At 45.1% G+C, this 57,671-nt stretch carries 50 protein-coding genes, 9 tRNA genes and 1 other RNA gene (1 of these 60 running past the window's edge); 50 read left to right on the forward strand and 10 right to left on the reverse strand.

Features of this window, described 5'->3' with window-relative positions; genetic code table 11:
• Positions 1-72: 72 nt before the first annotated feature.
• The 4 genes from rpiA to zapA all read right to left on the reverse strand — a co-directional run bounded on the left by rpiA (position 73) and on the right by zapA (position 1,959).
• A complete protein-coding gene (rpiA, locus tag AACR09_RS01335; RefSeq protein ID WP_017077789.1) occupies positions 73-729 on the reverse strand; it encodes a ribose-5-phosphate isomerase RpiA in 657 nt (218 codons plus the stop codon).
• 121 nt (positions 730-850) lie between these two features.
• On the reverse strand, positions 851-1,450 hold the full coding sequence (locus tag AACR09_RS01340; protein ID WP_004735365.1) for a 5-formyltetrahydrofolate cyclo-ligase: 600 nt from the start codon (positions 1,448-1,450) through the stop codon (positions 851-853).
• 6 nt (positions 1,451-1,456) lie between these two features.
• Positions 1,457-1,639, reverse strand: a non-coding RNA gene (gene ssrS / locus AACR09_RS01345) — 6S RNA.
• Positions 1,640-1,650: 11 nt separating this feature from the next.
• Entirely contained in the window at positions 1,651-1,959 is a 309-nt protein-coding gene (zapA, locus tag AACR09_RS01350; RefSeq protein ID WP_004735366.1) for a cell division protein ZapA, read from the reverse strand.
• A 307-nt stretch (positions 1,960-2,266) separates the two neighbouring features.
• Between zapA and AACR09_RS01355 the strand changes: the two genes are divergently transcribed.
• Genes AACR09_RS01355 through AACR09_RS01365 form a run of 3 tightly spaced genes read left to right on the forward strand, consistent with a single transcriptional unit; the run spans position 2,267 to position 5,281 of the window.
• Positions 2,267-2,842, forward strand: a complete 576-nt coding sequence (locus AACR09_RS01355; protein WP_004735367.1) for a YecA/YgfB family protein — start codon at positions 2,267-2,269, stop codon at positions 2,840-2,842.
• Between the two features lie 24 nt (positions 2,843-2,866).
• On the forward strand, positions 2,867-4,045 hold the full coding sequence (gene ubiH / locus AACR09_RS01360; protein WP_108177672.1) for a 2-octaprenyl-6-methoxyphenyl hydroxylase: 1,179 nt from the start codon (positions 2,867-2,869) through the stop codon (positions 4,043-4,045).
• Positions 4,046-4,057: 12 nt separating this feature from the next.
• A complete protein-coding gene (locus AACR09_RS01365; protein ID WP_193835905.1) occupies positions 4,058-5,281 on the forward strand; it encodes an FAD-dependent 2-octaprenylphenol hydroxylase in 1,224 nt (407 codons plus the stop codon).
• Positions 5,282-5,436: 155 nt separating this feature from the next.
• Here AACR09_RS01365 and AACR09_RS01370 read toward each other — a convergent pair whose 3' ends face one another.
• From AACR09_RS01370 to ygfZ, 3 genes are all read right to left on the reverse strand, one after another.
• Positions 5,437-5,643, reverse strand: a complete 207-nt coding sequence (locus tag AACR09_RS01370) for a DUF1107 domain-containing protein (protein ID WP_004735370.1) — start codon at positions 5,641-5,643, stop codon at positions 5,437-5,439.
• A gap of 561 nt (positions 5,644-6,204) precedes the next feature.
• Positions 6,205-6,666 carry an aminoacyl-tRNA deacylase gene (locus AACR09_RS01375; RefSeq protein WP_193835906.1) on the reverse strand — a complete coding sequence of 154 codons (462 nt, stop codon included), beginning with the start codon at positions 6,664-6,666 and terminating at the stop codon, positions 6,205-6,207.
• Positions 6,667-6,670: 4 nt separating this feature from the next.
• Positions 6,671-7,642, reverse strand: coding sequence for a tRNA-modifying protein YgfZ (gene ygfZ / locus AACR09_RS01380; RefSeq protein ID WP_193835907.1), 972 nt, complete (start codon positions 7,640-7,642; stop codon positions 6,671-6,673).
• Positions 7,643-7,809: 167 nt separating this feature from the next.
• Here ygfZ and AACR09_RS01385 point away from each other — a divergent pair, with 167 nt between their 5' ends.
• On the forward strand, positions 7,810-8,070 hold the full coding sequence (locus tag AACR09_RS01385) for an FAD assembly factor SdhE (protein ID WP_004735374.1): 261 nt from the start codon (positions 7,810-7,812) through the stop codon (positions 8,068-8,070).
• Entirely contained in the window at positions 8,018-8,458 is a 441-nt protein-coding gene (locus tag AACR09_RS01390) for a protein YgfX (RefSeq protein WP_308822225.1), read from the forward strand. Before AACR09_RS01385 ends, AACR09_RS01390 begins: the two co-directional genes overlap by 53 nt.
• Positions 8,459-8,531: 73 nt before the next feature.
• On the opposite strand, the gene nadB is transcribed toward AACR09_RS01390, so the two are convergent.
• A complete protein-coding gene (nadB, locus tag AACR09_RS01395) occupies positions 8,532-10,148 on the reverse strand; it encodes an L-aspartate oxidase (RefSeq protein WP_017084322.1) in 1,617 nt (538 codons plus the stop codon).
• Positions 10,149-10,537: 389 nt separating this feature from the next.
• On the opposite strand from nadB, the gene rpoE reads away from it, so the two are divergent.
• The 11 genes from rpoE to acpS all read left to right on the forward strand — a co-directional run bounded on the left by rpoE (position 10,538) and on the right by acpS (position 19,988).
• The gene (gene rpoE, locus AACR09_RS01400; protein ID WP_004735377.1) at positions 10,538-11,116 is read left to right on the forward strand and encodes an RNA polymerase sigma factor RpoE; all 579 of its coding nucleotides are present in this window, start codon (positions 10,538-10,540) and stop codon (positions 11,114-11,116) included.
• 26 nt (positions 11,117-11,142) lie between these two features.
• Positions 11,143-11,766: a sigma-E factor negative regulatory protein gene (locus AACR09_RS01405; RefSeq protein ID WP_004735378.1), complete on the forward strand. Its 624-nt coding sequence runs from the start codon at positions 11,143-11,145 to the stop codon at positions 11,764-11,766.
• Entirely contained in the window at positions 11,763-12,725 is a 963-nt protein-coding gene (gene rseB / locus AACR09_RS01410; RefSeq protein WP_004735379.1) for a sigma-E factor regulatory protein RseB, read from the forward strand. Before AACR09_RS01405 ends, rseB begins: the two co-directional genes overlap by 4 nt.
• Entirely contained in the window at positions 12,722-13,192 is a 471-nt protein-coding gene (locus tag AACR09_RS01415) for a SoxR reducing system RseC family protein (RefSeq protein WP_017084321.1), read from the forward strand. Before rseB ends, AACR09_RS01415 begins: the two co-directional genes overlap by 4 nt.
• 137 nt (positions 13,193-13,329) lie before the next feature.
• On the forward strand, positions 13,330-15,123 hold the full coding sequence (gene lepA / locus AACR09_RS01420) for a translation elongation factor 4 (RefSeq protein ID WP_193835908.1): 1,794 nt from the start codon (positions 13,330-13,332) through the stop codon (positions 15,121-15,123).
• Positions 15,124-15,368: 245 nt separating this feature from the next.
• Positions 15,369-16,265: a signal peptidase I gene (lepB, locus tag AACR09_RS01425; RefSeq protein ID WP_004735382.1), complete on the forward strand. Its 897-nt coding sequence runs from the start codon at positions 15,369-15,371 to the stop codon at positions 16,263-16,265.
• Positions 16,266-16,291: 26 nt separating this feature from the next.
• Positions 16,292-16,969, forward strand: coding sequence for a ribonuclease III (rnc, locus tag AACR09_RS01430; protein WP_004735383.1), 678 nt, complete (start codon positions 16,292-16,294; stop codon positions 16,967-16,969).
• The gene (era, locus tag AACR09_RS01435; RefSeq protein ID WP_004735384.1) at positions 16,962-17,933 is read left to right on the forward strand and encodes a GTPase Era; all 972 of its coding nucleotides are present in this window, start codon (positions 16,962-16,964) and stop codon (positions 17,931-17,933) included. Before rnc ends, era begins: the two co-directional genes overlap by 8 nt.
• Positions 17,934-18,049: 116 nt before the next feature.
• Positions 18,050-18,778, forward strand: coding sequence for a DNA repair protein RecO (gene recO / locus AACR09_RS01440; RefSeq protein WP_012604785.1), 729 nt, complete (start codon positions 18,050-18,052; stop codon positions 18,776-18,778).
• Positions 18,775-19,512, forward strand: a complete 738-nt coding sequence (gene pdxJ / locus AACR09_RS01445) for a pyridoxine 5'-phosphate synthase (RefSeq protein ID WP_009847651.1) — start codon at positions 18,775-18,777, stop codon at positions 19,510-19,512. Before recO ends, pdxJ begins: the two co-directional genes overlap by 4 nt.
• Before the next feature lie 95 nt (positions 19,513-19,607).
• Complete coding sequence (acpS, locus tag AACR09_RS01450; RefSeq protein WP_017077798.1) at positions 19,608-19,988, forward strand: holo-ACP synthase; 381 nt, start codon at positions 19,608-19,610, stop codon at positions 19,986-19,988.
• A gap of 288 nt (positions 19,989-20,276) precedes the next feature.
• Here the strand turns inward: acpS and barA are convergent, their stop codons facing one another.
• Positions 20,277-23,090, reverse strand: coding sequence for a two-component sensor histidine kinase BarA (gene barA / locus AACR09_RS01455; RefSeq protein WP_004735388.1), 2,814 nt, complete (start codon positions 23,088-23,090; stop codon positions 20,277-20,279).
• A gap of 165 nt (positions 23,091-23,255) precedes the next feature.
• Between barA and rlmD the strand changes: the two genes are divergently transcribed.
• The 13 genes from rlmD (at position 23,256) to rpoS (ending at position 37,427) form a co-directional block, all read left to right on the forward strand.
• Positions 23,256-24,575 carry a 23S rRNA (uracil(1939)-C(5))-methyltransferase RlmD gene (gene rlmD / locus AACR09_RS01460; protein WP_017087211.1) on the forward strand — a complete coding sequence of 440 codons (1,320 nt, stop codon included), beginning with the start codon at positions 23,256-23,258 and terminating at the stop codon, positions 24,573-24,575.
• Between the two features lie 136 nt (positions 24,576-24,711).
• Complete coding sequence (gene relA / locus AACR09_RS01465; RefSeq protein ID WP_004735390.1) at positions 24,712-26,937, forward strand: GTP diphosphokinase; 2,226 nt, start codon at positions 24,712-24,714, stop codon at positions 26,935-26,937.
• A 247-nt stretch (positions 26,938-27,184) separates the two neighbouring features.
• On the forward strand, positions 27,185-28,000 hold the full coding sequence (gene mazG, locus AACR09_RS01470) for a nucleoside triphosphate pyrophosphohydrolase (RefSeq protein ID WP_193835909.1): 816 nt from the start codon (positions 27,185-27,187) through the stop codon (positions 27,998-28,000).
• Positions 28,001-28,132: 132 nt separating this feature from the next.
• On the forward strand, positions 28,133-29,773 hold the full coding sequence (locus AACR09_RS01475; RefSeq protein ID WP_065606254.1) for a CTP synthase: 1,641 nt from the start codon (positions 28,133-28,135) through the stop codon (positions 29,771-29,773).
• Positions 29,774-29,854: 81 nt separating this feature from the next.
• Positions 29,855-31,153 carry a phosphopyruvate hydratase gene (gene eno / locus AACR09_RS01480; RefSeq protein WP_029405988.1) on the forward strand — a complete coding sequence of 433 codons (1,299 nt, stop codon included), beginning with the start codon at positions 29,855-29,857 and terminating at the stop codon, positions 31,151-31,153.
• A gap of 265 nt (positions 31,154-31,418) precedes the next feature.
• A complete protein-coding gene (ftsB, locus tag AACR09_RS01485) occupies positions 31,419-31,700 on the forward strand; it encodes a cell division protein FtsB (RefSeq protein ID WP_004735394.1) in 282 nt (93 codons plus the stop codon).
• A complete protein-coding gene (gene ispD, locus AACR09_RS01490; protein WP_102537960.1) occupies positions 31,700-32,401 on the forward strand; it encodes a 2-C-methyl-D-erythritol 4-phosphate cytidylyltransferase in 702 nt (233 codons plus the stop codon). Before ftsB ends, ispD begins: the two co-directional genes overlap by 1 nt.
• A gap of 2 nt (positions 32,402-32,403) precedes the next feature.
• On the forward strand, positions 32,404-32,883 hold the full coding sequence (gene ispF / locus AACR09_RS01495) for a 2-C-methyl-D-erythritol 2,4-cyclodiphosphate synthase (protein ID WP_004735397.1): 480 nt from the start codon (positions 32,404-32,406) through the stop codon (positions 32,881-32,883).
• Between the two features lie 22 nt (positions 32,884-32,905).
• On the forward strand, positions 32,906-33,952 hold the full coding sequence (gene truD, locus AACR09_RS01500; protein WP_016795281.1) for a tRNA pseudouridine(13) synthase TruD: 1,047 nt from the start codon (positions 32,906-32,908) through the stop codon (positions 33,950-33,952).
• Between the two features lie 76 nt (positions 33,953-34,028).
• Entirely contained in the window at positions 34,029-34,772 is a 744-nt protein-coding gene (surE, locus tag AACR09_RS01505; protein ID WP_193835910.1) for a 5'/3'-nucleotidase SurE, read from the forward strand.
• On the forward strand, positions 34,773-35,399 hold the full coding sequence (locus tag AACR09_RS01510; protein WP_004735402.1) for a protein-L-isoaspartate(D-aspartate) O-methyltransferase: 627 nt from the start codon (positions 34,773-34,775) through the stop codon (positions 35,397-35,399). It begins immediately after the preceding gene.
• Between the two features lie 34 nt (positions 35,400-35,433).
• Entirely contained in the window at positions 35,434-36,348 is a 915-nt protein-coding gene (nlpD, locus tag AACR09_RS01515) for a murein hydrolase activator NlpD (RefSeq protein ID WP_121602944.1), read from the forward strand.
• A 98-nt stretch (positions 36,349-36,446) separates the two neighbouring features.
• Positions 36,447-37,427 (forward strand): RNA polymerase sigma factor RpoS, encoded by a 981-nt coding sequence (gene rpoS / locus AACR09_RS01520; RefSeq protein WP_004735404.1) that lies wholly within the window; start codon positions 36,447-36,449, stop codon positions 37,425-37,427.
• A gap of 157 nt (positions 37,428-37,584) precedes the next feature.
• On the opposite strand, the gene mutS is transcribed toward rpoS, so the two are convergent.
• On the reverse strand, positions 37,585-40,146 hold the full coding sequence (mutS, locus tag AACR09_RS01525; protein ID WP_017092190.1) for a DNA mismatch repair protein MutS: 2,562 nt from the start codon (positions 40,144-40,146) through the stop codon (positions 37,585-37,587).
• A 123-nt stretch (positions 40,147-40,269) separates the two neighbouring features.
• Here mutS and pncC point away from each other — a divergent pair, with 123 nt between their 5' ends.
• The 21 genes from pncC to gshA all read left to right on the forward strand — a co-directional run.
• Positions 40,270-40,764, forward strand: a complete 495-nt coding sequence (gene pncC, locus AACR09_RS01530) for a nicotinamide-nucleotide amidase (protein ID WP_193835911.1) — start codon at positions 40,270-40,272, stop codon at positions 40,762-40,764.
• A 139-nt stretch (positions 40,765-40,903) separates the two neighbouring features.
• Entirely contained in the window at positions 40,904-41,944 is a 1,041-nt protein-coding gene (gene recA / locus AACR09_RS01535; protein ID WP_004735435.1) for a recombinase RecA, read from the forward strand.
• Positions 41,945-42,266: 322 nt separating this feature from the next.
• On the forward strand, positions 42,267-44,849 hold the full coding sequence (alaS, locus tag AACR09_RS01540; protein ID WP_193835912.1) for an alanine--tRNA ligase: 2,583 nt from the start codon (positions 42,267-42,269) through the stop codon (positions 44,847-44,849).
• A 220-nt stretch (positions 44,850-45,069) separates the two neighbouring features.
• The gene (locus AACR09_RS01545; RefSeq protein WP_193836205.1) at positions 45,070-46,251 is read left to right on the forward strand and encodes an aspartate kinase; all 1,182 of its coding nucleotides are present in this window, start codon (positions 45,070-45,072) and stop codon (positions 46,249-46,251) included.
• A gap of 92 nt (positions 46,252-46,343) precedes the next feature.
• Entirely contained in the window at positions 46,344-46,541 is a 198-nt protein-coding gene (gene csrA / locus AACR09_RS01550; RefSeq protein ID WP_004415691.1) for a carbon storage regulator CsrA, read from the forward strand.
• A 477-nt stretch (positions 46,542-47,018) separates the two neighbouring features.
• A tRNA-Ser gene (locus AACR09_RS01555) sits at positions 47,019-47,111 on the forward strand.
• A gap of 46 nt (positions 47,112-47,157) precedes the next feature.
• Positions 47,158-47,234 (forward strand) — tRNA-Arg (locus tag AACR09_RS01560).
• Positions 47,235-47,282: 48 nt separating this feature from the next.
• A tRNA-Ser gene (locus tag AACR09_RS01565) sits at positions 47,283-47,375 on the forward strand.
• Positions 47,376-47,460: 85 nt separating this feature from the next.
• Positions 47,461-47,537, forward strand: a tRNA-Arg gene (locus tag AACR09_RS01570).
• 84 nt (positions 47,538-47,621) lie between these two features.
• Positions 47,622-47,698, forward strand: a tRNA-Arg gene (locus tag AACR09_RS01575).
• A gap of 101 nt (positions 47,699-47,799) precedes the next feature.
• Positions 47,800-47,876 (forward strand) — tRNA-Arg (locus AACR09_RS01580).
• A 91-nt stretch (positions 47,877-47,967) separates the two neighbouring features.
• Positions 47,968-48,044 (forward strand) — tRNA-Arg (locus AACR09_RS01585).
• 101 nt (positions 48,045-48,145) lie between these two features.
• A tRNA-Arg gene (locus AACR09_RS01590) sits at positions 48,146-48,222 on the forward strand.
• A gap of 84 nt (positions 48,223-48,306) precedes the next feature.
• Positions 48,307-48,383: transfer RNA gene (locus AACR09_RS01595), tRNA-Arg, on the forward strand.
• Positions 48,384-48,758: 375 nt separating this feature from the next.
• Complete coding sequence (locus tag AACR09_RS01600; RefSeq protein ID WP_010435831.1) at positions 48,759-49,016, forward strand: oxaloacetate decarboxylase subunit gamma; 258 nt, start codon at positions 48,759-48,761, stop codon at positions 49,014-49,016.
• Positions 49,017-49,047: 31 nt separating this feature from the next.
• Entirely contained in the window at positions 49,048-50,829 is a 1,782-nt protein-coding gene (oadA, locus tag AACR09_RS01605; RefSeq protein ID WP_193835913.1) for a sodium-extruding oxaloacetate decarboxylase subunit alpha, read from the forward strand.
• Positions 50,830-50,838: 9 nt separating this feature from the next.
• Positions 50,839-51,969, forward strand: coding sequence for a sodium ion-translocating decarboxylase subunit beta (locus AACR09_RS01610; RefSeq protein ID WP_004735495.1), 1,131 nt, complete (start codon positions 50,839-50,841; stop codon positions 51,967-51,969).
• 171 nt (positions 51,970-52,140) lie between these two features.
• A complete protein-coding gene (locus AACR09_RS01615; protein ID WP_193835914.1) occupies positions 52,141-53,094 on the forward strand; it encodes an NADP-dependent oxidoreductase in 954 nt (317 codons plus the stop codon).
• A gap of 6 nt (positions 53,095-53,100) precedes the next feature.
• Positions 53,101-53,562, forward strand: coding sequence for a YqaA family protein (locus AACR09_RS01620; protein ID WP_004735497.1), 462 nt, complete (start codon positions 53,101-53,103; stop codon positions 53,560-53,562).
• 9 nt (positions 53,563-53,571) lie between these two features.
• The gene (locus AACR09_RS01625; RefSeq protein WP_193835915.1) at positions 53,572-56,430 is read left to right on the forward strand and encodes a M16 family metallopeptidase; all 2,859 of its coding nucleotides are present in this window, start codon (positions 53,572-53,574) and stop codon (positions 56,428-56,430) included.
• Positions 56,431-56,529: 99 nt separating this feature from the next.
• On the forward strand, positions 56,530-57,671 hold the 5' portion of the coding sequence (gshA, locus tag AACR09_RS01630; RefSeq protein WP_029406033.1) for a glutamate--cysteine ligase. Its footprint extends 427 nt past the window's final position; the window shows 1,142 of its 1,569 coding nt (coding positions 1-1,142); the start codon lies at positions 56,530-56,532; the stop codon falls past the right edge of the window.

The following is a 57,671-nucleotide window of genomic DNA, read 5'->3' on the forward strand; positions in this document are numbered from 1 at the left end:
GAAAAGCAAAAAAAACGGCGCCCTTGGGCACCGTATGTAATGAAGTAACAGAAAAACTCAATCTTCTATTATTTATTCTTCAATTTTTGCACCTTCAGGTGTGCCTGTGATAACCACATCAGCACCACGGTGAGCAAATAGACCAACCGTAACCACACCAGCGATACCGTTGATGATATCTTCTAATTGTTTCGGGTTTTCGATCGCCATGCCGTATACATCTAGGATCATGTTGCCATTATCGGTTGTGCAACCTTCGCGGTAAACTGGGTCACCACCAAGCTTTACTAGTTCACGTGCAACATATGAACGTGCCATTGGGATAACTTCAACAGGCAGTGGGAATTTACCCAACACATCAACGGCTTTAGTACCGTCAACAATACAAATAAACTTATCAGAGATAGCCGCTACGATTTTTTCACGAGTCAAAGCTGCACCGCCGCCTTTGATCATGTCGCGTGAACCGTTGATCTCATCTGCGCCATCAACATAGATGTCTAACTTGAATACGTCATTACACTCAAATACTTTGATTTCTAGCGCTTCTAGTTTTTCAGTAGAGGCTACAGAGCTTGAAACCGCACCTTTGATTTTTTCTTTCATTGTGCCTAGTGCGTCGATGAAGTGATTTACTGTAGAGCCAGTACCTACACCTACAATGCTGCCTTCTTCAACATATTGAAGTGCTGCCCAGCCAGCTGCTTTTTTCATTTCATCTTGAGTCATGCCATTCTCCTGAATAAGGTCTTGCGCTTTGAATTAATCGTTCGCGTATTGAAGTTAACGTTTGGGTATTGGGTTAACGTTTGGATATCGAGGTTAACGTTTGCGGCGCGATTATAGCGCTTTAATGGCTGTTTTCCCATTGCCAAGTCTTACTCGGAGTCACGATTTTAGGTAACGGAATGTCCCATTCTTCAATTGGCAATGTATCGACATGCTGGCAATCATGAGCCAAACCAATTGGTGTTGCCCCTTCACCAGTCTCAAACCATCGAGCCAAAGTACGATCGTAATATCCGCCGCCCATGCCTAAGCGATGCCCTTGAGAGTCAAAGCCTACAAGGGGAGTCAGAATGAGATCGAGTTGCTGACAAGGTTTAACCAGCATCTGATTGAGTTGAGGTTCGACAATGCCGTACTTATTCAAAACAGTGGGTGTGGTTGGAGAGTAATGTAGAAACAGCAGATGTCCGGCAGAGAAGGGGTGCAATACTGGTAAATAAGTTTGCTTGCCTTGCGCCCATAACCATTCAATTAAAGGCTGGGTATCGAGTTCGCCATCGATAGAGATATAGAGGGCGATATGTTGAGCTGACTGAATCTCATCAAGCTGAGAACACTGCTTAACTAAGTCTATACCGGATTGAGTTTGTTGGTCGCCAGATAAGGCATTGCGTTTGATACGGATCTGTTTGCGAAATTCGCTGCGTGTGAGCGTCTTCATAAGAAGGGATACCCCAAAGTGCCGTTGAGAATAGATGGCCCTTGAACCAGCGAGTTCAAGGCGGATCAGCAATGATTACCGTAGGCTTCTCGGCGGACCGAGCATGCTCAATAGCACTCAAGTACTAACCCTTAGGGATTGCTTATCGGCTCGGGGACGTGAATCCTCTGACAAACACTCCAGGGTAAATTTTGTGTACGCTATTGCTGTCCGTGCTTAACTTTACTGAGGACATCTGAAAGTGATGTCGTGAGCTGTTCCATTCGCTCGGTCAGTGCGTTTTGTTCATCATTTGCTTCAAACTTCTTGGTTTGTAATTCATAGCAAATGTTCAGAGCTGCGATCGTTAGCAGCTTCACTTCATTGGTTACCTTAGTACGTTCAGCCATCTCTTTCAATCGATTATCAAGATCGGCCGCCGCTGCAATCAATGACTCTTCTTGCCCTGGGGGACAATTCACTCGAGTCAGTTTTCCTAATATTTCAACGTCTACCGCTTGATTACTCATGATGGATGAACTCTTTAACGCACTATTTAAGGCTGTTGCCCTTTATCATATTTTTACAAAGAAAAAGTGCAAGTACCGATGAGGAAGCAATCTCCTCTGAGGGAGAAACTATAGGTAAACCGCTATTAAGATTCAAGCTTTTCAGAGTGACTGTTTGTAAATGAGAGCTTGAGCACACAGTAATTCAGCAAATTGAACAATTGGTAGTCAGTCATCCTTCAATTGCTCAGGATCGATGCTTATCAGAATTGGGGTGAAGTGGTACGATTATACTATCGATATAAAGAATAACTGAGCGAGCTATCTGATGAGCGAAACTACTTTACCTGACTACCTAACGGTTGCGACTGAACTTCAATCGGCAAGCTTAGCCGTAAACCCTGCTGAGATGCATGGTTTATTAACAGGTATGTTGAGCGGAGGCTTAAACCTGGCAGATAAAAGCTGGCAACCACTGATCTTTGATTACACCAATGAAGGTATGGGCTGGCCAGATCGCGCATTAACGCTAGCGGAAGCGACATTAAAAGTAACGACCAGCGAAATCACAGGTTCAGGCATGGAGCTGTCTATGTTGTTGCCGGACGAAGACGCAAGCGCAAGCCTGTTTGATCTTGCGGACGGTGTGTCTGATTGGATTAACCACTTTATTTCTGGTTTAGGCTTGGTTGGCGCTCAATTGAATAAAGCGTCTGACGGTACCAAAGAAGCTTTGGCTGATCTTGAAGAGATGGCCAAGCTAGGCATTGACGAAGACGATGATATGGAAGAGCAAGCACAGCTTCTAGAGCACGTTATTGAACACGTAAAAGCGTGTGCACTAACGATTCATGCTGAATTCGGTGCTCGCCCATCTGAAGATGCGGCTCCAACCATTCATTAATCCGCTTGTCGGTTTGAGGTTATAATGGCTCAGTATGATGTTGTAATTGCTGGTGGCGCAATGGCAGGGGCGACCTTAGCCCTTGCTCTGAATCACCTTAGTCAAGGTTCACTGTCGATCGCGGTAGTAGAGCCTTATCAGGTTGATCATCAAGCTCACCCTGGTTTTGATTCTCGTTCGATCGCTTTGTCCTATGGCACTGTGCAGATCCTCGATTCTTTGCACCTTTGGCAATCTATCGCTCCGGTAGCGACCCCAATTAAAGATATCCATGTTTCGGATAGAGGGCATGCCGGAATGACGGACATCTACAGTGAAGAGCTTGCTGTTGATGCGCTTGGCTATGTGGTGGAGTTGGCGGATGTGGGGCGAATCTATCAGCAGAAGCTTGAGTCCGAAGCTGCAATTACGATGCTTTGCCCTGAGTCTGTTAGTAAAGTCGAACGTGAAGAGTTGCAAACGACGATTGAACTGACAAATGGGCAAACAGTAACAACTAAGTTATTGGTTGCTGCCGATGGCGCTATCTCAACCTGTTGCCAACAACTCAATATCTCATTGAGTGAGCATGACTTTGAACAAGTTGCTGTGATTGCCAATATCGTGGCGAGTGAACCTCATCAAGGTCGAGCATTTGAGCGTTTTACTCATCATGGGCCAGTCGCTCTATTACCGATGAGTGACAACCGTTTGTCGCTAGTTTGGTGTTTGTCACCGGAGCAAGCACAAAAAGTGATGACGCTAAACGACAACGAATTTCTTGAGCAGTTGCAGAATGACTTTGGTTGGCGACTTGGCCGACTCGAGAAGGTAGGCAAGCGTGCCAGTTACCCACTGATTCTTCGTCATCGTCAGCAAAATATCTCTCATCGATTTGCGATTATTGGTAATGCCGCTCAAACGCTTCACCCAATTGCGGGACAAGGCTTTAATCTTGGCATTCGTGATGTGGCTTCCTTGGCGGAAGAGTTGTGTACCCAACTCGATGATGTTGGGCGTTACAATGGTCTTGTTAACTTTAGAAAACGTAGAGAACAAGATAGAGACACGACGATTACGCTGACATCAAGCCTAGTCCATTTATTCTCAAACGATTTTTTGACCGCTCGCATTGGGCGTAATCTTGGGTTAGCCGTAATTGATAACCTTCCACCACTTAAAGGTCCACTTTTGCGTCATACGCTTGGCCTAGTAGAAAGATAAGGTAGAAAAATAATGATGCAAAGTGTTGATATCGCGATTGTTGGTGGAGGCATGGTTGGCCTAGCGCTTGCTGCTGCGTTGAAAGACTGTGACCTAAGAATTGCCGTCATTGAAGGCAGGGCACCCAGTGAAGGGCTTAGCGAATTGCCTGATGTGCGTGTGTCGGCATTGAGCCGCTCTAGTGAAGTGATTCTTCGTAACCTAGGCGCATGGCAAGGCATTGAACAAAGACGTGCTGCACCTTACCAAGCGATGGAGGTGTGGGAACAAGATAGCTTTGCTCGTATTGAGTTTGACTCGACACGTTTGGCTCAGCCGAATCTCGGTCATATTGTTGAGAACCGTGTGATTCAACTCGCATTGCTTGATCAGGTGAAGAAGCAAGATAATGTCAGCCTGTACATGCCCGCGACGTGCAAAACGATGGCGATTGGTGAAAGCGAAGCATGGTTAACGCTAGATAATGGCCAAGCACTGACAGCTAAGTTGGTTGTTGGAGCGGACGGCGCAAACTCTTGGGTTCGCAAACAACAAGATATCCCATTAACACATTGGGATTACGGACACAGCGCGATTGTCGCGAATATCAAGACCACAGAGCAACACCATAGCGTTGCTCGTCAGATATTCACACCACAAGGGCCATTGGCATTCCTACCAATGCAGCCAAGCCACATGAGCTCGATAGTTTGGTCTACGGAGCCTAATCGTGCCGAGAAGCTTGTATCCATGTCGGATGCTAATTTTAATAAGCAACTGACGGCTGAGTTCGACTCAAAACTTGGTTTATGTGAAGTGGTTGGTGAGCGTTTTGCCTTCCCATTACGTATGCGCTTTGCACGTGACTTTGCTGTAGAGCGTGTCGCTTTGGTTGGTGATGCAGCTCATACGATTCACCCGTTAGCGGGGCAAGGGGTCAACTTAGGGCTATTAGATGCTGCAAGCTTAGCGCAAGAGCTGTTAACGCTTTGGGCTGCTGGCGAGGACATTGGTACCAAACGTAACCTTCGTGGTTATGAACGCTGGAGAAAAGCAGAGGCGGCTAAAATGATTGCGTCTATGCAGGGCTTTAAAGATCTGTTTGAAGGCGATAACCCAGCCAAGAAGCTGATTCGTGGTATCGGTATGAAGCTCGCGGGCCAATTACCGGGTGCAAAAGATGAGATCATGAAGCGAGCACTGGGTTTGTCAGGCAATCTTCCTGATCTAGCCAAGCGTCCAGTTACGCACCAATAATCGTGAATCAACAGTCGCAAATCAATAGTCGCGCACGGGTGAGCCGTTGTTGATGGTCAGCAGCTGGAGCTGATTGCCATTGACTCAATCTGAACACGAAAAAAGGGTTGGCATTATGCCAACCCTTTTTGTTTTTAATTCTGTAGATAATCAGGTCATGCGTATGCGCAGCGCAGTTTCATGATTTCACTATTTATTTCTTTTACCGTTTGAAAGTGACGCCTTTCTGCTCGGTCTGGCAGCACGAGTTTACCGTTATCAAACTCAAATTTTCCTACGCCGTAAATGTAGATTCGTCCTTTGAAAAGTCGACTTACATGTTTAGCAATCATACTCGGTGTATAGCGCTTAAACAGTCTCATTTTAATTATCCTTATATTTACCTAGCCTGCATATTATAGAAAAACTCCGAGATAATAATTGTGATAAGCATGGAGTAATATGCAGTAGAGTTGACGTGAATTAGATATTTGTGCTGTTCTAAGCACTTTCTTCAGTAAATATCTATTTTTACGTGAGCTCCTCCCCAAAATAATACTGAGTAGTGAACTGCTGTGAACTTTCCTGTCCGGTATTAAGCAGTGATAATGTTACAAGTATAAGAATAGGCGGGATTTTTTTGTTTGTGTAATCAAATTGTAAATTTTTGACAAAAAAAAGCCCGTCTAAAACGGGCGAATAGTCACAGATGCATTACACAAAAGTGGATACTGATGTTACTCAGTGGATTCACTTGTACTGATTTGCTTAAAAGCTAGTCAGTAAATTCACAATAACGTAAATTTGCCTTTGTGACTACTTATGCTTTTATTTTGAGTAATTATTTATTATTGGCGTGTTCTTCTTATGACGAACTTCACACTAAAAATGTATTCAATGAAAAGTTGTACTGAAGTTTGCGAACGATGACGCGATCGAAAAGATCATCGACTGATGTCAGCAACGATTGGTGCGCAAAGGGCCATAAGATCATAGGGATCCAGCGCAACACCAGCCATTCGATCACCTGAGCTAATAGTAACCGTCGAGTTTTTTTGAATTGAAGGATCAAAAATGATCGGCATGTATCTCTTTAGAGCAAGAGGGCCAACACACCCAGCCTTAAAGCCTGTGATCGTTTCAACATCAGCGAGTGATACACAGGTCATTCGACGGCAATTCAGTACCGAGCGTACTTTCTTGGGGTCGACAGAGCGATCACCAGCAGTACAGGCCAACGCATATTGGTTGCCCATGTCCTTGAGCAGGATACACTTCACCATTTGAGAGGCGTCGATGCCTCGCTCTTGAGCTGTTTCTTCGATGCTGGTGGTTGGTTTACTTTGCATCAGCAGGCGATAGTTCACCTGCTGTTGATCCAGCCATTGTGTAATCAGTGTTTCCACGTGGTTACTCGTCGTCAAGGCTGTAAGGCAGTGGCAGGATAGTCCATGTTTGATCAGGCTGCGCGGTCAGTCGAAGCTGAACATCGTCATCAAGGTTGTTTGGCAGTACCATCAAACCAATCGCTTGGTTATTAGCAAATTGATAGACGTTTAATAGTCGGCCTGCACCACGCCAGTTCTCACCCACGCTGCGTTCAAGTTCAATCGTATTCTCTGGAGACAGTACATCTGAAGTTGTTCCAGAAACAATGCGCATCTCACGCTTGTTCATGCCACGGTACTTGGCACGAGCAACCGTTTCTTGACCTGTGTAGCAGCCCTTTGAAAAGCTGATACCGCCAATCGCTTGTAGGTTAAGAGCTTGAGGGATGTGCTCGTTTTGCTCTGCTTTTGATAGGTTAGGCTGAGCATCAAGAATTTCATGATACTGCCAAAGCGCTTCCGATACTTTTTCAGCTGAGCTGCTTGATACCAAGGCTTCGGCTGCTTCTTGAGTAACAAGTAGAGCCCAACGGTTGTCTGAGATTTGAACGGCTGTACCACCAGAGATAGTACGCACTTTACCTTGACCCTCTGCAATCGAATCAACGTATTGGTTCGCTGAAGTGCCCATGATTCCGATAACAACGTCAGACGTCTGCTCGATATCAATTTTAGAGAACACGGCGTATTTCTTGATTTCAACTAACTCGACTTCAATTGCCGATTTAGGCTGCATAAGAGCGTAACCACCATTGTGGTGGAACAAACGAAAGATACTCCAAACCTTTCCTTTCGCATCACAATGCGCACCTAATGTAGATTCATCATTAGGAAGAGTGACGACATCGCACGTAACTTGACCTTGTAGGTACGACTTTTTGTCATCGCCTATCATGGTGATTGCGCTCCAATCCGACACGTGTGTCATCATCAGTTCTGGAAGCGATTCATTTTGCGTATGAGCGAGCGGCTGAAATGTGTTTTTCCAATCCATTTTATCTTTCCTAAGAATTTTATTTGGCTCTATGTTAATCCGGTTCTGTTTCTTTGTCAGCCTAGGTTTTTTTGTGAGCTTAGATAGGGACTGTGACTCACATAGTAGTTGCAGAGCGTATGACTTGTTACACTCCGAGAAAGAAAAATTATAGGTGAGGATAGCCAATGTACACTGCAGAGCAGAAAGCACGAATTAAATGGGGTTGCCGTCGTGGCATGTTAGAACTTGATGTAGTCATCATGCCATTTTTTGAAGAGTGTTTTGATTCATTGCAAGAGCAGGAACAGCGTGAGTTTGTTTCTCTACTTGAGTGTGATGACCCAGATTTGTTTACTTGGGTTATGGGACATGGGCGCAGTGAAAATCTAGGCCATGCTTCAATGGTTGATAAAATTGTCGCGCATAACCTCAGCAAGGTTCGTTAAGCTTCAGCTTAAACCTTCATATTCCGCATTATTTGCAAAAGGCACTGTTTCTGGGTGCCTTTTGTTTTTCATCGTCTTTTCTTCTATCCCGCTCGTTGTTGCCCTCTATTGTTTAGCTTTAATGTTCAGTTTGTTTAAAGCCAATCATGTAATCTTGAATACAGCACATGGATGCTTTGATTATAAAGAAGATGGCGAGATTCGACTCAATGACCAATCCTACACACTTAAGTCTGTTGATAAGATCTGGGCACAGTTTTTCGTCAAACTAAAATTCGAATGTGGGCATTCGGTAATGCTTTGGCGTGATAGTTGTCGTGAGCGTGAATATCGCCACTTTCTGGTGAACTTACAACGATCGCACGAGGCAAATGAGAACGCGAGATAAAAGAAAAAGGAGCACTAAGCTCCTTTTCGTTTGATTGCGTTTAGTTGATTAGCTAATAGCTTTCAAATAATGATTACGACTGGTTTCTCTCTGGCGTCAGAATCGTTGGGCCACTGTCTTTTGCAAGTTCTGGGTAATCCAACGTGTAGTGTAAGCCGCGGCTCTCTTTACGTTGCATCGCACAGCGAACCATAAGCTCAGCTACTTGTAGCAAGTTACGCAGTTCTAATAGGTTGTTCGAAACCTTAAAGTAGCTGTAGTACTCATGAGTTTCTTGCTGCAGCATCTGAATACGGCGCATTGCACGTTCTAGACGTTTATCCGTTCGAACAATACCCATGTAATCCCACATGAACAGTCTTAGCTCGTGCCAGTTGTGCTGAATGATCACTTCTTCATCACTGTTGGTGACTTGGCTTTCGTCCCATGCAGGCAGTTCAGCGCACAGTTGAGATTGGTCGATGTTTTCAACGATATCTTTTGCTGCTGCCCAAGCATAAACAACACATTCAAGCAGTGAGTTTGACGCCATGCGGTTCGCACCGTGTAAGCCGGTGTAACTCACTTCACCAATCGCATATAAGTTAGTTAAGTCGGTTTGACCTTGCTTATTCACCATCACACCACCGCAGGTATAGTGCGCAGCCGGTACGATTGGGATCGGCTCTTTGGTCATATCAATCCCTAAATCCATCAAACGAGTATGGATCATTGGGAAATGCGTGGTGATGAACTCTTCAGGCTTGTGGCTGATATCAACATACATGCAGTCGGCACCTAGGCGCTTCATTTCGAAGTCAATCGCACGAGCAACCACATCACGCGGAGCCAGTTCACCACGCTCGTCGAAGTCCTTCATGAAGCGGGAACCGTCTGGACGACGCAGGTAGGCACCTTCACCACGTAGTGCTTCCGTCAGTAGGAAGTTACGCGCTTCTGGGTGGAACAAGCAAGTCGGGTGGAACTGGTTGAACTCAAGGTTGGCTACACGGCACCCCGCACGCCAAGCAATAGCAATACCATCACCTGAAGAGACATCTGGGTTAGAGGTGTATTGGTAAACCTTGGAAGCGCCGCCTGTTGCTAACACAACAAATTTAGCGCGCACGGTTTCAACGTGTTCTTGGTTACGGTTCCAAATGTAGGCACCGATAACTTTGTCTTTCGAACCACCAACCTTATCTTCTGTGATCAAATCTAGCGCGTTGTGGCGCTCGAAGATCTCGATGTTTGGGTGATTGTTGACGTTATCTTGCAGTGAGGTTTGCATTGCCATGCCAGTTGCATCGGCAGCGTGCAGAATTCGGCGGTGACTGTGGCCACCCTCACGAGTGAGGTGATATTTTGGTTGGCCTTCCGTGCTGTTCTCATCTTTATCAAATGGAACACCACCATCAATCAGCCATTGCACACACTCTTTAGCATTTTCAGCAATGAATTGAACTGTATCTTCTTCGCATAACCCAGCCCCAGCAATTTGAGTATCTTCTACATGAGACTCAATACTGTCCGACTCATCGAATACCGCGGCGATACCACCTTGTGCGTAATACGTCGATCCTTCGCTGCGTGGTCCTTTGCTTAATACAATTACTTTTGCATGTTCTGCTACACGTAAGGCTAATGACAAGCCTGCCGCACCACTTCCTACCACTAATACATCACACTGATGTTCACGGTTTGCGTTCATAAAACTTATTAAATCCCGGGCTATAGTCGAGTTGTCCACTCTCAATTGACGTTGTCTTGTTTTAGGAGTTTGGCTAAGACTGTTATAATCTCTCCAGAGTCATCCTAAAACGCTACACAAAATCAATGTACAGACAGCTATCTAGAAATATTTAATTGCTCAATACCATTGCTTTTGCTCAAGTTTCCCCAAATTGATAGGGATAGCTATTTTTATTACATCACATTGTGAAACAATAATGGCAAATAATTTTAAGAAAGTTGGAACTTTCGGTATTTGGCTTAGTCACAATAGTGCTCTTGTAGACGGTGGTGTCAATACTACATTTCGCATAATTAGTACCCATATCTGTGAAGGTAAGGGTTATAACAATAGGAGTACCCGCTCGAATGAACGAGCAGCTAACCGATCAAGTGTTGATTGAGCGAGTTCAGAGTGGAGATAAGCAGGCTTTTAACTTACTAGTGGTTAAGTACCAAAATAAAGTTTGTAATCTTATCTCTCGATACGTGAATAATTCCGGTGATGTACCTGATGTAGCACAAGAAGCTTTTATTAAAGCTTACCGCGCGATACCTAACTTTCGTGGCGAGAGTGCCTTCTATACATGGTTGTACCGAATTGCCGTGAACACCGCTAAAAATCATATCGTTGCCCAGAGCCGTAGGCCGCCAGCAACAGATGTAGATGCAGAAGATGCAGAATATTACGAAACAGGCAGCGCGTTAAAAGAAATATCGAACCCTGAGAACTTAACGCTGTCAAACGAATTGAAACAAGTTGTTTTTGGAGCGATTGAAGCGCTACCAGAAGACTTAAAAACTGCAATGACGTTGCGTGAGCTCGAAGGTTTGAGCTACGAAGAGATTGCAGAAGTAATGGATTGCCCTGTAGGAACCGTACGTTCGCGTATTTTCCGAGCTCGTGAAGCGGTGGAAAAGAAAATTAAGCCTCTTTTGCAACGCTAGAACTTGTAATAATTATGGTGAAAATAATGGCTGATAAAGAAAAGCTTTCGGCACTCATGGATGGTGAAACGATCGATAAAGCTCTCATTGTAGATCTCGAATCTGATCAAGAAAGCATGGATACCTGGCAGAGTTACCATCTAATTGGTGATGTTATGCGTGGGGATGCGCCAGAAACTCCAGAGTGGAACATTGCTAACAGTGTTGCGGCAGCGCTTGATAATGAGCCTGCACATAGTGCAATGCCGAACCTGCACCAAGTGCATGTTGAACCAACTGTTGCTCCAATTGAAGAGCAGCCTAAACCTCAGCAAGCGAAGCGTCAGCTTCCGGCGTGGTTACAACAGTTTGGACAAGTTGCCGTGGCAGCGTGTGTCTCACTAGTCGTTGTACTAGGTGTTCAACAATATGGTGGCAGCGACCCTGCTGCGCCAGAGCAGTTGCCTGTACTCCAGACGATTCCATTTGCGGGTTCTGCGGAACCAGTAAGCTTAACGCGTGACTCTGTTGAGAAGCCAGCATCTGAAGCTAACTTGCAAGAGCAGCGCAAACGCGTTCATGCAATGCTAGAAGATTATGAGCTGCAGCTAAGATTAAACAGTGATGCATCGCCAATGCAAGATGCACATCTAGAATCGGACATTGAATGAAGAAAATCCTGGTCAGTGCACTGACACTGTTCAGCTTGATGTCTCCAACAGCCTTTGCAGAGGAACCCACTGCAAAGGCGTTGTTACATCAGATGAACGAGGCCAGTCAGCATCTAAATTACGAACTCTCCTACATTTTGATTAAGAAGAGCAGTATTGAACCTCTTGTTTATCGCCATGCGGTTAACGACGACCAACAACTCGCGCACCTTGTTTACTTGAGCGGGCCTATCCGTGAAGTTATTCGACGTGGTGATGAAGTCAGTTATATTGAACCGGGCACAGAACCGTTTACCATTCAATCTGGCAGTATGGTTGCCCCTGTTATTCCGATGATTAATCGAGATATTGACGCGCTCAACGACTATTACGATTTCGTTAAAGTTGGTCGTGCTCGTGAAGCTGGAAGTACTACGCAAGTATTGCGCGTGGTGCCGAAAGATGGCCTTCGTTACTCTTACGTCGTTTGGGTAGATGAAAAAACGAGCCTTCCTTTGCGTGCCGATCTGTTGGATCGTGATGGCGAAGTGCTTGAACAGTACCGCACTATCTCTTACGTGGTGAACGATAAGATTGCTGAGGCAATGGGGGGCTTGAATAGCGCTCAACTACCGAAAGTCTTATCGCTGCCGGAAGGCTTAGTGAGTGAAACTAACTGGCAAGCCTCTTGGATTCCTGAAGGATTTAAGTCAAAAGAGCTTAGTCGTTATCCAATGGCTGCGACCGATAAAATGGTTGAAAGCCAACTTTTCAGTGATGGGTTGTTTAGCTTTTCAGTTTATATCGCCGATAAAGACGAACATTCATTGAAAGGGCAGTTGGTACGCCAAGGACGCAGAACGTTACACAGCTTAGTGATTGGTGACAAAGAGATCTCTGTGGTGGGTGATATTCCGCCAGCAACCGCCAAACGTATTGCCCAATCAGTTACGTTCAATAAACCGGTACCAGCGCAATGATGACGGCGCTGGCAACCGTTAGCTCGGTTGAACAAAGCGGTCAACAATACTTTGTTCAACTGAGCTGCGAACAACAAACCAGTTGCAGCAGTTGCTCATCTCAAAAAAGCTGCGGAACGGGTATTGTTACTAAGGCTGTTGGCAATAAATCCTTGTTTTGGCAGCTTAAAACCAAAAGTTTAGTTAAAGCCGGACAGATCGTGGAAATTGGCTTTCCAGAAAAAAGCTTACTGCAGTCTGCGGCGATTGTTTACCTCATTCCACTTTTCATGTTGATGATTGGTGCTGGTTTTGGACAGCTCTTGTTGCAACCCTTACTCCAAGGGGGCGAGGGCATTGTTATCTTAAGTGCAGCGCTGTTTACTGCTGGTGGTATTGCCTTAGCGAAGCGGTTAGCCAAACCAATGGAAGACAAATCTAAGCAAGAAGTCGTCTTGATTCGAATCCTAGGTGAGCCTCTCGTCTAATTTATGATGCTTCTTGCCCTTAAATTGGGTAGAATCTGCCAACTTGATTGAAATGCCGCCACCAATGCTGACTGTAGATTGGACGCGTCGCGGCTTTCTTATTATCCCTATTCAAAGAGTTTAGTCACACCAAGCCTATGAAGCACATTCGTAATTTTTCGATTATCGCCCACATCGACCACGGTAAGTCGACCCTTTCTGACCGCTTAATCCAAGTTTGTGGAGGGTTAAGTGAACGTGAGATGGCAGCTCAAGTCCTCGATTCTATGGATATAGAACGCGAGCGTGGTATTACAATTAAAGCGCAGAGTGTGACTTTAGATTACAAAGCGAAAGATGGTGAAACTTACCAACTTAACTTTATCGACACTCCAGGACACGTAGATTTCTCTTACGAAGTATCTCGTTCTCTAGCCGCTTGTGAAGGCGCGCTATTGGTTGTGGATGCTGGTCAAGGTGTTGAAGCACAAACTCTAGCAAACTGTTACACCGCTATCGAAATGGAACTGGAAGTAGTGCCAATCTTGAACAAGATTGACCTACCTGCTGCTGAACCTGAGCGTGTTGCTGAAGAAATCGAAGAGATCGTTGGTATCGATGCGATGGAAGCAACGCGTTGTTCTGCAAAAACCGGTATCGGTGTTGATGACGTTCTTGAAAACATCGTAACAGCTATCCCACCACCGGAAGGTGATCCAGACGCGCCACTACAAGCGTTGATCATTGACTCTTGGTTCGATAACTACTTAGGCGTTGTTTCTTTGGTTCGTATCAAGAACGGTAAGCTGAAGAAGAACGACAAGATTAAAGTAATGTCGACAGACCAAGTTTGGGGTGTTGACCGTCTAGGTATCTTCACACCTAAGCAAATCGACACAACAGAGCTAAATACTGGCGAAGTTGGTTGGGTTGTTTGTGGTATTAAAGACATCCTTGGCGCACCTGTTGGTGATACGTTGACGCTTGCAAAAGGCGGCAGCACTGAACGTCTACCTGGTTTCCAAAAAGTGAAGCCTCAGGTATACGCAGGTCTATTCCCAGTATCGTCTGATGACTACGAAAACTTCCGTGATGCACTAGGCAAACTAAGCCTTAACGATGCATCACTGTTCTTCGAACCAGAAAGTTCGGCAGCACTTGGTTTTGGTTTCCGTTGTGGCTTCTTAGGAATGCTTCACATGGAGATCATCCAAGAGCGTCTAGAGCGTGAATACGACCTAGACCTAATCACAACGGCACCAACCGTAGTGTACGAAGTTGTAAAAACGGATGGCAGCATTCTTTACGTTGATAGCCCGGCTAAACTGCCTGCGACTAATGATTTAGAAGAAATTCGTGAGCCTATCGCTCGTTGTAATATCCTTGTACCGTCTGACTACCTAGGTAACGTAATTACCTTATGTGTAGAAAAACGTGGTGTTCAAGTTGATATGGTTTACCACGGTAAGCAAGTTGCTGTGACTTACGACCTGCCAATGGCAGAAGTGGTTCTAGACTTCTTCGACCGTTTGAAATCAACATCTCGTGGCTATGCGTCACTGGATTACAACTTCCAACGTTTTGAAGTGTCGAACATGGTTCGTGTAGACGTATTGCTTAATGGCGAAACGGTTGACGCACTGGCTATCATTACGCACAAAGACATTGCACAGTCTCGTGGTCGTCTATTGGTTGAGAAGATGAAAGAATTCATCCCTCGTCAAATGTTTGATATCGCGATTCAAGCGGCGATTGGTAACCACATCATTGCTCGTTCTACAGTGAAACAACTGCGTAAGAACGTAATCGCAAAATGTTACGGTGGTGATATCAGTCGTAAGAAGAAACTTCTTAAGAAACAAAAAGAAGGTAAGAAGCGTATGAAGCAGATCGGTAACGTTGAACTGCCTCAAGAAGCATTCTTAGCGATTCTTCATGTTGGTAAAGACTAGGTATCAATCGCACTAACTATCTGCTGAACATTACTGGTTAAAATCGTTTATTTCTTTGTTGCAAAGATTGCAATTAGGCCCACTAGTCACTGCACTTTACGCCTCGAACTAAACGATTTTTCCTGCGTAATCTCCCCAGCATTTAGTCAGCATGATTGATACAGATTAGAAATATTAAGCAGAGTGAAAGGGTTATACTCTTTCACTTTCGTTATTTTTAAAGAAATGAAATTTAAGGGATATCAATGGCTAATACATTTTCGCTTATTTTAGTGATCGTAACTCTAGTGACCGGCATTGTATGGGCGTTGGAAAAGTTTGTGTGGGCGAAGAAACGCCAACAAAAACTGGCTGACGTTGAAGCACAATCGAATGGCCTAGACGCTGCAACCAGCGCAAAAGTTACGGCTCAGCCTTGGTGGGTTGAGAACAGTGTGTCCATTTTCCCTGTAATTGCATTTGTTTTGGTTTTGCGTTCATTTATTTATGAACCGTTTCAAATCCCATCTGGTTCGATGATGCCAACACTATTGGTTGGTGATTTCATCTTAGTAGAGAAGTACGCATACGGTCTAAAAGACCCGGTATGGCGCACTCAACTGGTCGAAACGGGCAAACCAGAACGTGGTGATTCAATCGTATTCAAATACCCACCTCAGCCGAATATCGACTACATTAAGCGTGTTGTTGGTATGCCGGGTGATACCATTCGCTACAGCAGCAATAAAGAAGTCTGCATTCAAGCGAAGGGTGGCAGTAGCTGTAAACCAGTGAAGTTAAGTCACGTTGAAGAAAGCCAATTTATTCAAGATGGTGTGCCTCTGATTCAGCTGAATGAACAGCTGGGTGATGTGGAGCACCAAATTTTAGTTAACCCATTACGTCGTGATCGTGTGCAAGCATATCAACCTCGCAATGGTGTTAACGAGTGGATCGTTCCAGAAGGCCAATACTTTGTTATGGGTGATAACCGTGACAACAGTGCTGACAGCCGTTACTGGGGCTTTGTCCCTGAAGCAAACCTTGTTGGTAAGGCCGTTGCTATTTGGATCAGCTTCGAATTCGAACGCGGTTCAGACAGTGTACTTCCAACATGGATTCCTACTGGTGTGCGTTTTAATCGCATCGGTGGGATTCACTAATCGATCACATAACACATCGAGAGAGCATGAATTCTCCAATTGATAAACTAGAGAGAAAGATTGGCTATCAGTTTAATGATGCCGATCTTATCCATCTGGCGCTGACTCACCGTAGCGCCGCAGGTAAACACAACGAACGTCTTGAGTTTCTGGGCGATTCAATTTTAAGTTTTGTTATCGCTGATGATCTTTACCACCGTTTCCCTAAGGTAAACGAAGGTGATATGAGCCGCATGCGCGCAACATTAGTACGTGGTCATACATTGGCAGAACTAGGTCGTGAATTCGAACTAGGAGATTACTTAAAATTAGGTCCAGGTGAGTTGAAGAGTGGCGGTTTCCGTCGTGATTCTATTCTAGCGGATGCGGTTGAAGCGATCATCGGCGCTGTCTATTTAGATAGTGATACCGAGGTTGTTCGCCGTATTATTTTAAGCTGGTACCAATCTCGCCTAGAGTCTATTCAGCCTGGTGTATCTCAAAAAGATCCGAAAACTCGCTTACAAGAGTTTTTACAAGGTCGAAGAAATCCCCTACCTGTCTACACAGTGACTAATATTAAAGGTGAAGCACACAACCAAGAGTTTACGGTTGAGTGTGAAGTGGCAGGTGTGGATAAACCTGTTATCGGTAAAGGCACTAGCCGCCGCAAGGCAGAACAAGCGGCTGCTGAAACAGCATTAGAGCAACTAAGCAATGTCTGATAACAATCAAGATTTCGATATCGATGCATTCTTTTCATCTGATAGCAAAAAAACGGGCCTACCGGAAAACCAACACTGTGGCTTCATCGCTATCGTGGGTCGACCAAACGTAGGTAAATCGACGCTTCTGAACCATATTTTGGGCCAGAAAATTTCGATCACATCACGTAAACCTCAGACGACACGTCACCGTATTATGGGCGTAGAAACTGAAGGTGATTACCAAGCGATCTACGTTGATACTCCTGGACTTCACATCGAAGAAAAGCGTGCAATCAACCGTTTGATGAACCGTGCGGCGAACAGCTCACTGAGCGATGTGAACCTAGTATTCTTCCTTGTTGACGGTACTCACTGGACTGACGACGATGAAATGGTACTGAACAAGCTGAGAAAAACAGATTTCCCAGTCGTCCTTTGTATTAACAAAGTAGACAACGTTCAAGACCGTACAGACGTGATGCAACATATGATGGAAGTGTCTAAGAAGATGGACTTCCTTGATGTTGTACCAATCTCGGCGAAGCAAGGTAAGAATATCGATGTACTGCGTAAGCACGTTCGTAACTCTTTACCTAAAGCGACGCATCACTTCCCTGAAGAGTACGTAACGGATCGTTCACAGCGCTTTATGGCCTCTGAAATCATCCGTGAAAAACTGATGCGATTCACAGGCGAAGAGCTACCTTACTCAGTAACGGTTGAAATCGAGCGTTTCGATTACAACCCTGATAACGATGGCTTCCACATCAATGCTTTGATTCTTGTTGAACGTACTGGTCAGAAGAAGATGGTGATTGGTAAAGCGGGCGAGAAGATCAAAACGATTGGTCGTGAAGCTCGTATCGACATGGAAGAACTGTTCGGTCGTAAGGTTTACCTAGAGACTTGGGTTAAAGTTAAGTCTGGTTGGGCTGATGATGAGCGTGCACTTCGCTCGTTAGGCTACATCGACGATCTATAATATATTGAACGTCACTTTCTGATAGTAAGAATTAAGAAGTAAGAAAGTTGAACTGAATATAATTTCAAGAGAGAGTGCGAACTCTCTCTTTTTGTATCTGTAAGAAGGGTAAGTGATTGAGCGAAGGGTTACAGCGATGCTTTGTGTTGCACCGTCGACCATACAGTGAGTCGAGCCTGATTCTGGACGTCTTCAGTGAAGAGTACGGAAGGGTGACGTTGATGTCTAAAGGTGCAAGGAGTAAGCGTTCTAATTTGAAAGGTGCATTGCAACCTTTTACGCCTCTGCTGCTTAAGTGGTCTGGCAATGGTTCAATGAAAACGTTACGCCAAGCTGAACCGATCAGCTTGGGGCTTCCTCTTGCCGGTATTAATCTGTATTCCGCTATGTATGTTAATGAGCTCGTTGGCCGCGTGTTGATGGCCGAAGTGGCCATGCCTGCATTTTTTCACGACTATCTTCATGCTTTAACAGAACTCGCTCATAATGAGAACCCTGAGCCAGCGCTACGTCGTTTTGAATTGGCTCTGCTTTCCGCTATGGGGTATGGCGTCGACTTTTTGCATTGTGCTGGTACTGGTGAAGCGATCGATCCAAGTATGACTTATCGCTATCGAGAACAGAAAGGTTTCATCGCTTCTGTACGTCGAGATAACCTGACATTTATGGGCGATGAACTTATCGCAATTAGTGAACGTAGGTTTATCACTAAAGAGCAGTTAAAAGCAGCAAAACGCTTTACACGCATAGCCTTAAAGCCGTATCTTGGCGGCAAACCATTAAAAAGTAGAGAGCTATTTATGCCAACAATAGCCCTCTCTAGAGCACGGAGTATTGGAAAATGAGCTCAATCCTTTTAGGCGTTAATATCGACCATATTGCTACACTACGTAATGCACGTGGTACTAAATACCCAGATCCAGTACACGCAGCTGAAATTGCTGAACGTGCGGGTGCTGACGGCATTACCATTCACCTGCGCGAAGATCGCCGTCATATTGTTGATCGCGATGTACGTATTCTTGCTGAGACAATCCAGACTCGCATGAACTTAGAGATGGCAGTGACGGACGAGATGGTTCAAATTGCACTCGATACTAATCCTGAGTTCGTTTGTCTGGTTCCAGAAAAGCGTGAAGAGCTGACGACGGAAGGCGGCTTGGACGTGGTTGGTCAACTTGAAAAGATCAAAGCAGCGACGGAAAAACTGTCGGCAGCGGGTATCAAAGTATCTCTGTTTATCGATGCAGATCGTGAGCAAATTGATGCAGCAAAAGCGTGTGGCGCACCGTTCATTGAGCTTCATACTGGTCATTACGCTGATGCGAAAACAGAAGAAGATCAGCAAGATGAGCTTAAAAAGATTGCTGCAGGCGCAAGCTACGCAGACGATCTTGGTATCACAGTGAATGCTGGTCATGGTCTGACTTATCACAACGTAGCGCCGATTGCGGCACTTCCTGAGATCTACGAGTTGAACATCGGTCACTCGATCATGGGACGCGCAGTCTTTGATGGTTTGAATAAAGCCGTTGCAGACATGAAAGCCGTGATGGAAACAGCACGCAACAACGCTTAGTTCTTTAACTCGTCATTAGTTTAGTAGTAAGCGTTAAGTGGTTAATCAGTAGAATCGATAAAGTTAATAGATAGAAGTTTGGTAGTAGGGTAAACATGGCTGTTGTTGGATTAGGTACAGATATCGCAGAAATCGAACGTGTTGAAAAGGCACTGTCACGAAGTGGCGACGCTTTTGCTCAGCGTATTTTGACCGACTCTGAGTTTGAAGTATTTCAGCAACTGAAGCAAAAAGGGCGTTACCTTGCAAAACGCTTTGCTGCAAAAGAAGCGGCATCTAAGGCGTTGGGCACGGGTATCGCGCTTGGTGTGACCTTTCACGATTTCGAGATTTCAAACGATGAGCATGGCAAGCCAGTTCTAAGCCTACATAAAAAGGCGCGTGAAATCGCAGAAGCCAGTGGTACAAAGTCGATTCATCTGACTATCTCAGATGAGCGCCATTATGCGGTGGCGACGGTACTACTCGAGTCGTAAATAGATTACCGTTACTTTATACCAATCGTAGTAAATAACTGTTCACCCTAGCTTGTTAAAAAACTCGATAACTTCGTTAGAATTTTTGATTGTAGAATAACTACTTATCGAAAAATTCTGCCTTGTCCTCAAGCTTTTTTCCTACGCTATTTTTGATCACTTACTTACTGTGATTGGTATTATATCTGGTGCTCTAGGTTCTAGACAGAAAAAAGCAGAGCTCATGAGCTCTGCTTTTTTATTGGCTGGTAAACCGTTTGACGAATATTTGTGAGTAAGAAATGTTCGCTAAGTCTTGGCTGGTTTCAAATAATGAATCGCGGTTGCTTGAACCTTATCTAATTCATCCTGAAGTTCAAAAAGTTCAGGTTCAATGTCTTCAACGGAAGTGCCAGAACGCAGCTCTTTCTCTATTGTCGCACACACCGACTTCAGCCTTGGTACACCGCTGTATGAGCTGCTGCCATGCATCTTGTGGATGATGTGTGTCAGCGCTTCAACGGGGTAGTCACTGTCTTCTATCGCTTTCTCTGCGGCTTCATAAACCTCAGGAATGAAGTCGACTAGCATTTGTAGCATATCGCGTGCGAGGTCTTCTTTGTTGGCGGCTTGCTTCATAGCTGCTTGCCAATCAATGATGATATTCTTATGCACGTTAGCCTCAGAATCTGAAACTGAGCTGTTGTCTACTTCCGCAGAGACTGCCGGGTGGGCTGGGTCTATTTTTTCAATGTGCTCAACCTCAGAGGTAGGGCTCCAATGAATCAGAACCTGCTGTAACACGTGCTCTTCAATCGGTTTGGTTAGGTAGTCATCCATGCCGGCTTCAAGCAGACGGTCCCGTTCGCCAACCATCGCGTGTGCTGTGACGGCAATGACGGGGGTATTCGCATTATTCGCTAGCTCCTTTATATTCTTACAGGCCGTCACACCATCCATTTGCGGCATTTGGATATCCATGAAGATGATATCAAATGGGGTCTCCTTCGCCTTGTCTATGGCCTTCTGTCCGCTGGTGCAACTGATGACCGTCTCTACACGCTCTTTTAGTAGCGCGGTGATCAATTTAAGGTTTGCTGGGTTATCGTCTACCGCCAATACAGTAAGTGGCAGCTTCTCTTCCGAGTGCGTTTCAATCGCTGGTGCAATCAAAGTGGGTGCTTGATTAGAGATCAGAGTTTGTAGAAGTTTCTTACGAGAGAGAGGCTTGGTGATGCATTGGACATCAACCTCTTTCATCAGTTGCTCACCTAATGCAAGCTCGGTACTTGGCGTACCAATAATGACGTTCTGAGCGATTTTCTTCGCGCCAATCGCCCAACCACTCACGGTATCAAATTGATACTCTTGGTTCGCGGCTAGGTTGAGTAGAACGTAGTCATACGAGGTCGACTCGTCAGGCATCACCGAACGATACGTTACCACCAAGCCTTCTTGGGTTAAGATTTGCTGAGTAATCGACGCCGCTTGCATGTTTGGCTCGATAAGCAGCAGCTGCTTGTCTTGCAGGCACTGAGTCTCAATCAGTTCAGTCATCGGCATATCAGTCGTTGATAGTCTCAAAGTAAACCAGAAGGTTGAACCTTGGTGTAGGCGACTGGTTAGGCTGATCTCACCGCCCATTTGGCTGACCAGTTTTTGGGTGATAACTAGGCCTAGCCCCGTACCGCCATAACGACGAGAGATGCTTGCGTCGGCTTGGCTGAAGGCTTGGAATAGCTGAGCTTGTTGACGCTCAGAGATACCAATACCTGTATCGCGAACCATGAATTGCAACTCGATGCTGTCTTCGCTTTGTGAACGAAGTTCAACACTGATATCAATGTTGCCACGTTCAGTAAACTTGATTGAGTTACCAACGAGGTTGGTTAGGATCTGCTGAATACGCAGCGGGTCACCAACAACGCCTGGTGGCACTTTCGGGTCTATCTTAAGAGTTAACTCTAGGCCTTTCTCATGGGCGTTGGTCGCTTGAAGGTTCACAACCTCTTCAAGGCTAGCTTGGAACTCGAATGGGATGTTCTCGAGCGCTAATTTACCAGCTTCCAGTTTCGAGAAATCAAGAATATCGTTGATGATACTGAGTAGATTATTTGCTGAACGTTCAATGGTTTGCAAGTAATCTGTTTGACTGGTCGATAGATGAGTCTTAAGCATTTGACGAGTAAAGCCAATCACACCGTTAAGCGGTGTTCTCAATTCGTGAGACATGTTAGCCAAGAACTCAGATTTAACACGAGCCGCTTCTTGAGCGCGTTTTTTCGCAATGTCTAACTCAACGTTTTGAATCTCTAATTGCTCTAGGGTTTCACGCAGATCAGACGTAGCCTGGTCGATACTGTGCTGCATCTCGACGTGATATTCTGATAGCGATACCGCCATCGCGTTGATACCGTTTTTCAGTGAGTCTAGCTCACCGTGCATTTTGCCTTCGATACGCACATCGAGATGACCACGACGAATTCGGTCGACCATGTTTTTCATGTGTGTGATCGGTTGGGTGACGTCATGCATCAAGCGAAAAGCAAATACACCAGAAAGTCCCAGCCCCAAAATCAACACCAAGAAGGCAGAGAACACTTCTTGATACTGCTGCAATCGAAGTGACGACAAGTCTAACTCTATCGCAATATAGCCGATCGCTTGGTTGGCTTGAGACTGCCCATTGGCTGAGTTGATGTATTGACCTTCAGCGATGATGGGTGTCCGAAGAATCAGCGTATTATCGAGCAGGTTCGATGAGCTTAAATGCGGGATGGGTTTATCTTTCGGATAGGTCAGGCTTTCAAAATCAGGGTGGAAGTTTGAGGTTACAAACAACTCATGACGTTCATCAAACACCGCGATACTACGCACCAGCTTAGAGTTTTTTCGATGCGCATAGCTAATAAGCTGACGAACAGACTCTCGACTTTCGAGCTTCATGCCTGACTCACTAGCAATTGCCAGCGGTTCAATGATGCTAGTACCAGTATTAACCACTTGCCCCTCAAGGTCTTGATAGCGGTTAAATGAGAAAAATGCACTCAATAGCAACCCAATAATCAAGGTTGGAGCTAGAGTTAAGGTAATTACACGGGCTCTTAAGCCATATCTGGTCATGTTCTTTAATTACATCGAGGTCTGGATATGGGAAAATAACGCACACAATGGCGGTTAAGTGAACGGTAAGCTTAATCAAAGCCGTGACGTTCGACAATGATTCCAAGACATAATAGTGAGTCCTGGATACCAATTACTTATTAAAAGATACATTAGGCACAAGCAATGGCACGTTTTTTCCAACCAAAAAAGAAAACTCAACTCGAGACCAAGCATCAATCGGTTTTGGTTGAACGAATGGATCACAATGGCGCTGGCATCGCTTATCAGAAGAATAAACCTGTTTTCATTGATGGCGCATTGCCTGGTGAGCAGGTGGTTATTCAACTTACTGAGAGCAAAAGTAAGTTTTCGCGAGCAAAACTCATCAAATTACTTCAACCGAGTGAGCTGCGTTTAAAGCCATTCTGTAAGCACTTTAATCAGTGTGGTGGCTGTCACCTTCAACATCTTGGTTACGCTTCTCAGGTTGAGCATAAATCGCAATCTTTGACGCACCTGATGAGCCAATACCAAACGGCTAACACCGAAGTTGTTGAGCCGATTGTGGGTGATGAAACCGGTTATCGACGTCGCGCGCGTATCAGCCTGTTTGTTGATAAGAAGACACAGCAGCTTCAGTTCGGTTTCCGTAAGAAACAAAGTAAGCAGATTGAAAACATCACCGATTGTGCCGTGCTGGATCCTCGCCTTAATGTATTGCTGCCAAAACTGAAAAGTTTACTCAATACTTTCAGCAACCTTACGTCTTTAGGACACGTTGAATTGGTGTTGGGCGATACTGGCCCGGTGATGGTGCTGCGTCACCTTAAGCCTTTGGTTGAGAAAGATGAGCAAGCATTGATTGCACTCGCTAAAGCGGAAAGTGCCACGTTGTATACTATGCCTGAAACGGACAAGCTCGTTCGTTTAGTCGGTGATGCGCCAGCTTATAGCGAAACAGGCGTGACTTTACCTTTTGAGCCAAACCACTTTATCCAAGTAAACCAGAAAGTGAACCAGCAAATGGTTGCTCAAGCGATTGAGTGGCTAGAGCCTCAAGCCGATGAGCGAGTGCTCGACCTGTTTTGTGGCTTAGGGAACTTCAGTTTGCCTATTGCACAACAATCTGCGTTTGTAGTGGGTGTCGAAGGTGTCGATGAAATGGTTCAGCAGGCCACGTCTAACGCGACTTTGAATCAATTGAGTAATACAGAATTCTACCAAGCGAACCTTGAAGAAGAGCTGTCTTCACAGCCTTGGGCAAAAGAAAGGTTTGATAAAATCTTACTTGATCCAGCACGTGCTGGAGCGAGTGGGATCGTTGATCAAATTTCAGGGTTAGGTGCGAAGCGTGTGGTTTATGTTTCGTGTAATCCTGCTACTCTAGCTAGAGATTCAGAGAGCTTAGAAAAACAAGGCTATCAACTAGCCAAGCTTGGTATGTTGGACATGTTCCCACACACCAGTCATCTAGAATCGATGGCTCTCTTTATCAAGGCTTAGAGGCCCTTAAACAAGGCTTAAAAATGAATCACAAAGGTGCAGGGAAGCCTGCGCTGATATCAATATGAGTCGAACTAACTTGGAATCAGTTAGTCATATTGAATTGGGTATAAAACATAATAACTAGGAAGGCATGATGGTTGCGGTACGAAGCGCACATTTAAACCCAAGCGAACAGTTTGAGCTAGATAATTGGATTGCGTCATTGAATCAAGACGCAAAAACCTCGAATAAACTGACCAAAGTTTATCGTCACTGTGAAGAGCTATTAAAAGATCACGAGCAAGGCGAGCTTTTGCTTTGGCGTGGGCGCGAGATGATCGAGATCTTGGTCACCTTGTCTATGGATCGCGCAACTTTAGTGGCAGCGCAACTCTTCCCTGTCGTATCAAGCGGTGTTTTTGAGCGTGAAGCGTTTGAAGAAAGTTACGGAAAGGAAACCGTAAAGCTGATTGATGGCGTGGAAGAAATGGCGGCTTTGGGCCAGCTAAACGTCACCCTTGAAGGCAGTGCTGCCTCGGGTCAAGTCGATAATGTTCGACGAATGCTGCTTGCGATGGTGGATGACTTCCGCTGCGTCGTCATCAAACTAGCAGAGCGAATTTGCAACCTAATCGAAGTTAAAAAGGCCCCTGATGCTGTGCGCCGTGCGGCAGCAAAAGAGTGTGCCAACATTTATGCTCCTCTAGCAAACCGTTTAGGTATTGGTCAGCTAAAGTGGGAAATTGAAGACTACGCTTTCCGCTACCAACAACCAGATATCTATAAGCAGATTGCTAAACAGCTGTCTGAGCGCCGTATCGTGCGCGAACAATACATCACTGACTTTGTTGACGATTTAACGTCAGAAATGAACCGCTCAAGCATCAATGCTGAAGTCAGCGGTCGACCAAAACACATCTACAGTATTTGGCGTAAAATGCAGAAAAAAGGCTTAGAGTTTGATGAGCTTTTTGATGTGCGTGCGGTGCGTATTATCGCAGACCAACTGCAAGACTGTTATGCCGGTTTAGGTGTGGTTCACACCAAATATAAACACCTCCCAAGTGAATTTGATGATTATGTGGCGAACCCTAAACCCAATGGTTATCAATCGATTCATACCGTCGTTCTTGGCCCTGAAGGCAAGACCATTGAAATTCAGATCCGTACCAAGCAGATGCATGAAGACTCTGAATTGGGCGTTGCTGCGCACTGGAAGTACAAAGAAGGTGCTTCAAGCGGCGTACGCAGTGGCTACGATGAGAAAATCACCTGGCTTCGTAAGCTTATCGACTGGCAAGAAGAGATGTCGGATTCTGGTGAAATGCTGGATGAAGTGCGTAGTCAAGTCTTTGATGACCGTGTTTATGCCTTTACACCTCGTGGTGATGTGGTCGATTTACCAATGGGTGCAACACCGCTGGATTTTGCTTACCACATCCACTCGATGGTTGGACACCGTTGTATCGGTGCCAAAGTAGCAGGTCGAATCGTCCCGTTTACTCATAAGCTGGCGATGGGCGATCAAGTTGAGATCATCACTCAAAAAGAACCGAACCCATCACGTGATTGGTTAAACCCGACCACAGGCTTTGTTCACTCGAGTCGAGCTCGTGCAAAAATTAACGCCTGGTTCCGTGCTCAGAGTCGTGAGAAAAACCTTGAAGCCGGACGAGATATTCTAGAAGTCGAGCTCGGCAGAGTCGGAGCGACGCTGAAAGATGCCGAGCAATACGCGCTGAAACGATTCAACGTCAATACTCCAGATGAACTATATGCGGGTATTGGTAGCGGCGATATGCGTATCAACCAAGTCGTTAATCACATCAATGCTTTGGTCAACAAGCCGACAGCGGAAGAAGAAGATAAAAAAGCGCTCGAAAAGTTGCTTGAGTCTGACAATAAGCCCGCTCATCAGAGTCGTCCGAAAAAGGATGCCGTCGTCGTTGAAGGTGTCGATAACCTAATGACGCACTTAGCTCGTTGTTGCCAGCCAATCCCAGGCGATGTGATCAAAGGTTACATAACTCAAGGTCGCGGTATTTCAGTGCACCGTAGCGATTGCGAACAGTTAAGTGAACTTAACCTACATGCACCCGAACGTATCATCGATACTGTGTGGGGCGATGGTTTTGTCGGCTCGTATATCTTAACACTGCGTGTAGAGGCCCTAGAGCGCACAGGCTTGTTGAAAGACATAACATCCCTGTTCTTGAATGAAAAAGTCAGTGTGACGACAATGAAGAGCCGTATTGACTATAAACGTCAACTGTCGGTGATGGATTTTGATTTGGAAGTGACCAATATTGAAATATTGAGTCGTGTGACAAGTCGAGTAGAGCAAATCAAAGATGTCATGAGTGTAAAACGCCTCGGCTAACTTTCACGTTGCATTAGTCCCTTTTACTGCGTTAACTGCGCTTTCTTGTTCCATCACATAGGCGAGCTATGCTCAGGAATCGCGAAAGCTTGTTGCCTTGTTAAAGTAACAACTGCTTAGTGAAAGATGCGTAATTTAGAGAATTAGACAGTATCAACAAAGGTGAGTGGTTTTGGCTACTCACCTTTTTTAGTTTTAGAAGACGTTATAAATTTAAAAATCAAAGACAGTGAATAGGAAGAAAACGATGAATCACCCGATTGAACAACTTGAACAGATTATGGCTAAGCTGCGCGATCCTGAAGGTGGCTGTCCTTGGGATTTGAAACAAAATTTTGAAACAATTGTGCCGCATACTATCGAAGAGACGTATGAGGTGGTGGACGCGATTCACAACAAAGATTGGCCGAATCTACAAGAAGAGTTGGGCGACCTGCTGTTTCAGGTGATCTTCTACAGCCAACTGGCGAAAGAGCAGGGCTTGTTTGAGTTCTCTGATGTGGTCGACGGTATCAATGAGAAGCTGACGCGCCGTCATCCACATGTGTTTTCTGATACGGAATTTGCCAGTGATGAAGAAATTAATGCGAACTGGGAAGCTGAAAAAGCCAAAGAAAAAGCACAGGCAGGAAAAACTCAGGAAAGTATTCTAGACTCAATACCAAACTCTCTACCTGCACTTTCGCGTGCTACAAAGATTCAAAAGCAAGTTGCGAAATTTGGCTTTGATTGGGACTCTATCGGCCCGGTCGCTGATAAGGTTTTAGAGGAAGTTGATGAGGTGCTAGAAGAAGCACTTCAAGTAACGCCAAACGAAGATTTAGTTGAAGAAGAACTGGGTGATTTGTTGTTTGCTACCGTTAATTTAGTGCGACATTTGGGTAAAAATCCAGAAACGGCTCTCAATAAAGCCAATCTGAAATTTTCACGCCGCTTTAAAGGTATGGAACAAAAAGTTCGTCAGCAAGATAAAATTTTGACCGACTTTTCTCTACAACAGCTTGATTCCATGTGGGATGAAGTCAAAGTGGCGGAGAAAAGATCATCAAAGCTTTTATCATGAATTGATTTGAAGCAAAAAATAAAAAATTGCAGTGTGATAGATTTCACGTTGTGGCGATAAGGGGCTTCTGGTATATTTTCATCCCGTCCAGAAGTAATCCATTTCCCTCATTCAACCAATTTCAGGTTAAACATGACGACAAATTACATTTTTGTTACTGGCGGGGTTGTATCCTCTCTAGGTAAAGGTATTGCAGCAGCATCTCTTGCGGCTATTTTAGAAGCTCGTGGTCTTAAAGTGACTATGATGAAGCTTGACCCTTACATCAACGTTGATCCAGGCACTATGAGCCCGACTCAGCACGGTGAAGTGTTCGTTACGGAAGATGGCGCTGAAACTGACCTTGACCTTGGTCACTATGAGCGATTCATTCGCACCAAGATGACTAAGCGTAACAACTTCACAGCAGGTCGTGTTTATGCTGACGTTCTACGTAATGAACGTCGTGGTGACTATCTAGGTGCAACAATCCAGGTTATTCCTCACATTACTAACTCTATCAAAGAACGCGTAATCTCTGGTGCTAAAGGCCACGATATCGCGCTTGTTGAAGTTGGTGGTACTGTAGGTGATATCGAATCTCTACCATTCATGGAAGCGATTCGTCAGCTAGCAGTAGAACTAGGCCGTGAACGCGCAATGTTCATGCACCTTACTCTAGTGCCATACCTAGCAGCTGCGGGTGAAGTGAAAACTAAGCCAACGCAACACTCTGTAAAAGAGCTACTGTCTATCGGTATTCAACCTGACATCCTAGTTTGTCGTTCAGATCGTGTTATCCCAGCAAACGAACGTAAGAAAATTGCTCTTTTCTGTAATGTACAAGAAAAAGCCGTTATCTCTATGAAAGACGTAGATTCAATCTACAAGATCCCACAATTAATCCGTGCTCAAGGCATTGATGATCTTGTATGTACGCGTTTCGGTATCAATGCACCAGAAGCTGATCTGTCTGAGTGGGAACAAGTAATTTACGAAGAAGCTAACCCAACGGGTGAAGTGACGATTGGTATGGTTGGTAAGTACATTGAACTGCCTGACGCATACAAATCAGTAAATGAAGCGCTTAAACACGCAGGCTTGAAAAACCGCCTAAGTGTCACAATTAAATATGTAGATTCACAAGATGTTGAATCTAAAGGCACAGAAATTCTACAAGGCCTAGATGCAATCCTAGTTCCTGGTGGCTTTGGCGACCGTGGTGTTGAAGGTAAGATCCTTGCTGCACAATACGCTCGTGAAAACAAAGTACCTTACTTAGGTATCTGTCTAGGTATGCAAGTTGCTCTTATTGAGTACGCTCGTAACGTTGCGAAGATGGAAGGTGCACACTCTTCTGAATTCTGCAAAGAAACTAAATACCCTGTTGTTGGCCTAATCACTGAGTGGATTGACGGCGAAGGTAAAGTTGAAGAGCGTACTGAGAAATCAGACCTAGGCGGCACAATGCGTCTTGGTTCACAGCTTTGTCACCTAGCGAAAGGGACGAAAGCTTACGAATTATACGGTAGCGCGACGATCCATGAACGTCACCGTCACCGTTACGAAGTGAACAACAATCTTCGTCCACAAATCGAAAAAGCGGGCCTAAAAGTATCGGGTCTATCTGCGGACAAGAAACTGGTTGAAGTTATTGAGAACCCGAACCACCCATGGTTCGTTGCTGCTCAGTTCCACCCAGAGTTCACTTCAACACCTCGCGATGGTCACCCATTGTTTGCAGGTTTCGTTAAAGCGGCTGGCGAATTCCAGCGCGGCGAATTAGAAAAGTAAAAAGGAATCCAGGTAGCTGCGTAAGTTGTGCTGCTACCTTTAAATTTGACATTTATATATTCAACGAGAAGGAAACATTCAATGTCTAAGATCGTTAAAGTTCTAGGTCGTGAAATCATCGATTCACGTGGTAACCCAACTGTAGAAGCTGAAGTACACCTAGAAGGCGGTTTCGTAGGTATGGCTGCTGCTCCATCTGGCGCATCTACTGGTTCTCGCGAAGCTCTTGAGCTACGTGACGGCGACAAATCACGTTTCCTAGGTAAAGGTGTTCTTAAAGCAATTGAAGCTGTAAACGGCCCAATCGCTGACGCTCTAGTTGGTAAAGACGCTAAAGCACAAGCTGACGTTGACCAAGTTATGATTGACCTAGACGGAACAGAGAACAAATCTCAGTTCGGTGCTAACGCTATCCTTGCTGTTTCTCTAGCGAACGCTAAAGCTGCTGCTGCTGCGAAAGGCATGCCTCTATACGAGCACATTGCTGAGCTAAACGGTACTGCTGGTCAGTTCTCTATGCCTCTACCTATGATGAACATCATCAACGGTGGCGAGCACGCTGATAACAACGTTGACATCCAAGAGTTCATGATCCAACCAGTTGGCGCTAAAACTCTTAAAGAAGGTCTGCGTATCGGCGCTGAAGTATTCCACAACCTAGCTAAAGTTCTTAAGTCTAAAGGCTACAGCACTGCAGTTGGTGATGAAGGTGGTTTCGCTCCTAACCTTAAATCTAACGCTGAAGCTCTAGAAGTTATCGCAGAAGCTGTTGCAGCTGCTGGTTACGAACTAGGTAAAGACGTTACTCTTGCTATGGACTGTGCAGCATCTGAGTTCTTCGACAAAGAAGCTGGCATCTACAACATGAAGGGCGAAGGTAAAACTTTCACTTCTGAAGAGTTCAACCACTACCTAGCTGAACTAGCTAACAACTTCCCAATCGTTTCTATCGAAGACGGTCTTGACGAGTCAGATTGGGATGGCTTCAAGCACCAAACTGAACTTCTAGGCGACAAGCTTCAAATCGTTGGTGACGATCTGTTCGTTACAAACACTAAGATTCTTGCTGAAGGTATCGAGAAAGGCGTAGCTAACTCTATCCTTATCAAGTTCAACCAAATCGGTTCTCTAACAGAGACTCTAGCTGCTATCAAGATGGCTAAAGACGCTGGCTACACTGCAGTAATCTCTCACCGTTCTGGCGAAACTGAAGATGCAACTATCGCTGATCTAGCGGTAGGTACAGCTGCAGGTCAAATCAAAACTGGTTCTATGAGCCGTTCTGACCGTGTTGCTAAGTACAACCAACTTATCCGTATCGAAGAAGCTCTAGGTTCTAAAGCTCCTTTCAACGGTCTTAAAGAAGTTAAAGGTCAATAATTCACACTTGGTTTTAAACCAACGGAATTGTTAATCTAAACTTTAAATGCCTCGCTTATGCGGGGCATTTTTTTTGCCTCAAATTCGTCATTCCCTAGACTGACGAAGAAAGGAGTAGGGAACTTCATTGTTACCACTCACTATTCTGTCCAATAATTCCCCGACTTATTGATTCCCTGACACCACATATCTCGCACCAATAAGCGCATTATGGTATATATGTGCCTTATTCTAGTTCCTTCTTTTTCAACCGGCGAAAGGTGTTATGCGAATTTTTGCTTTAGTACTGCTCATAGTGTTTGGCTGGCTACAACACACACTGTGGCTCGGTAAAAATGGTATTTCTGATTACTACGGTGTGAACAACGAAATCCAAGTTCAGCAGCAAGTAAATGAAAAGCTTCATCTTCGCAATGCTGAGATGTTTGCGGAAATCGACGATCTACGCCAAGGTTTAGACGCGATAGAAGAGCGCGCACGTCATGAGCTGGGAATGGTGAAAGAAGGCGAAACGTTTTATCGTATTATTGGTGAGGAATCTCATTAATGTCGAACCAACTTCAAAGCGTTATTGCAGTGGTCCCCGCAGCGGGCGTCGGCAGCCGAATGAAAGCCGACCGTCCCAAGCAATATCTTCAAATTCACGGTAAAACGATTTTAGAGCACACCGTTGAGAAACTGTTGTCTCACCCTCAGGTGTCTAAAATCGTAGTAGCGATCAGTGATGATGATCCTTATTACCCTGAATTACCGCTTAACTTTAATCCACAGGTGATCAGAGTGTCCGGCGGAACGGAACGAGCCGACTCGGTGCTTTCTGCTCTGGACTATATTGTCCAACAGCAACTCAGTGATTGGGTGATGGTGCATGATGCCGCTAGGCCTTGTATCCAATTGAGTGATATCGACAAACTGATCTCTGGTGCTATGACCCATGATGTTGGCGCGATTTTAGCTGCGCCGGTTCGCGATACAATGAAACGTGGTGTGCAAGGACAAATTGAACACACGGTCGATCGCGTCGATCTTTGGCATGCGCTTACCCCTCAGATGTTCCGATCTAAGCCTTTACGGAAAGTCTTGAGTGAAGCCTTGCAACAAGGCGTTTCGATTACCGATGAGGCCTCTGCGTTTGAGTGGAAAGGTTTATCACCAGCATTGATTGCTGGGCGTTCAGATAATTTTAAGATTACTCAGCCTGAAGATTTGGCTTTGGCTGAGTTCTATTTAAGTCAGAATAAGGAATAATGATGATTCGTATTGGCCATGGCTTTGATGTACACAAATTTGGTGGTGAAGGCCCGGTAATTATTGGTGGCGTGAGCGTCCCTTATGAACAGGGTCTTATCGCACACTCAGACGGTGATGTTGCCCTGCACGCATTATGCGATGCTTTACTGGGTTCAATTGCAGCCGGTGATATTGGTCGTCATTTCCCTGATACGGATGATGAGTGGAAAGGCGCAGATAGCCGCGAATTACTTAAAGATGTTTACCGTCGAGTAAAAGAGCAAGGTTATGTGATTGGTAATGCGGATATTACTATCATGGCGCAAGCTCCAAAGATGGCTCCTCATATAGACTCTATGTGCCAAGCCATTGCTCAAGATTTAGAAACAAGCATTAGCAATGTGAATGTAAAAGCCACGACTACCGAGCGTTTAGGTTTTACAGGTCGCAAAGAGGGCATCGCATGTGAAGCGGTGGTCCTAATTACTAAAAGTGCGTAAGCACCAATACGAAAAGAACAGCATGTCAGATATTTTATCTTCATTGGCTTACCTAAACGGTAAACCAACTGCGAAAGCAAAACTAAAAGCAAAAGCCGAACACTTTGTCGTTAATGAAGACTTGGGTTTTGAGTTTACTGGTGAAGGCGAGCACTTAATGGTGCGTATTCGTAAAACTGGTGAGAACACGAGCTTCGTAGCAAACGAACTGGCTAAAGCGTGTGGTGTTAAGTCGAAAGACGTGAGCTGGGCTGGTTTGAAAGACCGTCATGCTGTGACAGAGCAGTGGTTAAGCGTGCATCTGCCAAAAGGTGAACCTGACTTCTCTGCTTTTCTCGCACAATACCCAAGCATTGAGATCTTGGCGACAGCACGTCACAACAAAAAGTTACGTCCAGGCGATTTAGTTGGCAACCAATTCGAGCTAACTTTGTCTGAAGTAACGGATTGTGATGATGTGGTAAAGCGTTTAGAAAAAGTCGCTCAAGTGGGCGTGCCAAATTACTTCGGTGCTCAGCGCTTTGGTAATGAAGGTAACAACTTATCTGAAGCTCGTCGTTGGGGGCGTGAAAACGTTCGTACGCGTAATCAGAATAAGCGCAGCTTGTATCTTTCTGCGGCTCGTTCTTGGATTTACAACTTAATTCTTTCTGACCGTATTGAGCAAGATGCGTTTGCGTCGGTATTGGTTGGCGATATTGTCGTGAAAGACGGCGCTCAATTAGCGGTAACAGCGGATAACATCGAAGCGGTAAACCAAGACATCGCGAACGGCTCTGCGTTTATTACTGTTGCTTTAGCTGGAGATAATGCGTTACCGACGACGGATGCCTCTCAAGCTTTAGAGCAGAAACACCTTGATGCTGAACCGGATCTAATGGCTCTTATTTGTGGTAACCGTATGCGCCATGATCGCCGCGAAGCTTCGCTGAAGCCGATGGGTTTAGCGTGGGAAGTGAACGAAGACAATGTCACTCTTAAGTTCTCTCTCGATGCAGGTTGTTTCGCAACCGCTATTGTTCGTGAATTGGTTGAAGAAGTTCACGTAGAGAGAAGCTACGAGCAATAACGATTCTGCTTGGAGCGAAGTCACTTGATATCGGAAATTAAGTGACTTGGCATTGGAACAAAAGAAAGGATACAAGATGAAGATTTTACTCAGCAACGATGATGGTGTGCACGCTCAAGGTATTCATGAGCTGGCCAATGAATTACGTGATCTTGCTGAAATTATCATTGTTGCACCTGACCGTAATCGCTCGGGCGCTTCAAATTCATTAACTTTAGAACAGCCTTTACGTGTTCAAGAAATTACCGAAAATACATATTCGGTACAAGGAACACCGACCGACTGCGTACATTTTGCGTTAAATGAACTGCTAAAGAGTGATATGCCTGATCTGGTATTAACGGGTATTAATCATGGTGCTAACTTGGGTGACGATGTGCTTTATTCAGGTACAGTGGCAGCCGCAATGGAAGGGCACTTTTTAGGCGTTCAATCGGTGGCGTTTTCTCTGGTGGGTAAAAAACATTTTAAGACAGCGGCGGTCATTGCTCGTCGTATCGTCGAACAACATTTAGCAAGCCCAATCCCAACCAATCGCCTGTTAAACGTCAATATCCCTGATTTAGCGTTAGAGCAGTTGTCTGGTACTCAGGTGACACGCTTAGGTGCTCGTCATCATGCTGAAGATATGATTAAGCAAAAAGACCCACGAGGTCATGATATCTATTGGCTTGGTCCTCCGGGAAAAGAGCAAGATGCCGGTGAAGGCACGGATTTTTACGCTATCGAGCATGGCTTTGTATCGGTAACACCATTACAAGTTGACCTGACTGCGCACGAGTCGTTGGGTGCGATGACAACTTGGTTAGAGGAGAAGTAAGTGAGTAATCCGCATGCAGAGCGCTTAATTACTTTTCTGATTGAAAATGGTATTCAGGATCAAAAGGTTCTTGATGCTATTTATCAACTGCCGAGAGAGAGCTTTTTATCACAGGCGATGTATCATCAAGCTTATGATAATAATGCGCTTCCTATCGGACAGGGCCAGACGATTTCTCAGCCGTACATTGTTGCTAAGATGACAGAGTTGCTAGAATTACAACAAGATAGCCGTGTTTTAGAAATCGGAACTGGCTCAGGTTATCAAACGGCGGTCTTGGCTCAACTGGTTGATCATGTGTATTCGGTTGAAAGAATTAAATCATTGCAATGGGATGCCAAGCGTCGTCTTAAACAGCTCGATTTCTACAATATTTCAACCAAGCACGGTGATGGCTGGCAAGGATGGTCTTCGAAAGCCCCTTTTGATGCGATTATCGTAACTGCTGCCGCAGAGTCGATTCCTCAAGCGCTTTTGCAACAGCTGAAAGATGGTGGTCGCTTATTGATTCCTGTCGGTGATGACGAACAGCAATTGTTGAAGATTGTTCGCCATGGTGACGAGTTTTTATCGAGTGTTATCGAGATGGTGAGATTTGTACCTCTCGTCCCTGGTGAGCTAGCTTAATAAAAGACTAATGGTGTAGGTGGATAGAGAGTCGATGCGTTCGAAGTTGTTAAAAGGAAGTACTTTATTGCTTAGTTGTGCACTTGTTGGGTGTGCGGCGAATTCACCTGCGCCCGTTTCAAGCCTAAACAAGAATTACTCATCGATTGATCGTGGTAGTTATCGCGGCAGTTACTATGAAGTAAAAAAAGGCGACACCCTTTACTTCATTGCTTATGTCACCAATAAAGACGTTAAAGACCTAATCGGTTATAACAAACTCGCTGCTCCTTACACTATCCACCCGGGGCAGAAGCTTAAGTTGTGGCGCCCGAGTTACAATGCGCCAGCGTATGGTAAATCAACAGTAGCGGTTGCAGCCGTTGCTGCGCCTGTCGCGGCATCCACTACGTCATCGACAGCAAGTAAACCGAAAACTACGCCACAGAAGAGTAAAAACTCTAAACCTGCTCCAGCTCAAACTACCACCAAAGTGGTGAAAAAAGATCCACCAAAGAAGGTTGAACAATCCAAATCAAAGGAGTATGTTGGTTCTAAAGGTAAACAGAATGTTACACCGTCCACCAAACCAACAAGTGATAAAGTATCCAAATGGTTATGGCCAACTAAAGGGAGAGTAATCAAGAATTTCTCTGTAGGCGAACAAGGAAATAAAGGCATCGACATAGCAGGACAGCGAGGTCAGCCAATAGTATCTACTGCAGGGGGAACGGTTGTTTATTCGGGTAATGCACTACGAGGCTACGGCAATCTAGTGATTGTGAAGCACAATGATAATTACTTAAGTGCATACGCGCATAACGACCGACTATTAGTATCTGAAGGGCAAAGTGTGAAACCAGGGCAGAAGATTGCAACTATGGGAAGCTCTGGAGCCAGCAGTGTTAGGCTGCACTTTGAGATTCGTTACCAAGGTAAATCGGTTAATCCAAAACGATATTTACCTTAAATACAATATGAAAAAATTACGTATTGTATGGAGTGACATAGTCATTTAGCGACATATCAAGTTGTGATGTCATGCTAATTTCGCCAGGGGGAGGCGTTATGAGTATAAGCAATGCAGTAACCAAAGAAGAGTTCGATCTTAACCAAGCAACCACGGAACCGGAAGCTCTTGGAAAAGCAAAACGAACAGTCAAAAAGAAAACCGAAGCGAAAGAAGAAGTTGAAGTTACGTCTAAAAGTTTAGATGCTACTCAGCTTTATCTAGGCGAAATCGGTTTCTCACCACTACTAACCGCTGAAGAAGAAGTGCTTTATGCACGACGAGCTCTACGCGGTGATGAAGCAGCACGTAAACGCATGATCGAAAGTAACCTGCGTTTAGTGGTAAAAATTTCACGTCGTTATAGTAACCGTGGTCTTGCACTTCTTGATCTTATTGAAGAAGGCAACCTAGGTTTGATTCGCGCCGTAGAGAAATTTGACCCAGAACGTGGTTTCCGCTTCTCAACTTACGCGACATGGTGGATTCGTCAAACCATTGAACGTGCGTTAATGAATCAGACTCGCACTATCCGTTTGCCAATCCATGTTGTGAAAGAGCTGAACATCTATCTGCGTACCGCAAGAGAGCTATCACAAAAACTTGATCATGAACCAACGGCGGAAGAAATTGCTTCTAAGCTAGATAAGCCTGTTGGTGATGTGAGTAAGATGCTTCGTCTAAACGAAAGAGTGAGCTCTGTTGATACGCCAATTGGTGGTGACGGTGAGAAAGCACTGTTGGATATTATTCCAGACATCAACAATTCAGATCCTGAGGTTTCAACTCAAGATAGCGATATCAAGAATTCGTTGATTTTCTGGCTTGATGAACTGAATCCTAAGCAGAAAGAGGTGCTTGCACGTCGCTTTGGACTACTGGGTTACGAACCGTCAACACTAGAAGAAGTAGGCCGTGAAATTAGCCTGACTCGTGAACGTGTTCGTCAAATCCAAGTTGAAGGTCTTCGCCGTCTACGTGAGATTCTTATCAAGCAAGGCCTGAATATGGAAAATCTGTTCAACGTAGAAAATGACTAAATGAACTGATGATGTTTCTTTGAATAGAAGACAAATAAAAACGCTGACTCTAAGTCAGCGTTTTTTTGTTTGTGGCTTTTGTATCTGATGCTGCCTACTTAAGTGACAGTACAAAACGACAATAGCAAGCGACAATAACAAGCTACTTGGAAAGAGACTAAAGCAACTTCTTCAAACGATAGAGTTCTTCTAACGCTTGGCGAGGAGTTAAATCATCAGGGTCAACATTCGCTAGTGCTTGTTCTACTTCACTCGGTTCAGGTATCAGGCTCAGTTGGTTAGCGATATCAACGCCGCTTGGCTTTGATGTCGGAGAGTCGATACTCAATGCTTCTAACTGAGTCAGCTTCGCGCGTGCATTTTTGATTACCGCTTTCGGTACACCAGCTAAACCTGCAACCGCGAGGCCGTAAGATTTACTTGCTGCACCTTCTTGAACTGCGTGCATAAAGGCAATGCTGTCGCCATGTTCAACCGCATCTAAGTGTACGTTCGCTAAGGTTGGTATTTGGTTTGGCAGTTCAGTTAGCTCAAAGTAGTGCGTTGCAAACAGTGTCATCGCATTTATTTGATTGGCTAGCCATTCAGCACTTGCCCAAGCCAGAGACAGACCATCGTAAGTACTGGTACCACGACCAATTTCATCCATTAACACAAGGCTATTTGGTGTCGCGTTGTGCAGAATGTTTGCGGTTTCTGTCATCTCAACCATGAAGGTTGAACGACCCGAAGCCAAATCATCGGATGCGCCAATACGAGTAAAGATACGGTCGATAGAACCAATCGTCGCGCTTTCTGCTGGAACATAACAACCAATATGAGCCATCAGCGCAATGAGTGCGGTCTGACGCATGTAGGTCGACTTACCACCCATGTTTGGACCTGTAATGATCAGCATCTTACGTTGATCGTTGAGGTCGATAGGGTTAGCAATAAAGGGTTCGTCCATCACTTGTTCAACAACAGGGTGACGACCAGCCTGAATTTGTACACCAGCAGACTCTGTCATTGTTGGACGACAGTAATCAAGGGTGTCTGCACGTTCAGCTAAGTTCTGTAGAACATCAAGCTGAGACACTGAAGATGCAATGTTTTGCAGTCGCTCTAAATAAGGCAATAACAAATCAAACAGCTCTTCCCACAACTTCTTCTCGATAGCTAGGGCTTTCGATTTAGAGCTGAGAACTTTGTCTTCGTGCTCTTTCAGCTCAGGAATAATGTAACGTTCTGCATTTTTCAGCGTTTGGCGGCGAACATAGTGTGGTGGCACAAGATGGCTTTGTCCGCGGCTTACCTGAATGAAGAAACCGTGGACGTTGTTGTAGCCAACTTTTAGCGTGTCGATACCGTGACGTTCACGCTCTTCTTGCTCAAGCTTATCCAGAAACTCGGTTGCACCTGCAGCAAGGTCGCGCCATTCATCTAGCTCGGCGTTGTAGCCTTCTGCTATCACACCACCATCGCGGATAACCACGGGTGGGTTCTCTTTGATCGCACGCTCAAGCAGTTCAGATACTTCATCCACAGGCGAAGCATACTGAGCAAGCTGAGTTAGATATGGGTGTTTAAGTTGCGTTAGCGTTTCAGCAAGCTCTGGTAGGTATTCCATCGCTTGGCGAAGTCGTGCCATATCACGTGGACGTGCAGAGCGAAGGGCAAGACGAGCAAGAATACGTTCGATATCACCGATCTGTTTCAGCGTTGGTTGTAACTCTGTAAATAGAGCAAGATCTTTCATTTCACCAATCGCATCTAAGCGTTGGTCAAGAGCTGAAATATTACGCATGGGTTGATGTAGCCAACGCTTAAGCATACGGCTACCCATAGCCGTCGCGGTGTGGTCAAGCACTTCAGATAGGGTGTTATCGGTGCCGCCACTAAGATTTTGGGTGATCTCCAAATTACGGCGAGTAGCCGCATCAAGGATCACAGAATGATCTTGCTTATCCATTGTGAGTGAACGGATATGCGGAAGGGCAGTACGTTGCGTATCTTTAACGTATTGGATCAGACAACCCGCAGCGCATAAACCTAGTTTTGCGCTTTCAACACCAAAGCCAACTAAGTCACGAGTACCAAATTGTTGATTCAGTTGCTGCTTCGCTGTATCTAATTCAAATTCCCATACCGGGCGACGGCGATTGCCATTACGACTTGCCATCAAATTTACAGGTTCGAAATCTTCAGGGAACAGCAGTTCACGTGGTGACGTTCTTTGTAGCTCTGCCGCCATTGCTTCTTCGGTTTCCGGCTCACATAGTTGGAATCGACCAGAAGTAATATCAAGCGTCGCGTAGCCAAATTTACCATTGTGGTGGTAAATGGAGGCTATAAGGTTATCAACACGCTCAGAAAGCAGTGCTTCATCCGTTACTGTCCCTGGTGTCACAATTCTTACGACAGCGCGATCAACCGGGCCCTTTGAAGTTGCTGGATTACCAATCTGCTCACAAATTGCTACGGACTCGCCCAACTGCACTAACTTCGCAAGATAACCTTCCACGGCATGGTATGGAACGCCCGCCATAGGGATAGGCTCACCGTTTGAGGAGCCACGCTTAGTTAGTGAAATATCGAGGAGTTGAGAGGCTTTCTTAGCGTCATCGTAGAAAAGCTCGTAGAAATCTCCCATGCGGTAGAACAGCAAAATTTCTGGATTTTCTGCTTTTAGTTTTAGGTACTGCTGCATCATAGGAGTATGTTTTTGATCGGCTTTCACAGTTAACTTCTTTCGTTTATTTCTATTGCGGCTTAGGATACGTGAAAGCGTTTCGTGCGAAAAGCGACACATGCGAAAAGATGCAAATCCAAATGATATACATCTAGATAAGGGAAGCCAAAGATGCAGACGACTCAAGCTCTTAGTGAAAAACTCGGACACTTACTTGCGAAGCATAAACATGTATTAGTGACGGCTGAATCTTGCACTGGCGGTGGTGTTGCTAGCGCGGTAACGGACATCGCAGGGAGCTCCGCATGGTTTGACCGTGCTTTTGTGACCTACAGTAATGAAGCGAAACAAGAGATGATCGGTGTTCAGCTTGAAACCTTAGTTGAGTTTGGTGCTGTGAGTGAGCCGGTGGTTATAGAAATGGCTAACAGGGCACTACAACATTCAAACGGCACTATTTCTGTGTCTATCAGCGGTATTGCTGGCCCGGGCGGCGGCACGGAAGAGAAACCGGTAGGGACTGTGTGTTTTGCTTGGAAAGCAGTAAATGGGTGGAACAAAGTAGGAACGCATGTATTTACAGGCGATAGATCACAAGTACGCCAACAAGCTACGCACCATGCCTTACAAGTTATTTATGATTACCTATCAATGGAAGACAAGTAACATTTGTACAAATTATTTTCATACAGGTATGGACACTGTATGAATCAACAGTATAATAAAAGCCAATTAGTCACCCCTTTGTGGGTTAGAAATAGATTCTAAGTCGCTTGTTGAAACAACCGATTATGTGGAGATAGAAATGGACGAGAATAAACAAAAAGCGTTAGCTGCAGCCCTTGGTCAGATTGAAAAGCAATTTGGTAAAGGTTCTATCATGCGTCTTGGTGATAACCGCACAATGGACGTAGAAACTATTTCTACAGGTTCTCTATCTCTAGATATCGCACTAGGTGCTGGTGGCTTACCGATGGGACGTATCGTTGAAGTTTACGGTCCAGAATCATCAGGTAAAACAACGCTAACGCTTGAGCTTATTGCTGCAGCGCAGAGAGTGGGTAAAACGTGTGCATTCGTGGATGCGGAACACGCACTTGACCCTATCTACGCTCAAAAGTTGGGTGTTGATATCGATGCTTTGCTTGTATCTCAACCTGATACCGGTGAACAAGCTCTAGAAATCTGTGATGCACTGGCTCGTTCAGGTGCTATCGATGTTCTTGTTATTGACTCGGTTGCTGCACTAACACCTAAAGCTGAGATCGAAGGCGAAATGGGCGATAGCCACATGGGTCTTCAAGCGCGTATGCTTTCTCAAGCAATGCGTAAGCTGACAGGTAACCTTAAACAGTCTAACTGTATGGCTATCTTCATTAACCAAATTCGTATGAAAATTGGTGTGATGTTTGGTAACCCAGAAACAACAACCGGTGGTAATGCACTTAAGTTCTACGCATCTGTTCGTCTTGATATTCGCCGTACTGGTGCAATCAAAGATGGTGATGAAGTTGTTGGTAACGAGACTCGTATCAAGGTTGTTAAGAACAAGATTGCTGCACCATTCAAACAAGCTGAAACTCAAATCCTTTACGGCAAAGGCTTCAACCGCGAAGGTGAGCTTATCGATTTAGGTGTTAAGAATAAGCTAGTTGAGAAAGCGGGCGCTTGGTACAGCTACAAAGGCGACAAGATCGGCCAAGGTAAATCGAACTCTTGTAAGCACCTACGTGAAAACCCAGAGATCGCTCTGGAACTTGACACTAAGCTTCGCGAATTGCTACTGACTCCTGCTGTTCTTGAAGAAAAAGGCGCAGAGAAAGAAGAAGAAAACGAAGAGCTATAAGCTAACGGTTTATAGAGCGGGTGTTTGAAAGGAACATCCGCTTTGAAAGAATAGGAAGCCTCGCATATTTTATGCGGGGCTTTTTTGTCAAAGTATCTGTCCCCATCCTTGCAGCGCCTTGCTAGATCTATTTGGTTGTTTGAGGTAGCTTGCCAATTTTTTGTTTGTTCCCTATCTGAGCTAGTGGAATATTCTTCATTTTATCGATTTCCAACTAAAATCCTGCCCAAGGGTGTCTTTTCTACAAGAAAACTAGTCGAAGCCTTAACCATGATCTACAATACGGCAAAATTCTAACTCGACTATTTTCAGGAAGAGCTGCATGTACATGAGCACTGATGAGGTTCGCAACGCGTTCCTTAAGTTCTTTGAGAGCAAAGAACACCAAATCGTAGACAGTTCATCGTTAGTTCCACATAACGATCCAACCCTGCTGTTCACTAACGCAGGTATGAACCAATTCAAAGATTGCTTCCTAGGCGCCGAAAAGCGTGCCTACACTCGAGCAACTACGGCTCAGCGTTGTGTACGTGCGGGTGGTAAACACAATGACCTTGAAAACGTAGGTTTCACGGCTCGTCACCACACATTCTTCGAAATGCTAGGTAACTTCAGCTTTGGCGATTACTTCAAAGAAGAAGCGATTGGGTTTGCTTGGGAATTCCTGACTGAAACACTAGGTCTGCCAAAAGATCGTCTGTTAGTAACGGTTTACGAGACAGATGACGAAGCATTCGAAATCTGGAACAAGAAAGTAGGCATCCCAGCTGACAAGATTGTTCGCATCGGCGACAAAGAAGGCGGCAAGAAGTTTGAATCTGATAACTTCTGGACAATGGGTGACACAGGTCCTTGTGGTCCATGTACTGAAATCTTCTACGATCACGGTGAGCACATTTGGGGCGGCCGTCCTGGTACACCTGAAGAAGATGGTGACCGTTTCATCGAGATCTGGAACAACGTATTCATGCAGTTCAATCGTCACGCTGATGGCACTATGGAACCGCTACCTAAGCCAGCTGTAGATACTGGTATGGGTATTGAGCGTATCTCTGCAATCATGCAGGGCGTTCACTCTAACTACGAAATTGATGTATTCCAAAAGCTAATCAAGGCGACAGCAGAAGTAGTAGGTCACGACGACCTATCTAACCAATCGCTGCGCGTTATTGCTGACCACATCCGTTCTTGTTCATTCCTAATCGCTGATGGCGTAATGCCTTCAAACGAAGGTCGTGGCTACGTTCTACGTCGTATTATTCGTCGTGCAGTTCGTCACGGTAACAAGATTGGTGCACAAGGCGTGTTCTTCCACAAACTTGTGGGTGTACTGGCTGAAGTGATGGGTTCTGCGGCTGAAGAGCTTAAGAAACAGCAAGAGCTTGTTGAAAAAGTACTTCGCATCGAAGAAGAGAACTTTGGTCGCACGCTAGAGCGTGGCATGGTTATCCTTAACGACGCATTAGACGCACTTGAAGGCAAAGAGCTTGACGGTGAAACAGTCTTCAAACTTTACGATACATACGGCTTCCCAGCTGACCTTACTAACGATGTAGCTCGTGAACGCGACTTTACTATCGATGAAGAAGGCTTTGAGAAGGCGATGGAAGCACAGCGTAAGCGTGCACGTGAAGCAGGCCAATTCGGTACTGATTACAACGCGACGATCAAAGTAGACACGAACACTGAGTTCTGTGGTTACACAGCGACTGAAGGTGCGGGTGAAATCTCTGCGCTATTTGTTGACGGCGAAGAAGTATCTTCACTATCGGCTGGCGACAAAGCAATCATCATCCTTGAAGAGACACCATTCTACGCTGAGTCAGGCGGTCAATGCGGTGACGCTGGTACGCTAAAAACAGCATCTGGTCTATTCAAAGTACAAGACACTCAGAAGCTAGGTAATGCATTTGCGCACCACGGTGAGCTAGTTGAAGGTGTATTTGCTCAAGGCGATAAAGTAGAAGCTATTGTTGACGCTGAGCGTCGTGCTGCTATTTCACTAAACCACTCTGCAACTCACTTACTTCACTCTGCACTGCGCGAAGTGCTAGGTGAGCACGTTGCACAAAAAGGTTCTTTAGTTAAGCCAGACAACCTACGTTTTGACTTTTCTAACCTTGAAGCGGTAACACCGGCACAGATTAAAGAAGTAGAGCGTTTGGTTAACGTACAAGTTCGTAAGAACCACGTGATTGAAACCAACATCATGGATATCGAGTCAGCGAAAGAAAAAGGTGCAATGGCACTGTTTGGCGAGAAGTACGATGATGAAGTTCGCGTTCTATCTATGGGCGATTTCTCGACTGAACTTTGTGGTGGTATCCACGCAAGCAACACGGGTGATATTGGTCTATTCAAGATCACTTCTGAAGGTGGTATTGCTGCGGGTATTCGTCGTATTGAAGCGGTAACGGGTGAAGCTGCTCTAGATGCAGTAGAAGCTCAGGCTAACGCTTACGAAGAGAAATTGGCTGAATCAGCTAAGAAAGCGAAATCGCTAGAGAAAGAAGTCCAACTGCTTAAAGAAAAGATGGCTGCTGCAGAAAGCGCAAATATCATGGGCAAAGTAGAAGACATCTCTGGTACTAAAGTTTTGGTTGCTGCAATTGAAGGCGCAGACAACAAGAACCTACGTACTATGGTTGATAACGCTAAAAACCAAGTAGGTAGCGGCATCATCCTGATTGCGAATATCGCAGACGGTAAAGTTGGCTTGATTGCTGGCGTAACCAAAGACCTTATCGGCAAAGTAAAAGCGGGTGACCTCGTTAAGATGGTTGCTGAGCAAGTTGGCGGTAAAGGCGGCGGTCGTCCAGATATGGCTCAAGCGGGCGGTACAGACGTTGAAGCGCTGCCTGAAGCGCTTAAATCTGTACGTACTTGGCTAGAAGAGCGTCTTTAAGCTTAAGTAATTGATATAAAGATGCCCAATCAGTTGATTGGGCATCTTTTATTTTGCCTATTGGAAGCGTGTTTAAACAAGGTTTGATTGAGATTAACCAAGAAGTCTAATGGTGGCGTTAGACTCCTTGGTTAATTTTTTATTGCTTCGCCCTGACGCGGAGTATGTGTTTTTTTGTCATATATAGACATTGGTCTTGGGAAGGTGAGGACGGGTGAAAATGCCTCTTATCGTGCAGAAATTTGGTGGAACGTCGGTGGGTTCAATAGAGCGGATCCATCATGTAGCAGAAAAAATCATTGAAGCGAAAAATGAAGGGAACCAGATCTTGGTTATCGTTTCTGCTATGTCAGGTGAAACAAATCGGTTAGTTAACTTAGCTTCACAAGTTGATAGCGTGCCAAACGCTAGAGAATTGGATGTGTTGTTAACGGCTGGAGAACAAGTTTCCATGGCTTTGTTGGCGATGACGTTGCACAAGTTGGGTTATGAAGCGACATCGATGACCGGCTATCAAGCCAAGATACACACCGATTCTAATCATAATAATGCGACGATTGAGCGTATTGATACCGCTCCTATTAGAGCGCTGTTAGATGATGACCAGATTGTCATTGTTGCAGGTTTTCAAGGTGTTAACGCGAAAGGTGATATCACAACCTTAGGGCGAGGTGGTTCAGATACCACGGCCGTTGCATTAGCGGGCGCGCTTCAAGCTAAAGAGTGTCAGATCTATACCGACGTTGATGGCGTATATTCCTGCGACCCTAGAGTGGTTAAGCAATCTAAAAAATTAGATACCTTAGACTTTCCCTCTATGGAAGAAATGGCTCGCAGAGGCGCTAAGGTTTTGCACCTTCCATGTGTTCAGCATGCGTGGCGACACAATGTACCACTAAGAGTACTTTCGAGTTTTGAAGAAGGCGAGGGCACTCTCATCGCGGGTAATGATTGTTTGAATGATATTGCTGGAATAGCCATTCAAAGAGATATGGTTCGCATCGAGTGTTTGAATCAAGATTTACCGTCTCTCATGTCGCATTGCCAGTTGTTAGGGATCGAAGTCTGTAGTGTGATCGAGGAAACAGAACGGGCAGCGCTCATTATCAAACCGGACATAAGTGCTAAATTAAAACTAGTTTTTGCTGAAAAAATCCGTAATAGTGAATATGTTAGTTTGTTAACTGTGGTAGGAAGCCGAACGCAAGAAATTGTGGTCAGTTCACATGGATTGTTGTCTGAAGGCGAAATTGATGTACAACATCACTTATTGCAGCAGCAGTCTTTAACTTTGGTGATATCACCAACGCAAGTCGATATAGCTGCTAACATATTACACAATGCATACATCGTAGCGCGTGAAACACAGGGTTATCTTAAAAAAGAAGTGCATTTTGGTTAAATAAACTCAATCGATAGTTTACGAAAATATAACTTTTGTTGGATAATGCTCTCGTAGCTAGATAAATTTAGAGATTACTCAAGGAGCAAAGAATGCTAATTTTGACTCGCCGTGTTGGCGAAACACTGATGATTGGTGATGAAGTAACAGTTACTGTACTAGGCGTTAAAGGTAACCAAGTACGTATTGGTGTTAACGCACCTAAAGAAGTATCTGTTCACCGTGAAGAGATCTACATGCGCATTCAAGCTGAAAAAGGTAATGGTAACGTTGCATCTGGCAACTACTAATACTTTTGCGTAGAAGAGGGGCTAGCATTGTTGCTAGCCTTTTTTGATCTTGGGGTGCACATAATCACAACTTAGCAATAGGTTGATTCACTAGCTGGTTTAGTTTTAGATGCTGGATGGAGTGCTTGATATAGAAAAGCCAAGCCACCAGAGTTAACTCTTATTGAAGCATCATGATATTTGTTTGCCATAGTTCAAGTTTTACTGACTTGCCCTATGGCGAAATAGAGCATCCCGTAGTATGGTGCAAACAGCAGTGACACTTACTGCGAGATAAATTAGATAATTGTTTTCCGCTGTTAATTATTGCCAATCTTTCACCTTAATTTTTAAGGGAAAAAGCGCTAATTGGATGTTATAAGTTCAATTTGCAAGCGCTTTGATTAAATTGCAAACGGTTGAATGTTTTTGTCCGGTTTTTTTCAATAAAGTGTTTGACATATTTTCGGTAAAACGTAATATGTGCCTCCGCAAGACGGTGAGGTGGCCGAGAGGCCGAAGGCGCTCCCCTGCTAAGGGAGTATGTGGTTTATAGCCGCATCGAGGGTTCGAATCCCTCCCTCACCGCCATTTCTTGCACGTTTGAATTTGCAAGCAAACACAGAAGTAACAATGTGCGCCCTTAGCTCAGCTGGATAGAGTACCTGGCTACGAACCAGGCGGTCGGAGGTTCGAATCCTCCAGGGCGCACCATTCTTTAGATTACTTTGTTAAGAAGTAATGAATAAGAATAATGAATTAGGTGAGGTGGCCGAGTGGCCGAAGGCGCTCCCCTGCTAAGGGAGTATGTGGTTTGTAGCCGCATCGAGGGTTCGAATCCCTCCCTCACCGCCATTCATTACAGGCCTATGGCCTTTTTTTTGTTTCGTAGAAACAAGAATGTGATATATTTCACAACTTCTTCACTTGAAGATACCGTGCGCCCTTAGCTCAGCTGGATAGAGTACCTGGCTACGAACCAGGCGGTCGGAGGTTCGAATCCTCCAGGGCGCACCACTATTTAGGGTTTTCATTAATCCTGATGTTGAATATTTAGTTTTGCTTTATTGCCTTAGCTAAAAGCTCAGTGTCGAAACCGTTGCGCCCTTAGCTCAGCTGGATAGAGTACCTGGCTACGAACCAGGCGGTCGGAGGTTCGAATCCTCCAGGGCGCACCACTATTTAGGGTTTTCACTAATCCTGATGTTGAATGTTTAGTTTTGCTTTATAGTCTTAACTGCTTTATTGCTTTAACTAACAGCTTAATATCGAAACCGTTGCGCCCTTAGCTCAGCTGGATAGAGTACCTGGCTACGAACCAGGCGGTCGGAGGTTCGAATCCTCCAGGGCGCACCACTTTTAGGGTTTTCACTAATCCTGATGTTGAACGTTTAGTTTTGCTTTATTGCTTTATTGCTTTAACTAACAATTTGATATCGAAACCGTTGCGCCCTTAGCTCAGCTGGATAGAGTACCTGGCTACGAACCAGGCGGTCGGAGGTTCGAATCCTCCAGGGCGCACCACTATTTAGGGTTTTCATTAATCCTGATGTTGAACGTTTAGTTTTGCTTTATAGTCTTAACTGCTTTATTGCCTTAACTAACAGCTTAATATCGAAACCGTTGCGCCCTTAGCTCAGCTGGATAGAGTACCTGGCTACGAACCAGGCGGTCGGAGGTTCGAATCCTCCAGGGCGCACCACTATTTAGGGTTTTCATTAATCCTGATGTTGAACGTTTAGTTTTGCTTTATTGCCTTAACTGACAGCTTAATATCGAAACCGTTGCGCCCTTAGCTCAGCTGGATAGAGTACCTGGCTACGAACCAGGCGGTCGGAGGTTCGAATCCTCCAGGGCGCACCACCTTATTAAAGAAAGCCTCGTTTATACGAGGCTTTTTTTATGCCTGCTGCAAATTTGTTGCGATAATGTTAAATTTTGTCGTTGTTTAACTTGTTGTATTTAAAGTAATTCTTGATTGCTTCTTTGTTATTCCACCTTTCTCATATCATTTCTAAGAAAAGCCCCGTTTAAGTCACAGTTTAAATATCTATAAATGACGTATTTGACAGATTTATGTGATCTGATAGGCGAATAATTAACCTTATGTGTGCGTTATCCGTAACAGAACCTTAAACAAAATTGACAAACTTTTACCAATCGAGATAATCCATGGGTCGGGATCACTATTCGCTGAAATCCTGCACGTATGTCAGGATGACGAAGAAAGGAAGCAACATGACTAATATTGGAAGCCTGCTAGGAGATGCGGCGACTCTAATGATAACGGGGATGTCCGTTGTCTTTATTTTCCTAACTATTCTAGTTTACCTCGTTCGGTTGATGTCAAAACTGGTACCAGAAGAAGTACCAGAGCCGATCGCAGCACCTAAAAAAATTAAAAAATCACAATCAAACCCTTCAGCTGTTAGTCCACAGGTAGTGGCAGCAATTTCGGCCGCGGTTCATCAATACCGTGCGTCTACTGCTAAGTAGCATTTAAAGGATTAAAAAGGAGTTTATGAGCATGTCTAAACCACTAGCTATCACAGATGTGGTACTTCGTGACGCGCACCAGTCACTATTTGCTACTCGTATGCGTATCGAAGATATGCTGCCAATTGCGGCAGAACTGGATAAAGTCGGTTACTGGTCTTTAGAGACTTGGGGCGGCGCAACGTTTGATTCGTGTATTCGTTTTCTAGGAGAAGATCCGTGGGAGCGCTTGCGTGAGCTGAAAAAAGCGATGCCAAACACACCAATGCAGATGCTACTGCGTGGTCAAAATTTATTGGGTTACCGTCACTACGCGGATGATGTAGTAGAGAAATTTGTGGAACGTGCCCATAAGAACGGCATGGATGTATTCCGTATTTTTGATGCGATGAATGACGTACGTAACTTTGAAACAGCAGTGAAAGCAACGATTGATGTTGGTGGTCACGCTCAAGGTACGTTGTCTTACACAACCAGTCCGGTTCACAACTCAGATACTTGGGTTGATTTAGCTAAGCGCCTAGAGGACCTAGGTTGTCACTCACTATGTATCAAAGATATGTCAGGTTTATTAAAGCCGTATGAAGCGGAAGAGCTGATTACACGTATCAAAGCATCGTGTGACGTTCCTCTAGCGCTGCATAGCCACGCGACAACCGGTCTATCGACTGCAACAGCGGTTAAAGCCGTTGAAGCGGGTATCGATATTCTAGACACCGCTATTTCTTCAATGAGCTGTACTTACGGTCACACGCCAACCGAAACGGTTGTTGCGATGTTAGAAGGTACAGAGCGTGATACCAATCTTAAGCTTGATCAGATCGAACCCATCGCGGCTTACTTCCGTGATGTACGTAAAAAGTACGCGAAATGGGAAGGTCAGCTAAAAGGTGTTGATTCACGTATCTTGATTGCTCAGGTTCCTGGCGGCATGTTAACCAACATGGAAGGCCAGCTTAAAGAACAGGGCGCAGCCGATCGTATGGATGAAGTGCTCGAAGAGATCCCTCGCGTACGTAAAGAGCTGGGTTACATTCCTTTGGTAACACCTACTTCTCAGATTGTTGGTACTCAAGCGGTTATCAACGTTCTAACGGGTGAGCGCTACAAGAGCATCACTAAAGAGACTGCTGGTCTACTGAAAGGTGAATACGGTCAAGCGCCTGCTGAGGTTGATGCTGAACTGCAAGCGAAAGTGTTAGATGGTGCAGAGCCAATCACGTGTCGTCCTGCTGATTTACTTAAGTCTGAAATGGATACGTTAACGACAGACCTTTTAGAAAAAGCGAAATCAGATGGCATTTCACTCGCTGAAGATACCGTTGATGATGTACTGACATACGCACTTTTCCCACAAGTCGGCCTTAAGTTCCTTAAGAACCGTCGTAACCCTGAAGCATTTGAACCTGCACCAACTGCAGAAACGGCAGCTCCTACTGCGGCACCACAGCCTGTTGCAGGTAGCATTGAAAGCTACAGCGTGAAGGTTGATGGTCAAGTTTATGATGTTGAAGTCGGGCCACAAGGCGAACTGACATCAGTATCTCCATCAGCGAAACCAGCACAAGCGTCTCAAGCAGCACCAGTTGCGGCTTCTGATGCAGAAGCGGTTCCAGCTCCATTAGCAGGCAACATCTTCAAAGTGATCGTTCAGCCTGGTGCAGAAGTGGCTGAAGGCGATGTGCTACTGATCTTGGAAGCGATGAAAATGGAAACGGAAGTTCGTGCTGCTCGTGGTGGTATCGTTCAGGAATTGAATGTTAAAGAAGGCGATGCAGTTACTGTAGGCGCTCCACTACTAAGCTTAGCGTAAGGGAGTACCATGGAAGGATTGATGACCTTATGGTCTGAAACAGGGATTGCTAACTTTGAGTTCGGCCAGATTTGTATGATGCTGGTCGGTTGCTTATTGTTGTTTTTGGCAATTCGTAAAGGGTTTGAACCGTTACTTTTATTACCGATTGGGTTTGGTGCTGTATTAGCAAATATTCCAAATGCTGGGTTTACTGATCCCGGTGGTTTGCTTTACTACGTTTACTACATTGGTATTGAAACGGGTATTTTCCCACTGCTGATCTTTATGGGTGTTGGTGCAATGACGGACTTCGGTGCGTTGATTGCTAACCCTAAAACGTTATGGCTAGGGGCTGCGGCTCAGTTTGGTATCTTCGCAACGCTATTTGGTGCGATCTTGCTGAACTATGTTCCAGGAATGGAATTCTCAATGGCAGATGCTTCGTCAATTGCGATCATTGGTGGTGCCGATGGCCCAACCGCGATCTTCTTGGCGAGTAAGTTATCTCCTGACCTACTAGGTGCCATTGCGGTTGCGGCTTATAGCTACATGGCTTTGGTTCCTATTATTCAGCCACCTATCATGAAAGCGCTAACGACGCCGGAAGAACGCAAGATTAAGATGGCGCAGTTACGTCACGTTGGTAAAGCCGAGAAGATCCTTTTCCCGCTTGCTGTACTACTGATGACGATTCTGTTCCTACCTTCAGCAACACCTCTAGTAGGTATGTTCTGCTTGGGTAACTTAATGCGTGAAGCGGGTGTGGTTGATCGCCTTTCAAAAACAGCTCAAAACGAACTGATTAACGTCGTAACTATTTTCCTAGGCCTAGGTGTTGGTTCTAAGCTTCAAGCGGACACGTTCTTGAACTTAGAGACGCTGGGTATTTTAGGTTTAGGTGCGGTGGCGTTTAGTATTGGTACGGCGGGTGGCGTGTTAATGGCGAAGTTGCTTAATCGCTTCTCTAAAGAAGACATCAACCCATTGATTGGCGCGGCTGGTGTATCAGCGGTTCCGATGGCGGCTCGTGTGGTAAACAAGGTTGGTCTTGAGGCAAACCCTCAAAACTTCTTGTTGATGCATGCGATGGGCCCGAACGTGGCAGGTGTACTTGGTAGTGCGGTTGCGGCGGGTATTCTATTAGCTCTAGTGGGCTAGTAGGTTCCTAGGTCACGTATCGTTACGTTAATTGGTCGTCAATTTACGAATGAGCGGTTAACTTAGCCTTATTAAATGGTTTATAGTCAAAGGGATGCTTTCGCATCCCTTTCTTTTTATCAATTAGGGTGCTTGCTCATCAGGGCTTTTATCAATCAAGGAAATGTGGAAATGGAAAATAAACAGATAGCGATTACTCAATTCGGCGGTGTCGAAAACCTCAGTATTCAAACCCGTGCTATTCCTGAGCCTAAGGCTGGAGAAGTCGTGGTTAAAGTTTCCTTTTCGGGCATTAATCCGATTGATGTTAAAACCCGTGCAGGTCTAGGTTGGGCTGCAGCACAGAACAAAGATAACCTGCCTTGGGTACCTGGTTATGACATTTCAGGGCAAATTGTCACCCTAGGCGAACAGGCTGAGCGCTTTACGGTTGGCGACAACGTGGCAGGCTTTATTGGTTTCCCACTGCAAGGTGGCGGTTACAGCCAATATGTGTGTGTCCCAGAAGCGGCATTAAGCATGGTTCCTGATTCGGTGACTCTAGAAGCGGCCGCAGCATTACCATTAGCCAGTCAAACAGCAGCCCAAGCGCTCAACAAAGCTGAAGTGAAAGAGGGCGATCGCGTACTTATCTTAGCGGGTGCTGGCGGTGTTGGTCATCTAGCGGTTCAAATCGCCGTGGCAGCGAAAGCCGAGGTTTACACAACTTGTAGCGAAGCGAATCTTGATTACTTAGCAACGCTAGGCGCTCATGCGATTAACTATAAGTTTGCGCCAGCATCGGAAAGAGTCTCTGATGTTGATGTGCTGATTGATTTGGTTGGTGGCGATACCGCTCTCGATGCATTGAAGTGTCTAAAAGATGGCGCAAGAGTGGTGACAGTCCCAACTTTATCTGCAGAATTGATCTGCGAAAAAGCAACATTATTAGGCTTTACTGCATCAGGCATGCTGGTTGAGCCAAACCCAGAGCAAATGGAAACTATGCTGTACATGGTCAGTGTTGGATTGCTCAAAACAGAAATTCAAGGTATCTACCAGTTAGACGAAGCGCAGTCAGCTCATCTACAGGTTGAAACCGGACATACCAGAGGCAAGGTACTACTTAAAATGCAAGAAGGTTGATAGGCAGTGCTAGAGTTTTTTAATTCTCTGTTTGAAAACATAGCGCTGTGGTTCTCTGACTCGGCGCTGTGGGTACTCTTTATTAGTGGCTTCTTGAGTGCCACATTATTGCCCGGGGGATCAGAAGCGAGCCTTGTGGCAGCCTTGAGCTTAGATCAGTTCTCAACATCATCGATCATTTTGCTGGCGACACTTGGTAATACCTTAGGCGGCCTGACCAATTATTGGATTGGTTTGTGGTTGCCTAATCGAACTCAATCTGAAAAGCATGGTCATAAGGCTATGGCTTGGCTGAGCCGTTATGGCTACTGGACATTGTTATTCAGTTGGTTACCCATCATTGGTGATCCTTTATGTCTGGCTGCGGGTTGGCTGAGAATGAAATTTATCCCTAGCGTTATTTTGATAGCGATTGGCAAAGCCGCTCGCTACAGCTTACTTGCTGCTATCTACTTCGGTTTTTTCTAAGGAGAACCTATGAAAAAGGTTTTACTTGGTACATTTTCTCTTATCGCCATTGCTGGCTGTTCTTACAATGTACCTAGCTCAACACCCTTCTTTTCCTCGTTACCGGAAGGCGTCACTCTGTTAGAAGAGGTTAAGCCTTCTAAAGATAAAGTCGTGATTCCTTATGCGAAGTATCAGCTTGAAAACGGCTTGACCGTTATTCTTTCTCCTGATGATTCTGATCCACTTGTTCATGTTGATGTGACCTATCATGTGGGTTCTGCTCGTGAACAGATTGGCAAATCAGGCTTTGCTCACTTCTTTGAACACATGATGTTCCAAGGCTCAGAGAACGTCGGTGATCAACAGCACTTTAAGATCATCACCGAAGCGGGTGGTTCGTTAAATGGCACCACCAACCGTGACCGAACTAATTACTTTGAAACCGTTCCTTCTAACCAACTCGAAAAAATGTTGTGGTTAGAATCAGACAGAATGGGTTTCTTGCTAGATGCGGTTTCTCAAAAGAAATTTGAGGTGCAAAGAGGCACGGTTAAGAATGAGCGAGCGCAAAGCTACGAAAACCGCCCTTACGGCTTGATGTGGGAGCGCATGGGTGAAGCACTGTATCCAGAAGGTCACCCTTACTCGTGGCAACCAATCGGTTATGTTGAAGACTTAGATCGTGTTGATGTGAATGACCTTAAGGCATTTTTCTTACGTTGGTATGGCCCAAACAATGCCGTGTTAACTATCGGTGGTGATATCGACGTTGATGACACGCTAGAGTGGGTTAACAAGTACTTTGGCCCTATCCCTCAAGGACCTGAAGTTAAGGCGGCAGAGAAGCAACCTGCAGTGCTGACTGAAGACAAGTACATCACCTTGAAAGATAATATTCGTCAGCCGATGGTGCTAGTTGGATGGCCAACAACGTATCGTGGGGAAGAGACGCAGGCTTCATTGAATGCACTGTCCAACGTGTTAGGTTCTGGCACCAACAGTTACTTGTATCAAAACCTCGTAAAAACGCAAAAAGCAGTGAGCGCAGGATCTTTCCATGATTGTGCTGAGCTTGCATGTACCATGTATGTGTATGCGATGGGTAATTCAGGTGAAAAAGGCGATTTGACGGTTCTAAACAAAGAGCTGATGGATACCTTAGATCAATTCTCGAAAGAGGGCGTTGAACAAGAGCGTTTAGATCAGATCACTGGTATGGCAGAAGCGGATGCAGTTTTTGCACTGCAAAGTGTTAAAGGCAAGGTTTCACAGCTTGCGTCTAACCAAACCTTCTATGGTCAGCCGGATCGCATTGAATCGCAACTCGATCAAATTCGAGCGGTTACTCCAGAAAGCGTAAGCAAGGCATACCAAGATTTCATCGAAGGCAAGCACAAGGTTACGTTGAGTGTGGTTCCTAAGAAAAAACTCGACTTAGCGGTTCGTGAGGCTACCTTTACCACACCTGCACGTACCCTTCCTGAATACAGTAAGGTGACGGAAGAGCAACTGGATTTCAGAAAGGCGCCAAACACATTTGACCGCAGCGTGATGCCAGAAGTGAACTTTGGTGTTGAAGCGACCATGCCTGAGCTGTATCGCATGCACTTTGCGAACGGCACTGACTTGATTGGTACCGTGACCAGTGAAACGCCGACAGTACAGCTACAAATTCAACTGCCTGCAGGCGAACGCTATGTTCGTAAAGGGCAAGAAGGCTTAGCGAACTTAACCGCTTCTATGATGGAAGAAGGTTCGACGAAACGAACGGTTGAAGAGTTACAGGCGACCTTAGATAAGCTTGGCAGCAGTGTCAGCATTAGCGCTGGAAGTTATACCACGGATATCTCGGTTTCAACGCTAGAGAAAAACCTGCCTCAAACCTTAGCGATCGTACAAGAGGTTCTGTTTGAGCCTAAGTTTGATGAGCAAGACTTTGAACGTGTTAAGAAGCAGATGCTTGAAGGTGTTGTCTATCAGCATCAACAACCAAGCTGGATGGCTTCTCAAGCAACCCGTGAAGTGCTATTTGGTGACAGTATTTTTGCTCGAGCAAGCGATGGCACCAAGGCGTCTCTATCGGAGCTAACCTTAGATGATGTGAAAAAATTCTATGCACAACACTACACACCGGAAGGTGCCAATATTGTTGTTGTGGGAGACATCTCGAAGAAAGAGGTGGGGAAACAGCTACAATTCTTTGAACAGTGGCAAGGCGATGCGGCACCACTAACGCGTCCGCAGATCATCAAAGAGCTTTCAGGACAACATCTGTATTTAGTAGATAAACCAGGTGCGCCACAAAGTATTGTTCGTTTGGTGCGTAAAGGTTTACCTTTTGATGCGACGGGTGAGTTGTATTTGAGCCAGTTGGCTAACTTCAATTTAGCCGGTAACTTCAATAGCCGTATTAACCAAAACTTACGTGAAGACAAAGCGTACACTTATGGTGCAAGCGGTTACTTCGCAAGTACACGTGAAACTGGTGCGGTAGTATTTAGTGCTCAAGTGAGAGCCAATGCGACGGTTCCATCGATTCAAGAGTTTATCTCTGAGCTAAATGAATTTAGTCAGAGTGGATTAACTGACGAAGAGGTGAAATTTATGCGCCTTGCCGTCGGTCAACAAGATGCGCTTAAATACGAAACACCAAGTCAAAAGGCCGGGTTGTTGAGTAATATTGTTGCGCTGAGCCTTGACGAAGATTACCTGCAACAACGTAATCAGATAGTTGAAACGGTCTCAAAAGAGACGTTAAACGAGCTATCTAAGAAATGGTTTGACCCGAATGATTATCAAATAATAGTTGTTGGCGACGCGGCTTCGCTTCGCCCTCAACTAGAAAAGTTAGATATTCCAATAGAAGAGCTTGAAATCATTCGTTAGAGTACACATTAAAGGGGGAGGGAAAAGACTCTATTTTTCTCCTCCGACCTAATTTATGATAGTTCTAATCAGAACGATATAAGATAAGTGAACTGAATTTTGACTGATTTTGCTGCGCGACTAAAGCAAGTTGCAACCAACCCTAAGACCTTCTCTCAATTTGGTCGTGGTGTTGAAAGGGAAACGTTACGCTACACGGAAGATGGGCATCTTGCGACTGGGCCGCACCCAAAGGCTTTGGGATCTGCGTTGATGAACGGATGGGTAACGACCGATTTTTCTGAGTCGCTACTGGAGTTTATTACGCCTGTTTCTAACGACGTTCCGACGCTTTTGAATCAGTTGTCTGATATCCACCATTTCACACAAACCAAGTTAGATGGCGAAAAGATGTGGCCGCTTTCTATGCCTTGTTATGTAGGCAGTGAAGATTACATTCAGCTAGCGCAATACGGCACCTCTAACAACGGCAAAATGAAGACGCTATATCGTGAAGGCCTAAAGCGCCGTTACGGTAGCCTGATGCAGATTATTTCTGGTGTTCACTTCAACTTCTCTTTCCCAGAAAGTTTTTGGGATAGCCTGTTTGGAGAGCAAACAGAAGAAACGCGTTGTGAAGCTAAGTCAGATGCGTACTTTGGTTTGATTCGTAATTATTACCGTTTTGGTTGGTTAATCCCATATTTCTTCGGTGCTTCACCTGCACTATGTCCTTCTTTCATCAAAGGAAGAGAGACAAAGCTACCTTTTGAAAAGATTGGTGAAACGCTGTATCTACCAAAAGCAACGGCACTTCGCCTGAGTGATCTTGGCTACACCAATAGTGCTCAAAGCGTATTAAAGATTGGCTTCAACAGCCTAGACCAGTACCTTGAAGGTTTGAACCAAGCGATTCGCACGCCATCAGAAGAGTTTGCTGAGATAGGCACTAAGGTTGATGGTGAATACCGTCAATTGAATAGTAACGTTCTTCAAATCGAGAACGAGCTTTATGCGCCAATTCGCCCTAAGCGCGTGGCGAAAAGTGGTGAAAAACCATCGGAAGCGCTGGCTCGTGCTGGTGTTGAGTACATCGAGGTTCGTTCTTTGGACGTAAACCCATTCAGCTCAATTGGTATCAATGAGCAACAAGTTCGCTTCCTCGATCTATTCTTAACTTGGAGTGTTCTATCTGACTCTGCTGAGATGGATAACTGCGAACTTGAATGCTGGCGCGATAACTGGAACAAGGTGATCTTAGA

It is taken from the genome of Vibrio sp. OPT20, assembly GCF_963889365.1.
Classification (GTDB): domain Bacteria; phylum Pseudomonadota; class Gammaproteobacteria; order Enterobacterales; family Vibrionaceae; genus Vibrio; species Vibrio splendidus.

Bases quoted from the DNA above. Each gene is read 5' to 3' on its own strand.
- recA (WP_004735435.1), top strand. From the start codon at position 40,904: ATGGACGAGAATAAACAAAAAGCGTTAGCTGCAGCCCTTGGTCAGATT.
- alaS (WP_193835912.1), top strand. From the start codon at position 42,267: ATGTACATGAGCACTGATGAGGTTCGCAACGCGTTCCTTAAGTTCTTT.
- AACR09_RS01625 (WP_193835915.1), top strand. From the start codon at position 53,572: ATGAAAAAGGTTTTACTTGGTACATTTTCTCTTATCGCCATTGCTGGC.
- AACR09_RS01615 (WP_193835914.1), top strand. From the start codon at position 52,141: ATGGAAAATAAACAGATAGCGATTACTCAATTCGGCGGTGTCGAAAAC.
- nadB (WP_017084322.1), bottom strand. From the start codon at position 10,148: ATGAACGCAAACCGTGAACATCAGTGTGATGTATTAGTGGTAGGAAGT.
- barA (WP_004735388.1), bottom strand. From the start codon at position 23,090: ATGACCAGATATGGCTTAAGAGCCCGTGTAATTACCTTAACTCTAGCT.
- rpiA (WP_017077789.1), bottom strand. From the start codon at position 729: ATGACTCAAGATGAAATGAAAAAAGCAGCTGGCTGGGCAGCACTTCAA.
- AACR09_RS01545 (WP_193836205.1), top strand. From the start codon at position 45,070: ATGCCTCTTATCGTGCAGAAATTTGGTGGAACGTCGGTGGGTTCAATA.
- truD (WP_016795281.1), top strand. From the start codon at position 32,906: ATGTCAGATATTTTATCTTCATTGGCTTACCTAAACGGTAAACCAACT.
- AACR09_RS01405 (WP_004735378.1), top strand. From the start codon at position 11,143: ATGGCTGATAAAGAAAAGCTTTCGGCACTCATGGATGGTGAAACGATC.
- rpoE (WP_004735377.1), top strand. From the start codon at position 10,538: ATGAACGAGCAGCTAACCGATCAAGTGTTGATTGAGCGAGTTCAGAGT.
- rseB (WP_004735379.1), top strand. From the start codon at position 11,763: ATGAAGAAAATCCTGGTCAGTGCACTGACACTGTTCAGCTTGATGTCT.
- rnc (WP_004735383.1), top strand. From the start codon at position 16,292: ATGAATTCTCCAATTGATAAACTAGAGAGAAAGATTGGCTATCAGTTT.
- AACR09_RS01385 (WP_004735374.1), top strand. From the start codon at position 7,810: ATGTACACTGCAGAGCAGAAAGCACGAATTAAATGGGGTTGCCGTCGT.
- ubiH (WP_108177672.1), top strand. From the start codon at position 2,867: ATGGCTCAGTATGATGTTGTAATTGCTGGTGGCGCAATGGCAGGGGCG.
- AACR09_RS01415 (WP_017084321.1), top strand. From the start codon at position 12,722: ATGATGACGGCGCTGGCAACCGTTAGCTCGGTTGAACAAAGCGGTCAA.
- ispF (WP_004735397.1), top strand. From the start codon at position 32,404: ATGATTCGTATTGGCCATGGCTTTGATGTACACAAATTTGGTGGTGAA.
- oadA (WP_193835913.1), top strand. From the start codon at position 49,048: ATGTCTAAACCACTAGCTATCACAGATGTGGTACTTCGTGACGCGCAC.
- acpS (WP_017077798.1), top strand. From the start codon at position 19,608: ATGGCTGTTGTTGGATTAGGTACAGATATCGCAGAAATCGAACGTGTT.
- AACR09_RS01365 (WP_193835905.1), top strand. From the start codon at position 4,058: ATGATGCAAAGTGTTGATATCGCGATTGTTGGTGGAGGCATGGTTGGC.
- AACR09_RS01475 (WP_065606254.1), top strand. From the start codon at position 28,133: ATGACGACAAATTACATTTTTGTTACTGGCGGGGTTGTATCCTCTCTA.
- ispD (WP_102537960.1), top strand. From the start codon at position 31,700: ATGTCGAACCAACTTCAAAGCGTTATTGCAGTGGTCCCCGCAGCGGGC.
- AACR09_RS01340 (WP_004735365.1), bottom strand. From the start codon at position 1,450: ATGAAGACGCTCACACGCAGCGAATTTCGCAAACAGATCCGTATCAAA.
- pncC (WP_193835911.1), top strand. From the start codon at position 40,270: ATGCAGACGACTCAAGCTCTTAGTGAAAAACTCGGACACTTACTTGCG.
- eno (WP_029405988.1), top strand. From the start codon at position 29,855: ATGTCTAAGATCGTTAAAGTTCTAGGTCGTGAAATCATCGATTCACGT.
- lepB (WP_004735382.1), top strand. From the start codon at position 15,369: ATGGCTAATACATTTTCGCTTATTTTAGTGATCGTAACTCTAGTGACC.
- AACR09_RS01370 (WP_004735370.1), bottom strand. From the start codon at position 5,643: ATGAGACTGTTTAAGCGCTATACACCGAGTATGATTGCTAAACATGTA.
- lepA (WP_193835908.1), top strand. From the start codon at position 13,330: ATGAAGCACATTCGTAATTTTTCGATTATCGCCCACATCGACCACGGT.
- mazG (WP_193835909.1), top strand. From the start codon at position 27,185: ATGAATCACCCGATTGAACAACTTGAACAGATTATGGCTAAGCTGCGC.
- ygfZ (WP_193835907.1), bottom strand. From the start codon at position 7,642: ATGGATTGGAAAAACACATTTCAGCCGCTCGCTCATACGCAAAATGAA.
- AACR09_RS01390 (WP_308822225.1), top strand. From the start codon at position 8,018: ATGCTTCAATGGTTGATAAAATTGTCGCGCATAACCTCAGCAAGGTTC.
- surE (WP_193835910.1), top strand. From the start codon at position 34,029: ATGAAGATTTTACTCAGCAACGATGATGGTGTGCACGCTCAAGGTATT.
- nlpD (WP_121602944.1), top strand. From the start codon at position 35,434: ATGCGTTCGAAGTTGTTAAAAGGAAGTACTTTATTGCTTAGTTGTGCA.
- AACR09_RS01355 (WP_004735367.1), top strand. From the start codon at position 2,267: ATGAGCGAAACTACTTTACCTGACTACCTAACGGTTGCGACTGAACTT.
- AACR09_RS01600 (WP_010435831.1), top strand. From the start codon at position 48,759: ATGACTAATATTGGAAGCCTGCTAGGAGATGCGGCGACTCTAATGATA.
- pdxJ (WP_009847651.1), top strand. From the start codon at position 18,775: ATGAGCTCAATCCTTTTAGGCGTTAATATCGACCATATTGCTACACTA.
- csrA (WP_004415691.1), top strand. From the start codon at position 46,344: ATGCTAATTTTGACTCGCCGTGTTGGCGAAACACTGATGATTGGTGAT.
- ftsB (WP_004735394.1), top strand. From the start codon at position 31,419: ATGCGAATTTTTGCTTTAGTACTGCTCATAGTGTTTGGCTGGCTACAA.
- AACR09_RS01610 (WP_004735495.1), top strand. From the start codon at position 50,839: ATGGAAGGATTGATGACCTTATGGTCTGAAACAGGGATTGCTAACTTT.
- era (WP_004735384.1), top strand. From the start codon at position 16,962: ATGTCTGATAACAATCAAGATTTCGATATCGATGCATTCTTTTCATCT.
- relA (WP_004735390.1), top strand. From the start codon at position 24,712: ATGGTTGCGGTACGAAGCGCACATTTAAACCCAAGCGAACAGTTTGAG.
- rpoS (WP_004735404.1), top strand. From the start codon at position 36,447: ATGAGTATAAGCAATGCAGTAACCAAAGAAGAGTTCGATCTTAACCAA.
- rlmD (WP_017087211.1), top strand. From the start codon at position 23,256: ATGGCACGTTTTTTCCAACCAAAAAAGAAAACTCAACTCGAGACCAAG.
- zapA (WP_004735366.1), bottom strand. From the start codon at position 1,959: ATGAGTAATCAAGCGGTAGACGTTGAAATATTAGGAAAACTGACTCGA.